Origin of the sequence: Nocardia vinacea NBRC 16497 (genome assembly GCF_000308835.1) — a bacterium.
In the GTDB taxonomy this organism is placed as follows: Bacteria; Actinomycetota; Actinomycetes; order Mycobacteriales; family Mycobacteriaceae; genus Nocardia; species Nocardia vinacea.
This window is the reverse complement of the sequence record NZ_BAGN01000021.1, coordinates 1-48,924: the sequence shown is the minus strand read 5'-3', so window position 1 is coordinate 48,924 and position 48,924 is coordinate 1. Positions and strand designations below refer to the sequence as shown.

At 65.6% G+C, this 48,924-nt stretch carries 50 protein-coding genes, 6 tRNA genes and 1 riboswitch; of the genes, 18 read left to right on the top strand and 38 right to left on the bottom strand.

Going from position 1 to position 48,924, the window contains the following annotated elements; translation table 11 throughout:
* Window positions 1-208: 208 nt before the first annotated feature.
* The 4 genes from ON44_RS03225 to ON44_RS03210 all read right to left on the bottom strand — a co-directional run bounded on the left by ON44_RS03225 (window position 209) and on the right by ON44_RS03210 (window position 2,679).
* Window positions 209-661: a MarR family winged helix-turn-helix transcriptional regulator gene (locus ON44_RS03225; RefSeq protein ID WP_040686268.1), complete on the bottom strand. Its 453-nt coding sequence runs from the start codon at window positions 659-661 to the stop codon at window positions 209-211.
* Between the two features lie 45 nt (window positions 662-706).
* Entirely contained in the window at window positions 707-1,348 is a 642-nt protein-coding gene (locus ON44_RS03220; RefSeq protein WP_040686267.1) for a DJ-1/PfpI family protein, read from the bottom strand.
* 40 nt (window positions 1,349-1,388) lie between these two features.
* Entirely contained in the window at window positions 1,389-1,835 is a 447-nt protein-coding gene (locus ON44_RS03215) for an RpiB/LacA/LacB family sugar-phosphate isomerase (RefSeq protein WP_040686266.1), read from the bottom strand.
* 100 nt (window positions 1,836-1,935) lie between these two features.
* Window positions 1,936-2,679 (bottom strand): SDR family NAD(P)-dependent oxidoreductase, encoded by a 744-nt coding sequence (locus ON44_RS03210; protein WP_040686265.1) that lies wholly within the window; start codon window positions 2,677-2,679, stop codon window positions 1,936-1,938.
* A 145-nt stretch (window positions 2,680-2,824) separates the two neighbouring features.
* Here ON44_RS03210 and ON44_RS03205 point away from each other — a divergent pair, with 145 nt between their 5' ends.
* On the top strand, window positions 2,825-3,307 hold the full coding sequence (locus tag ON44_RS03205) for a DUF456 domain-containing protein (RefSeq protein WP_040686264.1): 483 nt from the start codon (window positions 2,825-2,827) through the stop codon (window positions 3,305-3,307).
* Between the two features lie 294 nt (window positions 3,308-3,601).
* Here ON44_RS03205 and ON44_RS03200 read toward each other — a convergent pair whose 3' ends face one another.
* Window positions 3,602-4,474: an amidohydrolase family protein gene (locus tag ON44_RS03200; protein ID WP_040686263.1), complete on the bottom strand. Its 873-nt coding sequence runs from the start codon at window positions 4,472-4,474 to the stop codon at window positions 3,602-3,604.
* Window positions 4,475-4,599: 125 nt separating this feature from the next.
* Window positions 4,600-6,015 (bottom strand): FAD-dependent oxidoreductase, encoded by a 1,416-nt coding sequence (locus ON44_RS03195; RefSeq protein ID WP_051181428.1) that lies wholly within the window; start codon window positions 6,013-6,015, stop codon window positions 4,600-4,602.
* Window positions 6,016-6,369: 354 nt separating this feature from the next.
* Here ON44_RS03195 and ON44_RS03190 point away from each other — a divergent pair, with 354 nt between their 5' ends.
* The 3 genes from ON44_RS03190 to ON44_RS03180 all read left to right on the top strand — a co-directional run bounded on the left by ON44_RS03190 (window position 6,370) and on the right by ON44_RS03180 (window position 8,649).
* Window positions 6,370-6,825, top strand: a complete 456-nt coding sequence (locus ON44_RS03190) for an Rv0361 family membrane protein (protein WP_040686262.1) — start codon at window positions 6,370-6,372, stop codon at window positions 6,823-6,825.
* A gap of 65 nt (window positions 6,826-6,890) precedes the next feature.
* Window positions 6,891-7,007: riboswitch (SAM riboswitch) on the top strand.
* A 14-nt stretch (window positions 7,008-7,021) separates the two neighbouring features.
* Window positions 7,022-7,438, top strand: a complete 417-nt coding sequence (locus ON44_RS03185) for a rhodanese-like domain-containing protein (protein ID WP_040686280.1) — start codon at window positions 7,022-7,024, stop codon at window positions 7,436-7,438.
* Window positions 7,435-8,649, top strand: a complete 1,215-nt coding sequence (locus ON44_RS03180) for an O-succinylhomoserine sulfhydrylase (RefSeq protein WP_040686261.1) — start codon at window positions 7,435-7,437, stop codon at window positions 8,647-8,649. The genes ON44_RS03185 and ON44_RS03180 overlap by 4 nt, the downstream gene beginning before the upstream one ends.
* A gap of 103 nt (window positions 8,650-8,752) precedes the next feature.
* On the opposite strand, the gene ON44_RS03175 is transcribed toward ON44_RS03180, so the two are convergent.
* Both ON44_RS03175 and ON44_RS03170 read right to left on the bottom strand, forming a co-directional pair.
* On the bottom strand, window positions 8,753-9,508 hold the full coding sequence (locus ON44_RS03175; RefSeq protein WP_157187040.1) for a DUF8020 domain-containing protein: 756 nt from the start codon (window positions 9,506-9,508) through the stop codon (window positions 8,753-8,755).
* Window positions 9,498-10,160, bottom strand: coding sequence for a hypothetical protein (locus ON44_RS03170; protein ID WP_040686260.1), 663 nt, complete (start codon window positions 10,158-10,160; stop codon window positions 9,498-9,500). The genes ON44_RS03175 and ON44_RS03170 overlap by 11 nt, the downstream gene beginning before the upstream one ends.
* A gap of 446 nt (window positions 10,161-10,606) precedes the next feature.
* Between ON44_RS03170 and ON44_RS03165 the strand changes: the two genes are divergently transcribed.
* A complete protein-coding gene (locus ON44_RS03165) occupies window positions 10,607-11,047 on the top strand; it encodes a hypothetical protein (protein ID WP_157187039.1) in 441 nt (146 codons plus the stop codon).
* Window positions 11,048-11,056: 9 nt separating this feature from the next.
* On the opposite strand, the gene ON44_RS03160 is transcribed toward ON44_RS03165, so the two are convergent.
* The 4 genes from ON44_RS03160 to ON44_RS03145 form a co-directional block, all read right to left on the bottom strand.
* Entirely contained in the window at window positions 11,057-12,283 is a 1,227-nt protein-coding gene (locus tag ON44_RS03160; protein ID WP_040686258.1) for a cytochrome P450, read from the bottom strand.
* A gap of 100 nt (window positions 12,284-12,383) precedes the next feature.
* Window positions 12,384-12,584 carry a ferredoxin gene (locus ON44_RS03155; protein ID WP_040686257.1) on the bottom strand — a complete coding sequence of 67 codons (201 nt, stop codon included), beginning with the start codon at window positions 12,582-12,584 and terminating at the stop codon, window positions 12,384-12,386.
* A gap of 3 nt (window positions 12,585-12,587) precedes the next feature.
* Window positions 12,588-12,725: a hypothetical protein gene (locus ON44_RS49900; RefSeq protein WP_157187038.1), complete on the bottom strand. Its 138-nt coding sequence runs from the start codon at window positions 12,723-12,725 to the stop codon at window positions 12,588-12,590.
* Window positions 12,726-13,066: 341 nt separating this feature from the next.
* The gene (locus ON44_RS03145; RefSeq protein ID WP_040686255.1) at window positions 13,067-13,711 is read right to left on the bottom strand and encodes a DUF4097 family beta strand repeat-containing protein; all 645 of its coding nucleotides are present in this window, start codon (window positions 13,709-13,711) and stop codon (window positions 13,067-13,069) included.
* 325 nt (window positions 13,712-14,036) lie between these two features.
* Here ON44_RS03145 and ON44_RS03140 point away from each other — a divergent pair, with 325 nt between their 5' ends.
* Window positions 14,037-17,237: a BTAD domain-containing putative transcriptional regulator gene (locus tag ON44_RS03140; protein WP_040686278.1), complete on the top strand. Its 3,201-nt coding sequence runs from the start codon at window positions 14,037-14,039 to the stop codon at window positions 17,235-17,237.
* Here the strand turns inward: ON44_RS03140 and ON44_RS03135 are convergent.
* The 3 genes from ON44_RS03135 to ON44_RS03125 all read right to left on the bottom strand — a co-directional run bounded on the left by ON44_RS03135 (window position 17,221) and on the right by ON44_RS03125 (window position 19,640).
* Window positions 17,221-17,982 (bottom strand): ABC transporter permease, encoded by a 762-nt coding sequence (locus ON44_RS03135; RefSeq protein ID WP_040686254.1) that lies wholly within the window; start codon window positions 17,980-17,982, stop codon window positions 17,221-17,223. The genes ON44_RS03140 and ON44_RS03135 overlap by 17 nt on opposite strands.
* Entirely contained in the window at window positions 17,979-18,923 is a 945-nt protein-coding gene (locus tag ON44_RS03130; protein ID WP_040686253.1) for a daunorubicin resistance protein DrrA family ABC transporter ATP-binding protein, read from the bottom strand. The genes ON44_RS03135 and ON44_RS03130 overlap by 4 nt, the downstream gene beginning before the upstream one ends.
* 120 nt (window positions 18,924-19,043) lie before the next feature.
* Window positions 19,044-19,640: a TetR/AcrR family transcriptional regulator gene (locus ON44_RS03125; RefSeq protein ID WP_040686252.1), complete on the bottom strand. Its 597-nt coding sequence runs from the start codon at window positions 19,638-19,640 to the stop codon at window positions 19,044-19,046.
* 86 nt (window positions 19,641-19,726) lie between these two features.
* On the opposite strand from ON44_RS03125, the gene ON44_RS03120 reads away from it, so the two are divergent.
* Entirely contained in the window at window positions 19,727-20,041 is a 315-nt protein-coding gene (locus tag ON44_RS03120) for a hypothetical protein (protein ID WP_040686251.1), read from the top strand.
* Window positions 20,042-20,209: 168 nt separating this feature from the next.
* On the top strand, window positions 20,210-21,265 hold the full coding sequence (locus ON44_RS03115) for a CaiB/BaiF CoA transferase family protein (RefSeq protein WP_051181433.1): 1,056 nt from the start codon (window positions 20,210-20,212) through the stop codon (window positions 21,263-21,265).
* A 7-nt stretch (window positions 21,266-21,272) separates the two neighbouring features.
* Here the strand turns inward: ON44_RS03115 and ON44_RS03110 are convergent, their stop codons facing one another.
* Both ON44_RS03110 and yczR read right to left on the bottom strand, forming a co-directional pair.
* The gene (locus ON44_RS03110) at window positions 21,273-21,974 is read right to left on the bottom strand and encodes an NUDIX hydrolase (RefSeq protein ID WP_040686250.1); all 702 of its coding nucleotides are present in this window, start codon (window positions 21,972-21,974) and stop codon (window positions 21,273-21,275) included.
* Between the two features lie 23 nt (window positions 21,975-21,997).
* Window positions 21,998-23,500: a MocR-like transcription factor YczR gene (gene yczR, locus ON44_RS03105; RefSeq protein WP_040686249.1), complete on the bottom strand. Its 1,503-nt coding sequence runs from the start codon at window positions 23,498-23,500 to the stop codon at window positions 21,998-22,000.
* 62 nt (window positions 23,501-23,562) lie between these two features.
* Here yczR and ON44_RS03100 point away from each other — a divergent pair, with 62 nt between their 5' ends.
* The 3 genes from ON44_RS03100 (at window position 23,563) to ON44_RS03090 (ending at window position 25,016) form a co-directional block, all read left to right on the top strand.
* Window positions 23,563-23,877 carry a hypothetical protein gene (locus tag ON44_RS03100; protein ID WP_040686248.1) on the top strand — a complete coding sequence of 105 codons (315 nt, stop codon included), beginning with the start codon at window positions 23,563-23,565 and terminating at the stop codon, window positions 23,875-23,877.
* Window positions 23,878-23,929: 52 nt separating this feature from the next.
* Entirely contained in the window at window positions 23,930-24,502 is a 573-nt protein-coding gene (locus ON44_RS03095; protein WP_051181424.1) for a methylated-DNA--[protein]-cysteine S-methyltransferase, read from the top strand.
* Between the two features lie 103 nt (window positions 24,503-24,605).
* Window positions 24,606-25,016, top strand: coding sequence for a cupin domain-containing protein (locus ON44_RS03090; RefSeq protein WP_040686247.1), 411 nt, complete (start codon window positions 24,606-24,608; stop codon window positions 25,014-25,016).
* Here the strand turns inward: ON44_RS03090 and ON44_RS03085 are convergent, their stop codons facing one another.
* Entirely contained in the window at window positions 25,017-25,346 is a 330-nt protein-coding gene (locus tag ON44_RS03085) for a hypothetical protein (RefSeq protein WP_083897623.1), read from the bottom strand.
* A complete protein-coding gene (locus ON44_RS03080) occupies window positions 25,346-26,542 on the bottom strand; it encodes a 3-ketosteroid-9-alpha-monooxygenase, oxygenase component (protein ID WP_040686246.1) in 1,197 nt (398 codons plus the stop codon). The genes ON44_RS03085 and ON44_RS03080 overlap by 1 nt, the downstream gene beginning before the upstream one ends.
* Before the next feature lie 198 nt (window positions 26,543-26,740).
* Here ON44_RS03080 and hsaA point away from each other — a divergent pair, with 198 nt between their 5' ends.
* The 4 genes from hsaA to hsaB are packed head-to-tail and all read left to right on the top strand — an operon-like array spanning window position 26,741 to window position 30,292.
* Window positions 26,741-27,904 carry a 3-hydroxy-9,10-secoandrosta-1,3,5(10)-triene-9,17-dione monooxygenase oxygenase subunit gene (gene hsaA / locus ON44_RS03075; RefSeq protein WP_040686245.1) on the top strand — a complete coding sequence of 388 codons (1,164 nt, stop codon included), beginning with the start codon at window positions 26,741-26,743 and terminating at the stop codon, window positions 27,902-27,904.
* Between the two features lie 2 nt (window positions 27,905-27,906).
* The gene (gene hsaD, locus ON44_RS03070) at window positions 27,907-28,785 is read left to right on the top strand and encodes a 4,5:9,10-diseco-3-hydroxy-5,9,17-trioxoandrosta-1(10),2-diene-4-oate hydrolase (RefSeq protein ID WP_040686244.1); all 879 of its coding nucleotides are present in this window, start codon (window positions 27,907-27,909) and stop codon (window positions 28,783-28,785) included.
* Window positions 28,785-29,690 carry an iron-dependent extradiol dioxygenase HsaC gene (gene hsaC / locus ON44_RS03065; RefSeq protein WP_040686243.1) on the top strand — a complete coding sequence of 302 codons (906 nt, stop codon included), beginning with the start codon at window positions 28,785-28,787 and terminating at the stop codon, window positions 29,688-29,690. Before hsaD ends, hsaC begins: the two co-directional genes overlap by 1 nt.
* A gap of 26 nt (window positions 29,691-29,716) precedes the next feature.
* Window positions 29,717-30,292 (top strand): 3-hydroxy-9,10-secoandrosta-1,3,5(10)-triene-9,17-dione monooxygenase reductase subunit, encoded by a 576-nt coding sequence (hsaB, locus tag ON44_RS03060; protein ID WP_040686242.1) that lies wholly within the window; start codon window positions 29,717-29,719, stop codon window positions 30,290-30,292.
* Between the two features lie 42 nt (window positions 30,293-30,334).
* Here hsaB and ON44_RS03055 read toward each other — a convergent pair whose 3' ends face one another.
* Window positions 30,335-31,777: an MFS transporter gene (locus ON44_RS03055; RefSeq protein ID WP_245566994.1), complete on the bottom strand. Its 1,443-nt coding sequence runs from the start codon at window positions 31,775-31,777 to the stop codon at window positions 30,335-30,337.
* A 114-nt stretch (window positions 31,778-31,891) separates the two neighbouring features.
* On the opposite strand from ON44_RS03055, the gene ON44_RS03050 reads away from it, so the two are divergent.
* The gene (locus ON44_RS03050; RefSeq protein ID WP_040686240.1) at window positions 31,892-32,461 is read left to right on the top strand and encodes a TetR/AcrR family transcriptional regulator; all 570 of its coding nucleotides are present in this window, start codon (window positions 31,892-31,894) and stop codon (window positions 32,459-32,461) included.
* An 11-nt stretch (window positions 32,462-32,472) separates the two neighbouring features.
* Here the strand turns inward: ON44_RS03050 and ON44_RS49895 are convergent.
* From ON44_RS49895 to ON44_RS02985, 15 genes are all read right to left on the bottom strand, one after another.
* Window positions 32,473-32,563 (bottom strand) — tRNA-OTHER (locus tag ON44_RS49895).
* Window positions 32,564-32,667: 104 nt separating this feature from the next.
* Window positions 32,668-32,740, bottom strand: a tRNA-Lys gene (locus ON44_RS03045).
* Between the two features lie 4 nt (window positions 32,741-32,744).
* Window positions 32,745-32,817: transfer RNA gene (locus ON44_RS03040), tRNA-Asp, on the bottom strand.
* Window positions 32,818-32,821: 4 nt separating this feature from the next.
* Window positions 32,822-32,894 (bottom strand) — tRNA-Phe (locus ON44_RS03035).
* A gap of 18 nt (window positions 32,895-32,912) precedes the next feature.
* Window positions 32,913-32,988, bottom strand: a tRNA-Glu gene (locus tag ON44_RS03030).
* A gap of 4 nt (window positions 32,989-32,992) precedes the next feature.
* Window positions 32,993-33,070 (bottom strand) — tRNA-Tyr (locus ON44_RS49890).
* A 453-nt stretch (window positions 33,071-33,523) separates the two neighbouring features.
* Window positions 33,524-34,255, bottom strand: coding sequence for a hypothetical protein (locus ON44_RS03025; protein WP_040686239.1), 732 nt, complete (start codon window positions 34,253-34,255; stop codon window positions 33,524-33,526).
* Between the two features lie 39 nt (window positions 34,256-34,294).
* The gene (locus tag ON44_RS03020) at window positions 34,295-36,046 is read right to left on the bottom strand and encodes an asparagine synthetase B family protein (protein WP_040686238.1); all 1,752 of its coding nucleotides are present in this window, start codon (window positions 36,044-36,046) and stop codon (window positions 34,295-34,297) included.
* 8 nt (window positions 36,047-36,054) lie between these two features.
* Entirely contained in the window at window positions 36,055-36,426 is a 372-nt protein-coding gene (locus ON44_RS03015) for a hypothetical protein (protein ID WP_245566993.1), read from the bottom strand.
* Window positions 36,427-36,965: 539 nt separating this feature from the next.
* Window positions 36,966-38,006, bottom strand: a complete 1,041-nt coding sequence (locus ON44_RS51625) for a hypothetical protein (RefSeq protein WP_063721505.1) — start codon at window positions 38,004-38,006, stop codon at window positions 36,966-36,968.
* Complete coding sequence (locus tag ON44_RS46455) at window positions 37,991-39,001, bottom strand: hypothetical protein (protein WP_051181422.1); 1,011 nt, start codon at window positions 38,999-39,001, stop codon at window positions 37,991-37,993. Before ON44_RS46455 ends, ON44_RS51625 begins: the two co-directional genes overlap by 16 nt.
* 404 nt (window positions 39,002-39,405) lie before the next feature.
* Window positions 39,406-40,440 (bottom strand): 4-hydroxy-2-oxovalerate aldolase, encoded by a 1,035-nt coding sequence (gene dmpG, locus ON44_RS03000; protein WP_040686236.1) that lies wholly within the window; start codon window positions 40,438-40,440, stop codon window positions 39,406-39,408.
* A 12-nt stretch (window positions 40,441-40,452) separates the two neighbouring features.
* On the bottom strand, window positions 40,453-41,367 hold the full coding sequence (locus tag ON44_RS02995; RefSeq protein ID WP_040686235.1) for an acetaldehyde dehydrogenase (acetylating): 915 nt from the start codon (window positions 41,365-41,367) through the stop codon (window positions 40,453-40,455).
* 10 nt (window positions 41,368-41,377) lie between these two features.
* Window positions 41,378-42,163 carry a 2-keto-4-pentenoate hydratase gene (locus ON44_RS02990; protein WP_040686234.1) on the bottom strand — a complete coding sequence of 262 codons (786 nt, stop codon included), beginning with the start codon at window positions 42,161-42,163 and terminating at the stop codon, window positions 41,378-41,380.
* Between the two features lies 1 nt (window position 42,164).
* Window positions 42,165-43,829 carry an FAD-binding protein gene (locus ON44_RS02985; protein ID WP_245566992.1) on the bottom strand — a complete coding sequence of 555 codons (1,665 nt, stop codon included), beginning with the start codon at window positions 43,827-43,829 and terminating at the stop codon, window positions 42,165-42,167.
* Between the two features lie 189 nt (window positions 43,830-44,018).
* On the opposite strand from ON44_RS02985, the gene kstD reads away from it, so the two are divergent.
* On the top strand, window positions 44,019-45,728 hold the full coding sequence (kstD, locus tag ON44_RS02980; RefSeq protein WP_040686233.1) for a 3-oxosteroid 1-dehydrogenase: 1,710 nt from the start codon (window positions 44,019-44,021) through the stop codon (window positions 45,726-45,728).
* Window positions 45,729-45,908: 180 nt separating this feature from the next.
* Window positions 45,909-46,769 (top strand): enoyl-CoA hydratase ChsH3, encoded by an 861-nt coding sequence (gene chsH3 / locus ON44_RS02975; protein WP_040686271.1) that lies wholly within the window; start codon window positions 45,909-45,911, stop codon window positions 46,767-46,769.
* Here chsH3 and ON44_RS02970 read toward each other — a convergent pair.
* From ON44_RS02970 to ON44_RS02960, 3 genes are all read right to left on the bottom strand, one after another.
* Window positions 46,762-47,217: a hypothetical protein gene (locus tag ON44_RS02970; protein ID WP_051181420.1), complete on the bottom strand. Its 456-nt coding sequence runs from the start codon at window positions 47,215-47,217 to the stop codon at window positions 46,762-46,764. The two genes, chsH3 and ON44_RS02970, sit on opposite strands and share 8 nt — an antisense overlap.
* Window positions 47,214-48,473 (bottom strand): DUF58 domain-containing protein, encoded by a 1,260-nt coding sequence (locus ON44_RS02965; RefSeq protein ID WP_040686269.1) that lies wholly within the window; start codon window positions 48,471-48,473, stop codon window positions 47,214-47,216. Before ON44_RS02965 ends, ON44_RS02970 begins: the two co-directional genes overlap by 4 nt.
* 139 nt (window positions 48,474-48,612) lie before the next feature.
* Window positions 48,613-48,924: AAA family ATPase (locus tag ON44_RS02960; protein ID WP_040686232.1), on the bottom strand; the 312-nt coding region annotated here is incomplete at its 5' end.

Sequence of the window (48,924 nt, the reverse complement as noted above, 5' to 3'; positions counted from 1 at the left end):
CCGTACCCGGCTTACCTTCCGCAGCCGGGTGGGCAGGCTCGCAGCTTCCAGCGTGGTCGACTGGCTGTGGTTGCGTTCTCGAGCGTGGGATCAAGATCAGGTGGAAGTGGTGGCGGAGGCTTCTCGCGGTTTGCCGCCATGGTTTCCACGTGATCATCTGTCCAGTCGGGTGCTGGGGTTGGCGGCGGTGGCGGATGGGAGCTGGGGGTCAGGGTTCGTCGGTGATGGTGGCTAGGGCGGTGGAGAGTTGGGTCATGAGGTGGACGGTCAGGGCGAGTTGGTCGGGGGGGAGTTTGGCGGCGAGTCGTTTTGCCATGAGTGCGTGCTGGGGGTTTATGCGTTTGATGGCTTCGCGGCCTGTGTCGGTGACGGCTACGAGTTTGGCGCGGCGGTGCGCCGGATTGGGTTGGAATTCGGCAAGCCCCTTGTCCACCAATAGGTCCGCGATGCGCTGCACGCTCTGCCTGGTGATCCCCATGGCTCGGGCGATTCCGGCCACCGGCAGCGGTTCGCGCAGCACCGCGCCGAGCACCTGCCACCAGGCCGCCGTAATTCCGGCGGGAGCGGCCAATTCCTCTGCGATGGTGAGGAATTGACCGTTCAGCTGGAATGAGGTGATAGCGGCCGTTGCGAAGAGATCCTGCTCGGGTGTGTCACTCATATCAGAAACTCCTATCCGGGTCCGCGACTCGCCGCGGATTCTTCCTCACGCGGAAGCGGCGACCCGCTGCGCCTCGTACTCGGAAAGCGCGGCGAATCCCGCCGGATCGCTCTTGCCGAACAAGCGGTACCACGCGTCCAGCACGTGCGGCTCGTAGACGTCGAGCCTGCGCAGCACCTCGCGAGCGAATTCGAAAGGCGCGGTCGGACCCGCGGTGATGAGATCGCCGTCCAGTACCGCCGCCCGGTCCAGATAACGATCACCGCCCGAATATCCGCTGTAGGCAAGGTATTCCGCAGCCGCGCCGGTATGGGCGTGGTTATCGAGCAGGCCCTCCTTCGCCAATCCGAAGGTGGCACCGCAGATCGCCGCGACCGGAACCCCCGCGTCCAGGAACTCCCGCGCCTTGTGCGCGAAGGGCACGAGTTCGCCCGTCTCCCAAGTGTCGGCGCCGGGCAGGATCAACATCGCGCTCGCGGCGGGCGTGAGATCGGCGAGCAGCACATCCGGCACGACGCGCATTCCGCCCGTCGTGATGATCGGGTCGGCGGTGAGCCCAACGGTCCGCACCCGGAAGGTTCCCGGCGCTTTCTGCCAGCTGGGCCGATTGATATGCGCGGTCGCTGCACCGACCTCCCAATCGGCGAGAGTGTCGTAGACGGCCATGTGAACTATCTTCGTAGGCATGACAGTATGCTGTCATATACGACAGCATACTGTCAATTCCTCAGTGTCCGCGTTCGATCTTCGCCAGATGCGCGATATTGGCACGATCCTCTACATCAGCACTCGGTTCACCGCCGAACCACGCGTCCAGAATCTCCGTCAGTTCCGCTCGGGAAGTCGAACGTAGGCTCAGCGCAAGCACATTCGCGTCATTCCACTTCCGCGCACCAGCCGCTGTCGCCGCATCACCACACAGCGCGGCCCGTATCCCCGCCACCTTGTTGGCGGCGATAGAAGCCCCGGTCCCCGTCCAACAGCACACCACCCCCTGCTCCGCCCGCCCCTCGGCCACATCGCGCGCCGCAGCCTCACTGGCCCACGCCCAGTCATCCCGCTCACTATCCGACAACGCCCCATGCACCAATGTCTCGAAGCCCCGCCGCCCGAGCTCCACCACCAGCTCCTCGGCCACCCCCACCCGCTCATCCGCCGCAACCGAAATTCGCATACCCCAAGCGTAATGACGCCCCCACCGCCCAACCCCGAAAACGGCCGGCGGCCCGTCCGCCGATTAGAGGACGGACCGCGGCTCGGTTCCGCGCCAGCGGTCACCAGGCAACGGGGCCGAGGCGATCGATGAATATCCCGGTCGGCCCGTCGGCGTCGATCGTGGCGAGTTCGAGGATCGAGTCGGTGCCCTCGGTGACCGTCAGTTGGCCGGTGTGATTGTTCATATCGGTGGCGGCGAATTTGCGATTCGCGACCTCACCAGGAGTCGCGACGTTGAACTTGATCTTCGGCAGTGCCTGGGCGTACCGCAGGGTGATCATGTTCAGCGCCGCTTTCGACGAGCTGTAGGCGAGCTCGTGCATCTTCGAGACGGGCTGCTCCGGATCGGTCACGACCGCGAAGGAACCGCCACCACTGGACACCATCACCACCCGCGGATTGTCCGCCGCCTGCAGCAAGGGCAGAAACGCGTGCGTGACCCTGATCGGTCCGTACACGTTGGTGTCGTAGACGGAATGGATTTCGTCCGCGGTCGCGTCCGCGGGCGCAACAATATTCCCCGGTGCACCGGCGTTGTTGATCAACACATCCAGCCGGTCGGTGTGTCCGCGAACGAGCCGTACCGCATCCGACACCGACTCCTCCGAGGTCACATCCAGCGGCACCATCACGACGTTCACCCCCTCAGCGGCGAGTTTGTCCGCGGCGGACTGTCCTCGAGCTGCGTCGCGCGAGCCGAGGAAAACCGTCCACCCCTGCGCCCCGAGCCGCCGCGCCGCTTCGAGACCGAGGCCCTTGTTGGCTCCGGTGATCAACACTGTGGTCTGTTCCGTGTTCGTCATGCCCACTAAGACGCACCGGCCCGCTCACGCTGTGACAACCTGTGAGCGGCCTCACAAACACCGGGAATCGACACTGTGCACCGACGGGGTGAATAGGCCAGAATCCTGGCAGCGTGACAAGACGCGGAAAGCGGAGGGACCGGCAGTGTCAGCTTGGGGTGAGGTCGTTGTCGGCCTGGTAATTCTGGTCGGGCTGGTCGGGATCATCGTCCCGATTCTGCCGGGGGCCATTTTGATCTTCGGGGCCATCGCCGTGTGGGCGTTCATGACCGGGGGTACGACCGCGTGGATCGTGCTCGCGATCAGCACCGCGTTTCTGGTGCTCTCCGGTGTCATCAAGTACACCTGGCCGGGGCGGAAGATGAAGGATGCGGGCGTGTCCAATCGTGCGTTGTTCGTCGGCGCGATCTTCGGCATCGTGGGCTTTTTCATCATCCCGGTCGTCGGGTTGTTTGTGGGATTCGTTCTGGGCGTGTACCTTTCGGAGCTCCACCGTCTCCGTGAAAACCAACCCGCTTGGCAGGCAACGGTTCACGCACTCAAGGGTGTCGGCTTGTCGATGCTCATCGAGCTCTTCGGTGCGCTGTTGGCCACGGGCGTCTGGGTTGTCGGCGCGATCATCGCCTGATCATCAGCGTTTATCATCATGCCGCGGCCACCGATCGTGCCGCCGGAGCGATCGATGGCGGTCAGTGCACGCCGCCCCATGAACCAGGCGAACGGCCCGATCGGGAGCCACATGACCACGCTCAGAATCCCGAGAATCAATATCAACACGGCCTGGGGATGATCCCTGTGGATAACTTGGGTAACCGGTCCCCGCTGGAGTTTCGGTCATGCAAGAAGGCTATGTCCGACGATCCTGAAGTCGGGACGAACTCGGCAAATGAGCGGCAGCGACCGGCCCACGGCCGCGTCGTACTCACTCGATGGCGGGGAACGGAATCGTATCGGCCGGTTCGAGTTTCGGTAGCTCATCGCGCCGCAGCGGCAGGGTCGGCTGCTCGGTGCGGTGGATCGGCAGGGTCGGCGTCGGATCGGCCTGGATCGCTCGATCGCGGGCAGGCAGTCGGTAGAACGCCCGGGCGTTGTCTTCCAGCACCTTGAACATATCGGTGCCCACCACATCGCAGATCAGATCGACATCGGAATCCTGGAACGGTCGCCCCGCGCGGGTGCCGGGCAGATCAGTGCCGAACATCAGCGCTTCGGGATTGACCGCGTGGATCCGGCGCAGCGTTTCGACCACTTTCATATGCACCCGCCCGAAACCGGTCGCCTTCACCCGCGCCCCGCGATCCACCAGGTCCAGCAGATAGGGCAGACCCTCCTCGGACATGCCGAGATGGTCGATGGAGAACACCGGCAGCTTCGAGATCACCGGCTGCATCGAGGTGAGCATATTGCCGTCGATGTACACCTCGACGTGCCAGCCGACGAGGTCGTGCGCGCGCAATGCCTGCAGTGTCATCGCGGTGATATCCGCGGCCGCACGCTTGACGTTGAACCGCAGCGCGCGCACACCGATCCGGTCGAGTTCGATGATCTCTTCGTCGGTGGCGTCGGGGTCCAGCGCGGTGACGCCGACCCAGCCCTCGCCGAGCTCCGCCAGCGCCGATTTCAGGTAGGTCTGATCGGTGCCTTGGAAGGATCCGCTGACCACGGCGCCGCCGCCGACATCGAAGCGCGACATACGCTTTCGATAATCGGCGATGGTGAACGGGTCGGGCAGGTAGCCCTGGTTCTCGGCCAGCGGGAACCGCGGGTCGAAGATGTGGAGATGGGCATCGAACACTTGTACAGAATGCCTCAGTCACGGAATTTCCGCTGCCGCAGACCCGACAGATTTCGCGCTGCCGCAGCCGTGTCGGATTGTCGAGAACCACAGGAGGTGACGGTCACCCCCTGTGGGCATTCGCACTAGACCTTGTGCGGCTCGCTGGCGCGCAGCATGTCCTCGCGCTCGACGACCTTGACGCGCTCGCGGCCCTCCGGCTCGCCGAGGGCGCGCTCGTGCGCGTCCAGGCGGTACCAGCCCTGCCAGGTGGTGAACGGGATGCCTTTGCTCTCGAGGAATTCGGTGACCGCATCCAGTTCCGGCTTGGCGGCCGGTGCGAAGTTCACGCTGTCGTCGAGCAGGCAGGCAACGGTCTCGTTGGCGTCGCCCTTTGTGTGACCGATGAGGCCGACCGGACCGCGCTTGATCCAGCCGGTGACGTAGGTGGCGGGCAGATAGCGATCCGGACCGTCGGCGTCTTCGTCGGCGAGGACGCGTCCGGCCTCGTTCGGAACGACACCGGCCTGGTCGTCGAACGGCAGGTTGGTGAGGTTCTGCGACAGGTAGCCGACGGCGCGGTAGACGGCCTGGACGTCCCAGTCCTTGAACACGCCGGTGCCCTTGACATTGCCGGTGCCGTCGAGCTGGGTGCGCTCGGTGCGCAGGCCGGCGACCTTGCCATCCTCGCCGAGGATCTCGGCCGGGGACTCGAAGAAGTGCAGGAACAGCTTGTGCGGGCGGTTGCCGACGTCGCGGATGGCCCACTGCTCCAGGGTGTTGGAGATCATGTCGACCTGCTTGGAGTGCCGGCGCGCGGCCTCGGACCCCTCGTCGTAGTCGATGTCCTCGGGATCGACGATGACCTCGATGGTCGGCGAATGGTCGAGTTCGCGCAGCTCGAGCGGGGTGAACTTGGCCTGCGCTGGGCCGCGGCGGCCGAAGACGTGCACCTCGATCGCCTTATTGGCCTTCAGGCCGTTGTAGACGTTCGGCGGGATCTCGGTCGGCAGCAGTTCGTCGCCGGTCTTGGCCAGCACGCGCGCCACGTCGAGTGCGACATTGCCGACACCCAGGACCGCGACCTTCTCCGCCTCCAGCGGCCAGGTGCGCGGCACGTCCGGATGACCGTCGTACCAGGAGACGAAGTCCGCGGCGCCGTAGCTGCCGTCCAGATCGATGCCGGGGATGGGCAGCGCGCGGTCGGCGTTGGCGCCGGTGGAGAAGATCACCGCGTCATAGAACGTGCGCAGATCGTCGAGGGTGATGTCGGTGCCGTAGTCGATGTTGCCGAGCAGGCGGACCTGCGGCTTGTCCAGCACCTTGTGCAGGGCGGTGATGATGCCCTTGATGCGCGGATGGTCCGGCGCGACGCCGTAGCGGATCAACCCGAACGGCGCGGGCATGCGCTCGTACAGGTCGATGCTCACCTCGGCATCGGACTTCATCAACGCGTCGGCGGCGTAGATACCGGCCGGTCCTGCGCCCACGATCGCGATGCGAAGCGGGCGAGGCCCCGCGGTGTGCGCGTCAGGCCCGGAGGAGGCAGCTTGCGTAACCACGGAGGGCCCGTGCGCACCGCTAGTCGACTCAGCACTGTGTTCGGTCATCTTTTACGCGCACCCTTATGGTCGAAACAATTAACGGCGTCAGTCTTAGCTTAGGCTAACTTGACGCACCCTCTCGGTCGCATCTGCCGATGCGGACAGGCGGCCATCTCGGCTATGACAGCAGGCCGCAGTCTCGCGATTCTATCGGTGGCACAGTGCGCACCCTGCGGCGGTGCGTACACCGGGTGTTTGCTGCCCCGGCCCACCTACCGTGACTACCCGCTCCGCGCACATCTATCAAATCCTCGCGGCGCAGGTCTCGGGGCCGAATGCCGGATATCGCCGTCCACCAGGGATGATCGACCCATGACAGAGCAGCAGGGCACCGATGAAGAACCCGTAATCGAGGTCGATCAGACCGATCGTCGCTCCATCGCGCCGTTCATCGCGGCGGCCGTCTTCGCCGCTGTCGTGCTGGTCGCGATCGTGCTCGGTGCAGTGCTTTCGCCCGCTGAGAAAAATGTCACAGAATCGGACAAGATCGCGACCGCGGTGCAGCGCTACGCGGAGGCCCGCGCCACCACCGACAACACGCCGCCACCGGGCGTGGCCTGTCAGGGCTTCGACGAGAGCAAGACGCCGCTCGCGGGTCAGTTCGGTGGGGCCGCGGCCGGAAAGTCGATCAAGGTCACCAAGATTGAAAATGCGATGGTCGACGGCGATCGGGCCAAGGCGACGGTGACCATCGCGGTCGACGGCCGGGAGACCCCGGCCACCTGGAATCTGACCCGCTCCCAAGACCGATGGATCGTCTGCGGTTGATTCCCTATGCGCGGTGCGAACTGGGGTTTGACATGACGGCCCCTGCCCAGGCAATCTCGTTTTCGGGTCATGAGTACCAGCGCCAAGCCCCGGCTGGCTGGTCGGCAACCCTCCTCCGCGGTGGGGTGCTCCGGGTGACGACCTGGCCGCGCACCGAAACCCAGGTGCGGCAAGCGTGGATTCACAGGAGGATCGCATGACATATGCCGGTGACATCACCCCACAGCAGGCGTGGGAGTTGCTGCAGGACAATCCCGAAGCCGTCTTGGTAGACGTGCGCACCGAGGCCGAATGGCGTTTCGTCGGCGTGCCGGATACGACTTCGATCGAACGGCCGACGGTGCTGATCGAATGGGTCGACAGCAACGGCGCCCGCAACGGTGAGTTCGTCGAGCAGTTGACCAAGGCGCTGGAGGGTCGCGATCCGGCGGCGCCCGTCGTCTTCCTCTGTCGCTCCGGACAACGTTCCATCGGTGCGGCGGTCGCCGCGACCGGGGCAGGCATCGCCCCGTCGTTCAATGTGCTGGAGGGCTTCGAAGGCCCGATCGATGAGCTCGGACACCGCGGCGGCTCCGGCTGGCGCGCCATCGGCCTGCCCTGGCGGCAGTCATGATCACCGGTGGTGCGTTCGACAAGCCGCTGCCCGAAGGTGTCGGTCCCGCGACGCTCGGCGTGCGAGGTGGCCTGCGCCGCTCGGGATTCGAGGAGACCGCCGAGGCGCTGTATCTGTCCTCCGGTTTCGTCTATGAGAGCGCCGAGGCGGCCGAGGCCGCGTTCACCGGCGATATCGAGCATTTCGTCTATTCCCGCTACGGCAACCCGACGGTCGCCATGTTCGAGGAGCGGCTGCGTCTGATCGATGGCGCCGAAGCATGTTTCGCGACCGCGAGCGGCATGTCGGCCGTATTCACCGCGCTCGGCGCGCTTTTGGGCGCGGGCGATCGACTTGTGGCCGCGCGCAGCCTGTTCGGCTCGTGCTTCGTGGTGTGCAACGAGATTCTGCCGCGCTGGGGTGTGGAGACGGTCTTCGTCGACGGCGATGATCTGGATCAGTGGGAGCAGGCGCTTTCGGTGCCGACCCAGGCCGTGTTCTTCGAGACACCGGCCAATCCGATGCAGACGCTGGTCGATGTGCGCCGGGTGACCGAACTCGCGCATGCCGCGGGTGCGAAAGTGGTGCTGGACAACGTCTTCGCCACGCCGCTGCTGCAGCGCGGTTTCGAACTCGGTGCCGATGTACTGGTGTATTCGGGCACCAAGCACATCGATGGTCAGGGCCGGGTGCTCGGCGGTGCGATCCTCGGCGCCGAGGACTACATCGACGGTCCGGTGAAAACCCTTATGCGCCATACCGGTCCGGCGCTGAGCCCGTTCAACGCATGGACCCTGCTCAAGGGTTTGGAGACCATGCCGCTGCGCGTGCGTCACTCGACCGAATCCGCACTGCGCATCGCCCGCTTCCTCGAGGGCAACAAATCCGTCTCATGGGTGCGCTATCCGTACCTGGAGTCGCATCCGCAGTACGACCTGGCGACCAGCCAGATGAGCGGCGGCGGCACCGTGGTCACCTTCGAACTGAATGCGCCGGAGGCCGAGGCCAAGAAGCGCGCCTTCGAGGTCCTCAACCGCCTGCGCATCATCGATATCTCCAACAACCTCGGCGATTCCAAAACCCTCATCACCCACCCCGCCACCACAACCCACCGCGCCATGGGCCCCGAAGGCCGCGCCACCATCGGCCTGTCCGACGGTGTGGTCCGCATCTCGGTGGGACTCGAGGATGTCGAGGATCTGCTGGGCGATTTGGACTACGCGCTGAGCTAGACGGCATGAGGCCGTGACGTTGGTGACGTCCGTGGGGAAGTCGGCCGGCTGGTGGCCGGCTTCCCGCGATGGAATGTGGTCGATGGTTTGTAGTGCTGATCACCTAATTCGCAGGTTTCAGCGAAGAGTTCTGCGCCCATTTAGTCGTACCGTCGGGCGCGTTGAGCGTGTCGATCAGCTCCACGGCCGAAAGCACCAGGACCGGTCCCCCGGCGACAATTGTCCCCAGAATGCCGCCGATCCCCGCACCGGCGATCGCGGCAGGTATGCAGCCCACCCCGAGCAGCGGCAAACCCATAATGCATCCGGTAACGCCTCCGACGACCAGACCGATCGTGGTGCCGACGAATGTGCCGATCGTGGCGGCGAGCCCCATTCGGGTCGAGAACTCCGCCAGCGCGGCCTGGTTCTCGACGGGCGATGCGACCGGCGTCGCGACCGGTGCGGCGGCGATTCGCAGCTCACCGTGCGTCAACCGCAGTTCCCTCGCGTCTTTGCTGAGTGCGGAGTCGACTGTGAGCACCTTGTCGCCCACGGCGAATCGCGTTGGCACGACCATCACGGGTGCGCCGCTCTCATCGCGAATCGTGAACGAGCTGTGATCGTGGTCGAGCACGAAGGTCCCTCCCGATAGCGTGGTTGTCACGACACCTTCCACCGAGGTGACCTTGTACTCGATGTCATGTTCGGCGGGTGCTTCCGCGCGGGCGGTTACCGGAGCGATTGCTGCAACACATGCGATACCGATCGCCGCGATGCGAGAGATTTCGATCATGAAATGTCCTTTTCTATAACAGAAGTCCGCAAAGGCCTCGATCAGCTGGTAATGGGGGAAGGCATCGATGTCCTCAGTCGCCATCGTGTCCATCCGAGAAGTAACTGGGGACGCACGCGCGATCCAGCCGGGCGGGATAGGGGTCGCCCAATCGGACCGGTAGGTGACCCTTTCGGTAGGCACGGTCCACGTGGATCTGCGATAGCGGTTCGGACCCGAGCGCCTGGAACTCCCACCGCGTTCCCGTGGAATCCGGTTGCCAACCGTCCGGGTCGATCGCGTATACCCGCTGGACCAGTCGGTCGACGACAACGATGGCGTAATGGGCGTTGCGTCTCGCGGCGCTGCTCACCCGCCACCAACGCCGATCCCGCTCGTAGAGCGCTTCGGAGGACCGGAGGACAGACGGCCCGGCATCCGGCCACGGCTGCGAGATGATGAGCGCAATACGTTCACCGACCGCGGTGAGGGTGCCCCAGCGTTGATAGGTATGCGCCCGGTCCAGGCCGGTGACGGCGGCGACGTCGCCCAGCCCGGCCGTGTGGTCGAGGGCGGCGGCAGCGGCTTCCGACATCCCGGCGTCGATCTCGTTCGCGAGCACACTGTGCACGCGCAGCAGGGCTAGTTGGAACTCACGCGCCTCCAGGAATTCCAGCTCACCGTCTTCATAGCGAGTCCATGCCTGTGGTCCGAGCCCGCTCAGTTGGCCGGCGAGTCCGACGAGGATAGTCCGCACGGACCGTGACAGCCATAACCTTTCAGTTGCCCACATATCGCGCGCGAAGGCACACCCGCCGACGCTTGCTTGCAAATCAGTCATAGCCAAGGACTCTAGCTGGGAGAAACAGCCAGTTCACAGATTTACCGGATCGATCTTAATTAAATTTTCGCGCTCGATAGCTTCATATTAGCTACATGGCCAGCGAGGTTCGTAGCTACCTTCTGCTGGATTCTCGAGAACATCGGCCGAAACGGTCTTCCGGTCCACGACATCTCCTCGAACAAAACCTGGACCCCAGAGAGCGGACCTCGGGCAAGGCGATTGCCCGATGCCCTCCCCCAACCGGTCGGCCCGCGTAACGATGTGGCGTCTCACCACCGACGTCCGGGCATATGCGCGTTCCGCGAACACTGCCGATGCTCGAAAGGGAGTGCACACTGATTGCGACACCGACAAATCCAATGACATCCGCGGCCGCCGCCGAATCCGCCGCCACGGCCAACCGGTTCGATTGGTCGATCAGCCACACCGACGACACGCTCGTGGTGACGTTCGGAGTGGAACGCGCCGGAATCGAGCTACCCGCCCCGCTGCGACTCGGGGTGGAGTTGTTTTTCCAGGACAACGGCCTGTCGGGACCCACCATCGCTATCGATGGCCCGGTCGGGCGCCATATCCGACTCGTCACCGGCATCAGCAAAGCCGATCGGGCCATCGAGTACCTCCAACGCTGCGGGGCGGTACTCCACGTCGGCCGCGTCGCATGGTCCCTGGCCCCCGTTTCGGGACTCCGCCTCGCGTGGTCGGCGGGCGGCGGACACGGCCATCGCATACCCCCGCTCGTAGCGGTCGCCGCCGCGGTTCGAGCGGTACGTCTGTACACCCCGGACGGACTCGAATAACTGCCGCCTTTACCGCGCCGTTTCCGTCCAGGTGACCGGCAGTTCGTGGACGCCGTAGATATTCATGTCGGTCCTGAGCTTCACCTCGTCGGCGTGGATGGCGAGTTCGAGAGTCGGGAAGCGACGCAGCAGTCCGTCGAAACCGGCGCGCATTTCGATGCGGGCCAGCTGCTGGCCGAGGCATTGGTGGATGCCGTGGCCGAAGGCCACCAGACCCCGGGCCCTACGGTGGATGTCCAGGCTGTCGGAGTTGTGGAAGCGCCGAGGGTCGCGGTTGGCCGCCAGCAGTGAAATAACGACGGTCGATCCCATGCCGATCGTTTCGCCGCCGAGTTCGATGTCCTCCGTGGCGTAGCGATAGAAGATATCGGCAACGGACAGGTAGCGCATGAGCTCCTCGACGGCATCGGGCACCAACTCCGGGTCGGCGCGCAGTTCGGCCAGCTGCACGGGGTGCTCCAAGAGCGCGAAGGTGCCGAGTCCCAGCATGTTGGCGGTGGTTTCGTGACCCGCGAGCAGCAGCAGGAAGGCGATGCCGGTCAATTCCTCGATGGTGAGGTCGTCATCGCGGGCCAGGTCGGACAGGATGTCCTCGCCGGGTTCGGCGCGTTTGCGCGTGACAAGTCCGGCCAGGTACATGGTCATTGCGCCGTACGCGGCCATCTTCTCCTCGAGCACCTGGTCCTTGACCAGGAACTTGGCGGAGTTGACCTGGAAGGTGTCCCGGTCCTCGTAGGGGACACCGAGCAATTCGCAGATCACCAGCGAGGGCACCGGCAGCGCGAACGCTTTGACCAGGTCGACCGGCGGGGTCAGGCGCGCCATCTCGTCCAACTGCCGCTCGACAATGTCGATGATGTGCTCTTCGAGCTGCTTCATGCGCTTGACGGTGAAGGCGCCGGTGAGCTTGCGCCGCAACCGGGTGTGGTCCGGCGGGTCCATGGCGACGAACAAGCCCGGAATCTGCGGGGAAGGTTCGGTAGCGACCGGCATGCCGGGGGTCTCGTACGGCACGTGGACAATGCCGATGTCCTGGCGGGAGCTGAACCGGGTGTCGGCCATGAGCTGGCGGACCTCCTCGTAGCCGGTGACCAACCAGCCCTTGTGACCGTCGGGGAAGACGAGGGGACTGACCGGGCGAGCCTCGCGCAGCCGGGTGATTTCGCGAGGCGGGTCGAAGGGGCCCGCATTGCGTTCCATGGGGAGGCCGTGGGGGACGGGAACCGTTGCACTCATCGGGTTTTCCTAATCAGGTAGTAGAGATAAGTTGACCGGTCGACAGGCCGGAGAAGCGCGCAACGTCTCCGGTGTGGGCGGTGGTGGGAAGCGGTTGGCTCTAATCGCCGGAGACGATGGTGATCGCGCCGGACGGGCACACTTCGGTGGCTTCGCGGACGGCATGCTCCCGCTCGGGCGCGGGTGTGAGGTCCAGCGGCACCACCCGGCCGTCCGCGGTGTCCTGGTCGAACACCCCGGGGGCGGTCAGGACGCACATACCGGCGCCGATGCAGCGCTCCCGGTCCACTCTGAGTTCCATCGGTTACCCCTTCTGCCAAGTGACCGGGAAGGAGCGCACGCCGTAGATGAGCACGTTGGTGCGCAACTCGATGCCATCGGGGAACACCTTGTCCCCGTATGCCTTCCGCAGTCCACAAGCTGAAATTGCTGAACTATTCACACGAACACTGTCGCCAGCCCGGCTGATATCGACCTGACACCGACCTGACACGTCCGCCGAGACGGTGTTCGTCCTGGTCATACGGCCGCGCCCAGCGAATTACCCACCGGCACAACGCCATCCATCTCCGTGGCGGTCAGAACCCCTCTTGCGTTGATCGTCGTACCGGTTCGAAGCGGCCACGCGGCCGTTCGGAAATCAACGGGCAGAGATCATCTCGGGCAGCCACACCGCAGTTCGAAGCGCGACCCCAGGCAAGCCGACCGGCCCTGGTGCGCAACGCTGATGTGGCGTCGTGCAGCCGGTGTGTGGACAGGCCCGGGGTGGCGGAGCGGGGTGCACTAGGCGGCGATGGCGTGCCGAATGATGATGTTGCCGTAGGAGTTTCGCGCATATACCTGCACGGTGTCCGCATTGCGCTCGGCCCGGTCGACCGGTTGCATCTGGTTCTGCACGGTGCCGTACTGGGCGTTGGTTTCCAGCCGGGCCGCGCTGCCCGGATGGATACCTACCTCCAGCTCGCCCATGGAGGTTTCCAGCCGGAGCACGCCGCGCGATGCTTCGCCGATGCGGATATCGCCCTTGGCGGCTTTCGCGGTCACCGAACCGCGCGGGCGCTCGATGATGATGTCTCCGGCGGCGATCTCCAGGTCGCACTGGCCGAGTTCGCCGGTGCCCAGCAATCGGCCCACACCGGCGGTGCCCTCGAGCCGGGAGCCGGTGGGCACCTCGATGGTCACCTCGATCGACGGGTTGCCGCCGAACGGTGTGTAGGTCCGCCAGTCTTTCGGCGTTTTCACGGTCAGGGTGCCCGCGACGAAATCGACCTTGGTCTGCTCGGCGGCGCGCACGTCACCCTTCTTGGACGCATCGGCCGGCCGGACCTCGACGATGGTGTCGATGCGGTCGGAGGCGATGACCGTGACGTTGCCGGAGAGCACCTCGACGGTGACGGCGATCGGTTCCGGGGTCTGGAACGTAGTCATGGCTGTTACTCCTTCAGCGTGGTGTGTGAATTGGGAGGCCGGGTCAGCGGACCCAGCCGGTGGTTGCCGTGTTGTTGACATGAACACTGTCGCGAGCCCGGCTGACACCGACCTGACACCGATCTGACACGCGCACTGATACGGTGTTCGGCCTGGTCACAGCCGACAAAGGAGTGACGAACAGGAATCGAGCCATCGCGACAGTGCCGCATATCGCGCGGTCGGGGGCATCGAATTGCCCACCCGGCAATGTGTTCCGCCAGCGGAGCGTGGTCATCCGAGGGGCGGGCCGCGCTGATCTCTCGCTCACGGCACAATGGTCCGGGTGCAGATCGGGATGCTTGGACCGCTCGAAATCCGATTAGACGACGGCGGATTGATCGAGGTACCGGGCACCCGGTTACGGGCGCTGTTGATCGCCCTTGCGCTCGAACCCGGCCGCGCGGTCCCGAAAGCGACGCTGGTCGACTGGATCTGGGGTGAACAGCCGCCCTCCGACGCGGCGAACGCCCTGCAGGCACTGGTCTCCCGGCTGCGGCGGGTGCTGCCGGACGGGTCGCTGGACGTGCAGGCGGGCGGATACCGGCTCACGGTGGAATCCGACGCTGTCGACGCCGTGCGGTTCGAACAGCTTCTCGACCGGGCCCGCGGCGGTGACGACGCACGACAGGCCGAGCTGCTGCGCGAGGCCCTCGACCTGTGGCGCGGTGCGCTGATGCAGGACATCGGTGTGCAGGACAGTGCGGCCCTCGACGTGGTGATCAGCCGGCTCGAGGGGCTGCGCCTGGCCGCCATGGAGGATCTTTACGAAGCGGAGATCCGCCTCGGCCGGGGTGCGGAGCTGGTCGCCGAGCTGACCGAGTTGGTGGCCCGGCATCCGGTGCGGGAACGGCTCGTCGCCGCGCTGATGCGGGCATTGGTCGCCGCGGGTCGTGGCGCCGAAGCACTGGTCGTGTACCAACGTGCCAGGGAAGCACTCGCCGACACGCTGGGCGTGGATCCCGCACCGGAACTCTCCGCACTGCACGTTGCGCTGCTGCGCGGCGAAATCGGAGCGCAGGACAACGACCGCAAGACGAACCTGCGGGCCGAGTTGACCAGCTTCGTCGGCAAGAACGGGGACATTGCCGCGGTGCGCGAACTCATTGCGGCACATCGGCTCACCACGGTGACCGGGCCCGGTGGCTCGGGGAAAACCAGGCTGGCCCTGGAAACCGCACGGACCCTGCTCGACGACCTACCGGACGGGGCCTGGCTGGTCGAATTGGCGTCCGTCGGCACAAGTGGTGACGTGGCACAATCGGCGATCGCCGCACTCGGGCTCCGGGATGCGCTGCTCGGCGCCGCGCCGAATGCGGAACCGATGGACCGGCTCATCGCGGCGCTCCGCGAGCGCGAGACGTTGTTGATCCTGGACAACTGTGAGCACGTGATCGACGCCGCGGCGGCATTCGCCCACCGGCTGCTCGGTGAATGTCAGCGGCTGCGGATCCTGGCGACGAGCAGGGAATCGCTCGGCATCACGGGCGAGGCGTTATGGCAGGTCGTGCCGCTGGGGTTGCCCGCGCAGGACGCGGACCTCGGCGAGATCGAGTCCTCCCCGGCCGTTCGGCTACTGCGGGACCGGGCCGGTGCGGTGCACAAGGACCTCGCGGCCGATGCCCGCACACTGTCGACCATGGCGCGCGTCTGCCGGGCGCTCGACGGGATACCGCTGGCTATCGAACTGGCCGCGGCCAGACTGCGCACCATGTCCCTCGACCAGCTCGCCAACCGCCTCGACGATCGGTTCCGCCTGCTGACCGGCGGCAGCCGTACCGCGATTCCGCAGCACCGGACATTGCGAGCGGTGGTCGACTGGAGCTGGGAGCTGCTCACCGATGCCGAACGGATGGTGCTGCGCAGGCTCGCGGTGTTCTCCGGCGGCGCGAGTTTGGAGGCGGCCGAGCAGGTCTGCGCGGACACGGGCGGCGGGCCCGAAGATCAGGGGGGTGGGAAGAATACAGCGGTCGAGCGGTGGGAGGTGCTGGAGCTGCTGACCGCGCTGACCGAGAAATCGCTGCTGCTCACCGTGGAGGACAGTGCTCCTCCCAGCGGCTCGTCCGGTGGGCCGCGCTATCGGATGCTCGACACGATCAAGCAGTACGCCCGGGACCGGCTCGTGGAGTCGGGGGAATCGGATCTTGTACGCCGAGAGCATCTTTCGTACGTCACCGAACTCACCGCGACCGCGGAGCCGCACCTGCGCCGCGCCGACCAGCTGGTGTGGCTCGCCACGCTCGAGGCCGAGCACGACAACATCGCCGTCGCGATGCGTGGCGCGCTCGCGGCCGGGGACGCGGCGGGGGCGATGCGGCTCGCGGCGGCAGCGGGCTGGTACTGGTGGCTCAGCGGGCACAAGGCCGAGGGCATGGAGCTGATCACCGCGGCCGCCGACCTGCCCGGCGAGGTGGACGATGAGACCCTGGCCATCGTGTACGGGCTGATCGTGCACTTCATGTCCTCCGGCCCCAATGACGAGCGCCAGGTGGACGAATGGATCCACAAGGCATACCGGTTCAGCCAGCGCAGTCGCTCCCGCTACCCGCTGCTGGCGTTCACCGCCGCGCTGGAACACATGTTGCGGGGGCCGGACCAGTATCTGTCCGCGTTCGAACCACTGCTCACCGACGAAGACCCCTGGGTGCGTGCACTGGCCCGGCTGCTCCTGGGCAGGATGCGGATCGTGCTCGGCCAGGACGGGCGGGAGGCGGACGAGTATCTCGAGACCGCGCTCGCCGAGTTCCGGGCCATCGGCGAGCGCTGGGGGATTTCGTTCGCGCTGACCGAGCTGGCGGATCGAATCGCCGTGCGCGGCGAATTCGCCACTGCCTGCCGGTATTTCGATCAGGCGATCGCGGTGGTCACCGAGGTGGGCACAATCGACGATGTCGTCCGAATGCGGTCGCGGCAGGCTCAGCTGTACTGGCTGCTGGGTGATGCGGAGGCGAGCGCGGCGGCCATGGCCGAGGCGCAGCGGTGCGCGGATCAGTCCGCCTGGCCGAACACACTGGCTGTTTTGGCACTGGAGAAGGCGGAACTGGCCCGGTGGAGCGGCGACACCGAGCAGACATACCGGCAGATCGGCGTCGCGACAACCGCGCTGGGCAGCGATGCGGAGCAGGCGCAGATCAGGGCGGTGACACATAACCTGCTCGGCTACCTCGCAGACGGTCTCGACGAGGCCGGCGAAGAATACGCAGCCGCCTTCCGGGCGGCGTCCGAGGCGGGATACGCGCCCCTCATCGCCCAGGTGCTCGTAGGCATCGCGGACCTGGCGCTGCGTGCCGACCAAATCGAGCAGGCCGTGCGGCTGCTCTCAGCGAGTGCCGGAGTACGCGGACTGCCCGATCGTTCCCAACCGGATGTGGCCCGCATCGAGCAGACAGCACGACATCGCCTCGGTGAAGCGCGCTTCACCGAGGCGATGAGGGAGGGTGCGGAGGCGGACTGGCGTGAACTGGTCGCGACTACGCTCGCTTGTTGAACGTGGCACGTGACCACAGGTATCCGACGATGGCGAACCCGGCACACCAGGCGAGGGCGGCGGCCGTGTAGCCGCCCGACGGGTGACCGTTGAGAAATCCACGCAACGCTTCGATGATCGGCGTGAAGGGCTGATACTGCGCGAACTGCCGGACGCCCTGTCCCATCTTGTCGGCGGGCACGACCGCGCTGCTCACAAAGGGCAGCATGATCAGCGGCACCACGCCCATGCCCGCGGATTCCGGAGTTTTCGCAGCCATACCCAACGCCACCGTGAGCCAGGAGGCCGCGAAAGACGTCGCCGCCATGATGCCGATCGCGCCGAGCCAGTCGAGTGCGGTAGCGGGCGGCCGGAACCCCAGCGCGAAGGCCACACCGATAACGGCCGCGATGGCTACCGCATTGGTCAGTATGGTGGCCACGACGTGACCGGTCAGTACGGCGCTACGGGAGACATCCATGACCTTGAACCGGTTGATGATGCCCTTCGCCATGTCGGAGCTCACCGATACCGCGGTGCCCGACAACCCGTAGCTGATGGCCAGCAGGATCATGCCCGGTGTCGCGTAGTCGATGTAGTGTTCGCCGACATCGAAGGCGCTGCCGAATACGTACACGAAGATCAACATCATCACGACCGGCATCAGAGCCGCGTTGAATACCGTGACCGGAGTCCGGGCGATGTGTTTGAAGTTGCGCCGCAGCATGATCGTCGAATCGGCCAGCGGTGCGGTAATGGTGCTCATTGTGCGTTGGCCTCCGTGGTCGCGTGACCGGTCAGGGAAAGGAAAACATCATCGAGGTCGGGGGTGTGGACGGAGACCTCATCGGCCTCGATCGCGATTTCGGCGAGCCGATCCAGCAGGTGGCGCAATGATTTCGTGCCGCCGTCGCCCGGCACTCGCAAGGTCAGAGCCTCGTCGTCCCGGGTGGAGCCGGGCAGGATGCCCGCCGCCGCATCCAGTTCCACGACAGTGGTGAACCGGAGCCGGATGTGGCTGCCCGGTACCCGGCGCTTGAGGTCGTCGGGAGTGCCCTCGGCGACTATCCGGCCCTGGTCGAGCACCGCGATCCGGTCGGCCAGCTGATCGGCTTCCTCGAGGTACTGCGTGGTGAGGAAGATCGTCACACCACCGGCCGTCAAATCCCGCACGATTTCCCACATCGTGCGACGGCTACGCGGATCCAGCCCCGTTGTCGGCTCGTCCAGGAATACGATTTCCGGCCTGGTCACCAGTGTCATCGCCAGGTCCAGCTTCCGGCGCATACCGCCGGAATAGGTCGCTGCCCGCTTTCGCGCCGACTCCACCAGATCGAATCGTTCCAGCAGTTCGGTGACCACCCGCTTGGCCTCGCCGCCCCGCAGACGGTGCAGATCCGCCATCAACTGGAGGTTCTCTTCCCCCGTCAGCAGATCATCCACCGCCGCGAACTGACCGGTGACCCCGATCGCCGCGCGCACCGCCTTGGTCTCGGACGCGATATCGTGCCCGGCGACATGCGCTGTGCCGCCATCGGCCTTCAACAGCGTGGTCAGCACGTTCACTGTCGTCGTCTTGCCCGCACCATTCGGACCGAGCAGCGAAAAGATCGTGCCGGCACCGATATTCAAATCAATGCCATCGAGGACGACCTTGTCCCCGTAGGCCTTCCGCAGCCCGGAAGCTGCAATTGCTGAAGTTGTCATGCGACGACTGTCATCGGTCGGCCTGATACTGACCTGACACCGACCTGACACGTCTACTGACGCGGGTGTCCGACCTGGTCACCTCGGACAAGCCGGGACGCGGACATCGGTCCGCGGCCACTACCCACGACCAGTCGAGCCATCCGAGGGTTCGGCCGTTGGGCCGCAGGCGATGTCGAGGAAGGCTTCGCGGAGCAGGGCGGTGATCCGCTCGGGCGGGGCGTCGCGCAGTCCGTCGAGCTGGAGCAAGTGGCGACCGATGACGGTGCCGATGGTGATCGCGCCGATGAGCCCGGCGCGCAGGTCCGCATCGTCGTCGGCCAGGTGCTGTGCGGCCTGCCGCTGCCGGGACACCATGGCGAGTTGCACTTCGGCGGCGGCGTCGGGATGGGTGAACATGGACCGGATCGCGGCGAGCGCGTCGGTGGGCTGCTGGGCGAGCTTGGTTTCGAGGGCCGCGAGCAGTTGCCCGGCCGCCTCTTCGGGCGTGCCGGTCACGAGGTCTTCCTGTTCGAAACCGGAAGCCTGGGCGAAGAGGTTGTCTTTCGACCCGAAATAGCGCATCACCAGTCCGGGATCGGTCTGCGCCTCGGCGGCGATCGCGCGAATGGTGGCCCGGTCGTAGCCGACCTCCGCGAACAACCGCCGGGCCGCGTCCAGGATCCGGGATTGTGTGCTCTGCCGTTGCTCGGCGCGGCTGAGAGGGCGAGAATCCATGAGCTCAGTCTACGAGCGTTGACCGAAGCCGGGCGCCATGCTAGTTTTCGGTCTACAACCGTTGACTGAAAAGAAGGTGGCTAGTCATGTGGCACACGATTCTGCTATCCGCGCTGGCCGGACTGTTCGGCGCGAATGCGGTACCGCATTTCGTCAAAGGCATGGTCGGCGAACAGTTTCCGAATGTGTGGGGTAACGATCCGCTGCGCAATGCGGTGGCAGGCACATTCGGACTCGCACTCGCGGTCGTCATCGGATACTGGGCCGACCTGCCGTCGCATGTCTACGCGGGAATCGGTGCCGCCTTCGCGGGCGCGCTGCCGATGGCGGTATTCCACGGCCGCGGCGGGGCTTATCGACTCAACTCCGCCCTAGGGCTCGCGAACCCATCTCGCATATAGCTTCGGCGTTATTGTCATACTGTCAATACAGCCTCGGCTCGGCCCGGGGAGCGCTGGATCAACGACGAACCGAGGTAAGGCGTGAGCACACCATCCACCGCCACAGGATTTACCCACCCCGCCGGCTCCGCCGGCTGCCGTCCCCCTCAGCAAGGCCCGCTCGCGGGCATCAAGGTCATCGAGCTGGCCGGTATCGGCCCCGGTCCGCATGCGGCGCTGCTGCTGGCCGACCTCGGCGCCGATGTGGTGCGGGTACAGCGGCCCAATATGCTGCCCGGCTTCATGGAGCGGCCGCAGTGGCGCGGGCGCACCATCGTCGAGGCCAATCTGAAGGATCCGGCGGATATCGAGAAGGTGCTCGCACTCGCCGAGAAGGCCGATGTGCTGATCGAGGGCTTCCGGCCCGGCGTCACCGAGCGCATGGGCCTCGGCCCGGATGCCGTGCTCGCGCGCAATCCGAAGCTGGTCTACGGCCGGATGACCGGCTGGGGTCAGGACGGCCCGCTCGCCGAACGCGCCGGACACGACATCAACTACATCTCGCTGACCGGTGTGCTGCACGCCATCGGCCGCAAGGGCGAGCGGCCGGTGCCGCCGCTGAATATGGTCGGCGACTTCGGTGGCGGCTCGATGTTCCTGGTATTCGGCATTCTCGCGGCGCTGGTGGAGCGGCAGAGTTCGGGCAAGGGGCAGGTCATCGACTCGGCGATGATCGATGGGGCGCTTGCCCTTTCGCACATGATCTGGGGTATGCGCGGTATGGGCCTGTGGTCGGATGAGCGCGGCACCAACCTGCTCGATACCGGCATGTCGTTCTACGACACCTACGAGACCTCGGACGGCAAGTACATGGCCGTCGGGGCGATCGAGCCGCAGTTCTACGCGGAACTGTTGCAGGGCTTGGAGATCGATCCCGAAGGTCTGCCTGCACAGCTCGATCCGAATGGTCAGGATCAGCTGAAGAAGCTGTTCGCGGAGAAGTTCAAGACCAAGACGCGGGACGAGTGGGCCGCGATCTTCGATGGCACCGATGCGTGCACGACACCGGTACTGACTTTCACCGAGGCAGAACAGAATCCACACATTGTCGCCCGCACCGGGTTGATCGAGATCGACGGTGTCGTCCAGCACGCGCCTGCCCCGCGCTTCTCGCGCACCCCTGCCGGTACGCCCACCCCGCCGCCCAGCACGGCGACGCCGTTCGAATCCGTTTGGGCGGATTGATAATTCGTTAGTGGCGCGTCCAGTCCGGCTGGGCGAAGTGTGCGATTCGGGCGGCGGCCGGGTCGCGCCCCAGCAGCAGAACTTCGCGGAACTGCCAGAGCATGGCACCGGTCGGTGCGTGGATGGTCATGTTCTCGGCGAGGCGCATCTGCAGTAGACCAGGGCCTTCGTAGGGCACCGAAGGGGTATCGGACCGCAGATCCTGTTGCCGCACTGCCTCGTTCGGATGCACCCAATGCGGGACATCGTCGGCGGCCAGCCGGGCGAGATCCACTTGATGGACCGAGTGGACCTCGTCCGGACTCGGCCGCAACTCGGTCACGTCGGCGAGAGCCGCCACGATCGGGGTGATGACGAAACCCGATGCGGCGGGAAAGTCGTCGAGCCTGCCGAGCAGATCGGCCGGGCTCGCGGTCAGTCCGAGTTCCTCGTGCAATTCGCGTATCGCCGCTTGCTCAACGGTTTCCCCGTCGTCGACCCGCCCACCCGGCAGCGCCCACTGCCCGGCATTCCGACCGCGATACGCGCGTCTGATGACCATCAGCGACGGCGGACCGTCTACTGCCACCACGCACAGCAACACCGCCGCCCGACGAAGACCCGGTGCGTCGGCAACCTCCGTATGCGGAAATCCGCCCAACCGTGCGCCCGCCAACTCGCGGAAGCCGTCAACACTATCGGGGACACGCGGTCCCGAAATGAGATCCATACCCTCGATATTGCACTACCCCGTCAGTAACAGGTGAGCGGTTGGAGGGGGTCGGCGGCGCGGGGGGTGAGGGCTTCGTAGGCGGTGGCGATGGACTTCACCGCCAAACGGAGCTCGGGTTCGGGGTGGGTGAAGGGCAGGCGGATGAAGCGTTCGAAGGCGCCTTGGACACCGAATCTCGGTCCGGCGGCGAGCAATACACCGTGGTTGGGGGCGGTGGCGGCCAGTGCCGTCGAGACCGGAGCCGGTAGCTGCGCCCAGACGGACATGCCGCCGTCGCCGACGATCGTGCGCCAGTCCGGGAGCTCTTCGCCGAGCGTGGCGAGCAGGGCCGCACGCTGGGCGCGGAGTTGGTCGCGACGGCGGGTGAGGATGGTCTCGGCATTCTCCAGCAGGTGGATGGTGGCCAACTGATCCATGACGGGCGTGCCGAGGTCGACGGTGGAGCGGATGCCGAGCAGTTTGGTGATCAGTGACTGGTTGGTGCGAATCCAGCCGACGCGCAGACCACCCCAGAAGGATTTCGAGGCCGAGCCGATGGTGATGATCTCGCTGCCCTTGGCAAAGGCCGCGACCGGCGGGGGCGCGATCCGGTCGGTCAGGCTCAGGTCAACCATCGACTCGTCGATCACCACGGTCATCCGGGTCTCGCGGGCGATGGCGGTCAGTTCGGCGCGGCCGTCGGCGTCGAGCAGCAGGCCGGTCGGGTTGTTGAAATCCGGCACCAGGTAGGCCAGGGTGGCCGCGGTTTGCCTTGCGGCACTGCGGATTCCGTCGAGATCCCAGCCGGATTCCGGGGTTTCGGGGCGCAGCGGCACCGGCACCGGGCGGGCGCCGACATCGCGGATCGCCTCGATGGCATTCGGATACGTCGGGTGGTCGATGAGCACTCGGGCCGCGGGCGCGGTGAGCACATTGAGCAGCAGGCGCAGGCCGTGCTGGGCACCCAGGGTGACCAGGATCTGGTCCGGTTCGGTGGGCAGGCCACGTTCGGTGTAGCGGCGGGCCAGTGCCTCGCGCAGTGCGAGCACACCGACCGGATCCATACCATGCGTGCCCAGATAGGCCGGAAGACCTTGCAGCGCAACGGAGTACGCCTCCTGCATCTCCAGGGGCGCGGCCATGGCGGCGTAGGTCATATCGATGGTCGGCAGTTCCGGTTGGGCCATCATCGCCAGGATGCTGCGGGCCGGTTTGGTGCCGTCGTGCTGCACGTCGCGCGGGAGGGCGACGGTACTGCGCGAACCCTGACGGCTGATGAGGTAGCCGTGTTCGCGCAGCAGGCTGTAGGTGGAGGTGATGGTCGTGCGACTGACGCCGAGAGTGGTGGCGAGGTCGCGCTCACTGGGCAGTGCGACGCCGAGCGGTGCGCGACCATCATGGATGAGCAGGCGGATACCTTCGGCGAGAGCCAGATAGGCCGGACGCGTCGACCGGCGCTCCCCCGGTTCGCCGTTCTCGTCCGCACTGCGCCAACTCCCCAGATCGCGGGCAAGGCTGGCGGCACCGATAACTCTCGTCGACATAAAGTCCAGTATTAGCCAAGTGGATATTTAATGGCAAGGCCAGTGGGCGCACGCTGAGTTCTATGACCGCTCTCGCCACCCTCCTCGTCGTCGCCGCCTTCGCCTATCTCGTCCACCGGTTCGCACCGCGACGCCCGAGTGAGGTTTTCCGCCTCGAACGGTTCCACGCGCCGGGACCGCTGACCGACTGGTCGCCGTCGTACTACGAAAACCAGCGCCAATACGCGGATCTCGCCGCGATCTACGGCCGCAATGATGTTCCGGATCCGGATGCGTCGGCCCTCGCGCATCCCGGGCGAGCCGTGCAACGCCGGATCTCGAACCCGAGTTGCGGAGCGGTGAAGCCGACCATCGGTGGCATACAGGCCAGTTTCTGAGAACTGGACTGGTCTGCTCGAAGATGTCGGACCCGGCGTGCACACTGACCGTATGAGTGCTTCCGCTCGCCCGGTCACCGGGTCGGCGCTGTTCGAGACCGCAATCGGCACCTGCGCGATCGCCTGGACCGACGATTGCGTATTCCGATTCGGACTGCCCGAGGCGAGCCCCGCCGCGACGCGGACCCGGATCATGCGTCGCAGCAGCCGAATTCCGGACTCCGCGGAAATTCCGGAGGCGAACCCCATCGGCCCGATCGCCGATGCCATCGCCCGCATCCAAGCCCACCTCGCCGGGGAACTCGACGATCTGCGCTGGATTCCCGTGACCACCAATGGAATTCCGGAATTCCACCGCGCCGTCTACGAAGTGACCCGTGCGATAGATCCCGGCCACACCCTCTGCTACGGCCAGGTCGCCGACCGTATCGGCGCGCCCGGCGCGGCCCAAGCCGTCGGACAGGCCCTCGGCCGCAACCCGATCCCCCTGATCATCCCGTGCCATCGAGTCCTGGCCGCTGACCACGCCCTCACCGGCTTCTCCGCCCCCGGCGGCATCACCACCAAACAACGCCTTCTGGAAATCGAACGCACCCCCGGCTTCGGCGAACCCACCCTCTTCTGACCAGCCCGAGACCGTCGATCGGGCATAGTCGGGGCATGAGCGAGCGAACAGAGAACACAGCCGAACATCGCTCGTGCCGGAGCCTCGTCAGCGGGGCGCAGGCATGAGCGATGATCGACCTGCGCTGGCCGTCGCACTGGATTTGGAGCCGCATCCCGAGGGCGGGTGGTATCGGCAAACCTGGCGTAGTGCGGTGGAATTCAGGCCGGAGGGCTACCCCGGGCCGCGAGCCAGTGGGACCGCGATCTATTTCCTGTTGATGCCTGGTGAGCGGTCAGCGCCGCATACGGTGCGGTCGGATGAGGTGTGGTTGTGGCATCGGGGTGGGGCGCTGGCGCTCGACATCGGGGGCGAGGAGATCATCCTCGGGCCCGATGTCGAGCACGGGCAGGTATTGCAGGCGGTGGTGCCCGGCGGGGTCAGTCAGGCCGCGCGGCCAGTCGGCGCTGAATATGTGCTGGTGAGCTGCATCGTTGCACCGGGATTCGACTTCGCCGACTTCACTCTCGACTGATCAGTCGATTTCCAGCACACCCTCGTCGACGGCCCATCTGATCGTCTTCTCCAGTTGCGCACAGGTTTCCGGACGCCCAGGTCCGTAGCCCTCCGCACTGAGCCTGGCGAAAACCGGGCAGCGCGCGGCCGGATTCTCGGTCCACTGCACCGAGGTCTGGTGCGACGAACTCTTGCGCACCAGCACCTCGGTCTGGCATGACTGACACCGCAGCGGCGTCAGCCCCTCCTCCAGATAGCGCTGCTTGTCGACCACGGTCTGGGCCTGCACCGCGGCCCGCCGCGCCGGTTGGTCGGCGAAGTCGGGTGCTTTCGCCCAGGTTCCCGCCATCAGACGCCTGCTTCCGCTTCCGTTTCCCGCTTGCGCCGCAGGTTCTCGGCGACCTCGGCCTCCCATGCCTCATTCGCCTTGGTGGTATCCACCTCGAATTCGAAGCGCTGGGTCATCTTGTCGGTCACGTCGGCCAGATCCACATAGAACTGGTCGTACCACCGACGCAGCTGGTAGACGGGGCCGTCCTCCTCGCAGAGCAGCGGATTCTCGACCTTGGACTTGTGCTTCCAGATCTCGACATCCTGCAGGAACCCGACGCTGATGCCTTCGGTCATCTTCGCGGCCAACTTATCGGCCATCTCACCCTCGACGCCCTTCGGCTTCTCCAGCGAGACGCCCCACTGCAGCACGAACGAATCCTGTGTCACCGGGTAGTGGCAGTTGATCAGGACGCTCTTGACCTCGTATCCGCTGTAAATATTGACCAGCGGATTGATCATGTAAGAGGGCCCGAAGTACGACGCCTCCGACTTCAGCAGGGTGTCGCCGCCGTACTTGGAGGCCATGCCGATATCGGGACGACCCTTGGTCTCCAGGAACTGGGTGGCGATATGCCCCTCGAAGACGTTCTTGAAGTACGTCGGGAAGGCGAAGTGGATATAGAAGAAGTGGGCCATATCCACCACGTTGTCGATGATCTCGCGGCAGTTCGCGCCCTCGATCAGCAGGGAGTTCCACGTCCATTCGGTCCACCCGCTGTCGAGCTCTTCGCTCGGATTGCCATCCGTGTCGGTGTAGGGCCCGACGATGTGCGGAATGGTGATCTCCGGCGGCGGCTGGCTCCCCTCGTGGTCGTGCCAGACGAACAGCTGTCCATTGCGCTCGAGCGTGGTCCACTTGCGGGTCCGCGCCAGCGGCGGCACGCGCCGCGCATAGGGAATCGCGGTGCATTTGCCACTGGTGCCGGACCAGCGCCAGTCGTGGAACGGGCAGGCGATATCGCCGTCCTTGACCTCGCCCATGGTCAGGTCGCCACCCATATGCCTGCAGTAGGCGTCCAGCACCCGGAGTTCGTCATTGCTGTCGACCCAGACGACGAGCTTGGTTCCGAACACCTCGACCGCGTGCGGCTTGCCGTCGCGGAACGTTTTCGCCAAACCGAGGCAATGCCATCCCCGCGCATATCGGGTGGGTGCGGAGCCCACATCGAGCTCGCGGACCTTCGCACCGCTCCCCAGTGGGGTAACTGCCATCGCGATTCCTCCTCCTTCTGTACTAGAACACGTTACAAAAATGTCGCGTTCCACGCCAGCGATTCCGCCGACCACCTGCGAATCGGTGACGAATGCCCCTTATGGTCACCCGTTCTCGACAGAAATAAGAACCTGTTCTAGTCTCAGAGGCAAATGAGTACCGGTTACCAATCCGACCAGGCAGGAGCAGGTCCCGCGATGACGCAAGAAGTGACCGAACGGGTCGAAGCACTGTTGCCGACGCTGCGCGAGCGCGCGCAGGAGGCCGAGGACCTGCGACGCATCCCCGACGAATCGATGAAGGCACTGCAGGAGACCGGCTTCTTCCGCCTGCTCCAACCCAAGCAGTGGGGCGGCCATGCGGCCGATCCGGTCGTGTTCTACGACACAGTTCGCAAGCTCGCCAGCGCATGCGGCTCCACCGGCTGGGTCGCGGGCATCGTCGGCGTGCACAACTGGCACCTCGCGCTGTTCGCACAGCAGGCGCAGGAGGACGTGTGGGGCGAGGACAACGAGGTCCGGATCTCCTCGTCGTACGCCCCGATGGGCGCGGGCACGGTCGTCGACGGCGGCTATATCGTCAAGGGTGCGTGGGCCTGGTCCTCGGGCTCGGATCACGCCACCTGGGCGGTGCTCGGCGGTCCGGTGATCAAGGACGGTAAGCCGGTCGACTTCGGCAGCTTCCTGATTCCGCGCACCGACTACCGCATCGATGACGTGTGGAATGTGGTCGGCCTGCGTGGCACCGGCTCCAATACGGTTGTGGTGGAAGATGTTTTCGTGCCGTCGCACCGGTTCCTGAGCTTCCGCGCGATGAGTGAGCTGAACTCCCCCGGCCTGGAGCAGAACACCGATCCGGTGTACAAGATGCCCTGGGGCACAATCCATCCCACCACCATCTCCGCGCCGATCGTCGGTATGGCCTATGGCGCGTACGCCGCCCATGTCGAGCATCAGGGCAAGCGGGTGCGGGCGGCCTACGCCGGTGAGAAGGCCAAGGACGATCCGTTCACCAAGGTGCGGGTCGCCGAGGCCTCCAGCGATATCGATGCGGCCTGGCGTCAACTGTCGGGCAATGTCGCCGACGAATACGCACTGCTGGTGGCGGGCAAGGAGATTCCGTTCGACCTTCGGGTGCGAGCACGCCGCGACCAGGTGCGCGCGACCGGCCGGGCGATTGCCTCGATCGATAAGCTCTTCGAAGCCTCCGGCGCCACCGCACTCGCGAACGGCACTCCGCTGCAACGCTTCTGGCGCGACGCGCACGCCGGTCGGGTGCACGCCGCCAATGATCCCGAGCGCGCCTATGTCATGTACGGCACGCACGAATTCGGGCTTCCGGTCACCGACGGCATGGTCTAGCCGTGACGGCGACAACCGAACTCACCTTCGAATCGACCTCGCGATATGCGCAGGCGCGGCCCGATCTGCGCCTGCACTATCACGAGGCCGGAGTCGGCAACGGCCCGACGATCGTGCTGCTGCACGGCGGCGGGCCCGGCGCCTCCTCGTGGTCGAACTTCGCCCGCAATATCCCGGTGCTGGCACGCGATTTCCACGTGCTCGCCGTGGATCAGCCGGGATTCGGGCTCTCGGACAAGCCGACCGAGCATCCGCAGTACTTCGCGCACAGCGCGTCGGCGCTGAAGGATCTGCTCGATGCGCTGGAGATCACCGGACGCGTACATCTGCTCGGCAATTCACTCGGCGGCGGTACCGCGGTGCGATTCGCGCTGGACTATCCGGATCGGGCGGGCAAGCTGGTGCTGATGGGTCCGGGCGGGTTGAGCGTCAACCTGTTCGCCCCGGATCCGACCGAGGGTGTGAAGAACCTCGCGAAGTTCAATTACGAGCCGACCAGGCAAAACCTGGAGGCATTTTTGCGGATCATGGTCTTCGATCAGTCGCTGATCACCGACGAGCTGATCGATGAGCGCTTCGCCTCGGCGAGCACGCCCGAGGCGCTGGCCGCTACCAGGGCGATGGGAAAGTCCTTCGCCGGAGCCGATTTCGAGCAGGGCATGATCTGGCGGGACGCCTATAAGCTGCGCCAGCCGGTGCTGCTCATCTGGGGCCGGGAAGATCGGGTGAATCCACTCGACGGAGCGCTGGTCGCGACGAAGATGATTCCACGGGTGCAGCTGCACGTCTTCGGCGGTTGCGGACACTGGGCCCAGCTGGAGAAGTTCGACGAATTCAACCGGCTGGCAACGGATTTCCTTGCCGGTGTGAAGGAGAAGTGATGGGCATTCGATCACTGGCGTATCTGCGCATCGAGGCCACCGATATGGCGGCCTGGCGCGAATACGGGCTCAAGGTGCTCGGCATGGTCGAGGGCAAGGGCAGCAATCCCGAGGCGCTGTATCTGCGCATGGACGACTTCCCGGCTCGGCTCGTCATCTCGCCGGGTGAGAAGGATCAGCTGCAGGTCTCCGGCTGGGAGACCGCCAATGCCGCTGATCTGCAGGATATTCGGGACCGGCTGGATGCGGCCGGGGTGCCGTTCAAGGAGGGCACCGCACAGGAGAAGGCCGATCGCCGGGTCTACGAACTGATCTCGTTCGAGGATCCCTCGGGCAATACCCTCGAGGCGTTTCACGGTGCGGCACTGGAACATCGGCGCGTGGTCAGCCCCTACGGGCACCGATTCGTCACGGGCGAGCAGGGACTCGGCCATGTGGTACTCAGCACCAAGGACGATGCGGCGGCGCTGACCTTCTATCGCGATGTGCTCGGCTTCCGGCTGCGCGATTCGATGCGGCTGCCACCGCAGATGGTCGGGCGGCCCGCCGACGGTGAACCGGCCTGGTTGCGCTTCTTCGGCTGCAACCCGCGCCACCACTCGCTGGCCTTCCTGCCCATGCCGACCCCGAGCGGCATCGTGCACCTGATGCTCGAGGTGGAGGGCTCCGACGATGTCGGGCTCTGCCTGGATCGCGCACTGCGCAAGAAGGTGAAGATGTCGGCGACGCTGGGCCGACACGTCAACGACAAGATGCTGTCGTTCTATATGAAGACACCGGGCGGCTTCGACGTCGAATTCGGTTGTGAAGGTTTGGAAGTCGACGACGCCGACTGGATCGCACGGGAATCCACCGCGGTCAGCCTGTGGGGTCACGACTTCACGGTCGGACAGCGGCAGCAGTAGTGTTCGACAGGGCGAGCAGGGAGACGATGACGACCGACGAATATCCGGCGATCGACGGGCGACAGTTCCGAAATGTATTGGGGCAGTTCTGTACCGGCATCACGGTGATCACCACCTTCGATGCCGACGGTGCCCCGATCGGGTTCGCCTGCCAATCCTTCGCCGCCCTGTCCCTCGACCCGCCCCTGGTGCTGTTCTGCCCGACCAAGACCTCCCGGTCCTGGGCGGCCATCGAACAGTCCGGCGGCTTCTGTGTGAATGTCCTCGCCGAGGAACAGCAGCAACTGTGTGCCCGCTTCGGTTCCCGCGAACCCGATAAGTTCGCCGAAACCAATTGGCACACCTCGGAACTGGAGCTCCCGCTCCTGGACGACGCCTTGGCCACCATCCAGTGCAAAGTGGACAGCGTCGTCGACGGCGGCGATCACTACATCGTGATCGGCCGAGTACTGGCCCTGTCGGAGTCGACCAGCTCCGGCAGGCCGCTATTGTTCTACCGCGGCCAGTACACCGCCATCGAACCGGAGAAGACCGTCCCGGCTCCCTGGCGGCACGACCTGGAGCATTTCCTGACGACGACAACGCTGGACACCTGGCTGTAGAAAATGTGGCCCCGCCCGGAATCACCTGGGCGGGGCCATATTTCACTCCGCAGTACGCGTGCTGCGGAAGGTGAGAGCGACGACGAAGGTCAGCGCGGCGATGACCACGGCGCCGGCGAAGGCGGTGGTGATGCCGCTGACCAGGGCGTGGTGTGCCGAACCTCCGGCATCGCGGGCGGCGGTGCCGAAGATGGTGACCAGAATGGCGAGGCCGAGCGAGGCACCGGTCTGCTGCAAGGTCTGCAGTGCGCCGCCTGCGGCACCGGCTTCGGTCGGCGCAACGCTCGACATGATGATCACATTGAGCGGCGAAAAGGCGAGGCCGATACCGCTTCCCATCAGGATCATGGCGATGAACAGCATCGGGAAGTAGGCGGTGTCGACGGTCAATCGGGTCAGCAGCACCAAACCGGCCGCCATCAGCAGCGTGCCGATTACCGTCACCGGTTTCGGACCGAAGCGCGGCAGCAGCCGCGGGATCAGCCGGATCATGGTGAACATCATCAGCGCGGTCGGCATGAAGGCGAAACCTGTTGCCAGCGCGCTCAATCCGCGCACTTCCTGCAGGTACTGGGTGAGGAAGAAGAACATCGACATACCGGCCATCGGACCGAGGAACATATTGGCGTAGGCCGCGGCGCGATTGCGATCGGCGAACAGCCGCAGCGGCAGTAGGGGCTGGGCCGTGCGTGCCTCGATGGTCAGGAAGGCGATGATCAGTGCCGCGCCGACAGCCAGCCAGATATCGGTTCCCGCATCGCTCCAGCCGTGTGATGCGGCGCTGATGAAGCCGTAGACCAGGGCGGCGACACCCCCCGTCGCGGTTACTGCACCGGGCAGGTCGAGGCGGGCGGGCTGACGTTCGGCATCCGGCAGATAGCGCAGCGCGAGCACGACGACGGCCAGGCCGAAGGGCACATTGATGAACAGCGCCGAGCGCCAGCTCAGCCATTCGGTCAGCAGGCCGCCGATGATCAGACCGATCGCGAAACCCGCACTGGACATGCCGGAGAACAGCGCGAGCACCCGCATCCGGGCCTTCGGTTCACTGAATGTGGTGGTCAGCAGCGCGAGGGTGCTGGGACTGGCCATGGCCCCGCCGATGCCCTGCACAACACGGGCGATGAGCAGCCAGGTGGCCGACGGCGCCAGCCCGCCCGCCAGCGAGGCCAGCGTGAACAGTGCCGTGCCTGCGATGAACAGGTTGCGACGGCCGAACAGATCACCGGCACGGCCACCGAGCAGCAGTAGACCGCCGAAGACCAGGGTGTAGGCGTTCATCACCCAGGACAGATTGGTCGCGCTGAAGTGCAGGTCGGTGCGGATGCGTGGCAGCGCCACATTCATCACGGTGATGTCGAGGATGATCATCAATTGGCAGGTCAGCAGCGTGACCAGCACAATGCCGGATCGGAGCCGACCGGCGCTGGAGATTGCGGGCACACGGGTGTCCGCGGACATGGTGGTGGACAAAGAACGCTCCATCGAATGGGACTCAAACGGAGGGAGCCTCCGCTTCCGATAGAGTTATCATATGGAGGGTTCCTCCAGTTATGCAAGCCTATCTGGAGGGTCCTTCCGTTTTCCACTGGAGGGAATATGGCAGCATCGTCGACGGGACGGCCGATGCGCGCGGACGCCCGGCGCAACTACGTGCGGATCGTGACATCCGCTCAGGAGGCATTCGCCGAACAGGGACCAGACGCCCCACTGGAAGAGATCGCCCGCCGCGCCGGAGTCGGCATCGGCACGCTCTACCGGCACTTTCCGAGCCGCGAGGTGCTGATCGAAGCCGTATACCGTTCCAGCATCGAACAATTGAGCGCCCGCGCGCACAGCCTGCTCGAAACCCATTCGGGCACTGAAGCTTTAGAAATATGGCTACGCGAACAGGTGCAATGGGTGATGGACAACCGCAGCCTCGCGACCACCTTGAAGGCCGGCATGGACAAGGGCTCTCCGACCTTCACCCTGTGCCGAACGCTGATCACCGATGCGGCGGCCGCGCTGCTGCAGGCGGCGCAGGATTCGGGCGATATCCGTCGCGATATCGAACCACGCGATCTGCTCAGATTCGGTCACGGCATCGGGATCGCCTGCGAAACAGTTCCCGAAGCCGCCCCTCGGATGCTCGATGTGACACTGGACGGGATGCGCGCGACGAACTGAAGCGGTATCGGTGGTGGAAAGCCGAGGTGTCGATCCCCATCCCATTCGCATGGGACCAGCCGTTTTCAAGACGGTGACGGACGCCGGTCCGCATGACTTTCCGAGGTGAGCGTGGCGGAAAGACGAGGGCACGATCCCCAAGGTTTCAGGCCTCGATTCGCTTAGCAAGCGATCCCAGACGCCCGTCTGGTTGACTTTCCCGGTAGTGCGCCCGGTAGGGATCGAACCTACGACCTTCGGATTAAAAGTCCGCAGCTCTACCAACTGAGCTACAGGCGCATCGCGACCTCGACGGGAATCGAACCCGCGTCGTTCTGATCGACAATCAGAGTGCTCGACCAGCAGAGCACGAGGCCATCGTGGTTTCTGAAGGATTCGAACCTTCGACACCTCGGGCTTCAACCGAGTGCTCTGCCAACTGAGCTAAGAAACCGTGGAACGAAAACTGTTGTGACGCAGATCGGAATCGAACCGACGTGGTCCCTGAATGAAAGTCAGGTTGCCCATACCAACAGAGCAACTGCGCCGCAGTGGGGACGGTAGGGATCGAACCTACCTGCCGAAGCACCTGATTTACAGTCAGGGTGAGCCACCAGGCCCATCATCCCCCAGCGCGAAATACGCTGTCCCTGTTCAATTTTCGAAGGCGATAGGTGTGGTTGAACGGGTGCCGACCGCAAAATCAAGAAGGGCCGCACCCTGGCGTTTGCCTGGTGCGACCCGTTGCGACACAAGAGCTATGTCACGGACTGCACGCGGCGCCGGAAATGTCATACGACGAAATACTCTGCGAGGACCCGATTTCCAAGGCAGCATCCAACAAGCGCGGACGCTTCTCGAATTTCGCCTTGGTGGTCATTGCCGATCCTTCCCTTGAACTTCGGTATATCCAAGGTATGCACCGCTCCGCGAGACCGCAACCGAATTAAATCGCCCAAATAGGCTGTCGCACATCGCGTGGCCGTCGCACATAGGTTGCAACCTTTGCGAGGTGTCCACTGGATATGCGAGCGCCCCATCAGGCGTGCGACGCTACCGCGCGGACAGACATGGTCGAGTCCGCTACGTGAGCGAGGTGCAGGTGGCGGCGTCCGGCAATTCCTCGGCCAGGAAGACGGTTTGGGCCATCATCTTGAAGCCGGACATCTGTTCGCGGAAGACCTCGATGGACTCTTCCGGATGGACCGAGTCGATGACGGCGTGGGGGCCGATGGCATTGAACTGATGGCTCACGCCGCGGGGGATCTGCATATCGACGAAGGAGCAGGGCGGGACGATCAGGTTGTATCTGGTGCGGTGCAGGCCGGGTGGAGTGTCGGGTAGGTCGTCCTCGAATTGGTTGGGTGCGAAGGGCGTAACGCCTGCGACGTCGGTTACGCGGAACGGCGAGAGGCTGCTCACCCGGATGTGGGTGTCCGGACCGGTCATCATGCGGACGAAGCGCAGGCCGGTGTGCAGATGCATGCGCGAACAGATGCCGCGTTCCTCGGCATTGTAGAAGTCCATGATGTAGCGGTCGGCGAAGAAGCCGTCGAAGGGCGACTCGATCATGTAGACGTCGCCCTCTTCGAAGGTCTGGGAACGGATGATGCCATCCGCGTCGGGTACGGTCGCGGCACGACTTGCCTTCGCGTTCCGGACGATCTGGGCGAAGGCTTGGACGACTACCGTGGCGACCTCGGGCGGGAATTGTGCCACGGGCGTAACGACATTGCGTCCAGCGTCGACGAATTCGGCCAGGTTGTGGATCTCGTTCTCGTCGTCCGCGTGGTGCTTTATTCGGGGATCGGACATTCGGCTCCTACCTCAACGTACGAATGCGGGTCAGACTCCTCACGGCCCGACTTCGAAGGACCGCAACCACAGCTCCAACGACAACACCAGCCACAACTTGCCGCCCTGCCGCGGCAGCAGCGCACCGTCGCCGCGCAGCCACGAGCGGATGGTGTCTTCCCGGAACAGGCCGCGCGCCCGCGCGGACGAGCCGAGCAGCAAATCATGCCCGAGTTCGCGCAGCGGCCCGGAAAGCCACTGCTGCACCGGGACTCGCATCCCGCTTTTCGGGCGGTCCACGATGGTCGCCGGAAGCAGGTCGCGCACAGCCTGTTTGAGAATCCACTTCTCGCTGGTACCAGCTAGCTTGTACCGCCCGGGCACGCGGAAGGCGTGGTCGATGACGGCGCGATCGAATAGCGGTGCGCGACCCTCCAAACCGCTTGCGGCGGTGAGCCGTTCAACCTTGGTGAGGATGTGATGTGCGCCTTTGGTGCGCAGGTTGGTGTGTAGCAACTGGTTCAGCAGGCCCGTCATCCGGTCCTGGCTCAGGTAGGGCGAGAGCAGGTCGGTCAATGGCGGCGCGTCCACCAGTGCGGTCAGGACGTCGGGGCTCAGTAGCACCGGCAGGTCGCCATAGCATTTGCGGTAGCTGTCCAGATAGGCCAGCGCTCTTGCGTCCGGAGCCGGATCGTCGCGGGACAATTCGAAAATCAGCATCGGCAGGTTCTTGGGGCCACCGAAGACCGGGTCACCGCCCTCGCCATTGAGCACGACCCGAATACCGTCTGCGGCAACGGCTTCCGCCAGCATCAGATTGGGTACGGTCAGCGGGTCGCCGACCGGGCAGTCCAGCAGCGACACCGTCTCCGCCAGACGCGACGCGACTGTCTCACCGGGCACGGTGAGCACTCGATGTTCGGTATTACAGTGCGTGGCAACGAGTCCGGAGTACGCGAGTTCATTCGGCGTTGTCCCGCCGAAGCTGATGGAATACGAGCGCACGCGCTGATCGTGCAGTTTGGCGGCGAGGGCGGTGACCAGACTGCTGTCGATACCGCCGGACAGCAGCACCCCGACCTGGTCGCCCGCGGGCAGTCGTCGCACGACCGCGTCCTCGAGCAGTTCGCGGAGTTCGAGTGCGTGCTCGGCCGCCGACCGCGTGTCCTCGACTTCGATTGGCTCCCAGTAGGTTTCCTCGGTCATCGCGCCGTCGCCGTGCAGGCGAACACAGCGGCCTGGCAGGACCTCGTGGATGTCGCGCAGCAGCGTCTCACGTCCCGGCAGGTAGGCAAAGGTGAGGAAGGAGCGGACCGCGGGCAGATGCAGGCCGGTCCGCAATGCGGGCCACCGCTGCAGTGCCCGCAATGACGTGGACGCGGCCCACCCGGCACCGGCGCGAGCATAGAAGAGTGTGCGGGTCCCGACGTGGTCGCGGACCAACACCAGATCGGGGCCATCGGCGATGGCCAAGGCGAACATGCCGTCCGCCGCGGCGATTCCATCGAGGCCGAACCGTGCGTAACAGTGCAACAGCAATTCACCATCGGCGCAGTCCGGCGGCGGTGCGTCCGCACCGAGTCGCGCGCGCAGTTGGACCGCGTTGAACAGCGTGACCTCTCCGACCGCCGTCAGCACACGGTCCGACCCCCCAGCCGCGCCGGAAGGCACGCTGAAAGGACCGGCCGCGACGCCGGGGCCGTCGAGCAATCCCAACGCATGACAATCGGTCACCGACACCGGATTGCCGCCGACCGCCCGCACCTGACCGGCCGGGTCGTCCGGCGTCAGAAAAGCACACCAACGAGACATCGTTTCCCTCAGCCGAAATCGCCGCCGTCGTCCCCGCCATCATCGTCCCAACCGCCGTAATCGCCGCCCCCATCGCTGGAACCGGACGATTGCGCGGCCGCCTGTCGGCGCAACTCCTCCTCTTCCATTGGGCTCAGCGAACTCGGCGGCATGACCAACGCACCGAGCAGCGCACCGCCCGCCACCGCGGCCAGAATGCCGCCGAGCCGACCACCGAACGAGGACCGATTCACGGTCAACACTCCGTCACCCCAGAGCGTCCGCCCGAATCCCGCCTCCCTGCCATAAACCACAGATCCGTTGTGGTACAAGCGTTTCACGATCTTCGGCCCGAGCGCCTCATCGGTTCCCGAGTTACCCCGATCATCGCGCCAGGACACAGCCCCCTGCGCAATGCGCGTCCGCCACTCCTGACGCCCATCGGCATACCGCCGATGCACAGACCCGTCAGCAAGCAACTCATCGGTATACGTAATCTGCCGATGCTCCGGCACAGCAATTCCCTTTCATGCAGCGGGCCAAGTCAGAAAGCCCGCGTCCCGGGCACAGCGCAGTTGGGTCGAGTGCTCGCCTCGCGAGCCAGGTGGCGCACAGCAGCGACGCCGGATGGACGGCGTCCCGTTCGGCAGCCATGCGGCCCCTGCTGTCGACCTCGGTCGCCCGGTGCCCGGCTCCCGCATGGTGCGTTGGAATCTCATGCGGCGGACCGAGTCAGGACGCGCACCGTCCGGGCGCCGCGTAGGTCGCTGAGACCGGTTCGGGATGGGCGAACTTCTCCGGCGATGCGGTACTTGGTGCTTGGCAGCGAAGCCGGGCCGATCGCATCCAGTTCGATGCCGCGGCCATGCAGCCGCCAGGCGCTCCCAGCGATCGATCTCGGTCATCACTGCGCGCGGCTGGTGCACGGCATTGCGAGACCTCATGCGGCGGGCCAAGTCATGAAGCCCGTGGTTCGCGCGCGGCGCAGTTCGGGCATGCCGGTGCGGGGTGGGCGAACCTCACGGACGAGGCGGTGCACGGTACGCAGTAGCGATGCCGGGCGCACCGCTTCGATTTCGACGAACCTGTCGCGCCGTAGCCAAGCGCGTTCCCATGAGTCCAACTGTGCTGCCTGAGCGCGCGGCACGTCTCGCGCACACGAATCCACGTGCGTCGCCCGAGCATTCGAGGTCGAGTCGGGACGCGGAACTCGGCGCTCGCTCGATTGGACCTGCGCCGTTTCAGCAGCCGAGTCGGGGCGCGGAGCTCGGCGCTCGCTCGGCTGGACCTGCGCTGTTTCAGCGCTCGACGCTGAGCGGTGAGACGCTTCGCGCTCCCGCGGATCAACCTGCGCGGCAACGGCACTCAGCATCGGGCTGCGGAGGTGGGTCAGGTGCAGGGTGCCTGCTTGGCGGGGGCGCAGGCCCAAGGGGACGACTCGTACGCCCTCCGGAATCTCGGTCAGGTCCGCCAGCCGGGTCGGGAAGGTGAGGCCGTGGGGGCTTGCGTCGTGCAGGAGGTAGATGGTGCCGTCGACTCGGGCGAGCATTTCGGCGATGCCGGGGTCGATCGGGAGTTCGGCTGCGCTGAGGACCGGGCAGGCGGATTCCATGGGTAATCCGTTGGCGCGCAGCATTTGTGCGATCGCGTCGGACTCGCAGACGAGTAGGCGGGGTAGGCCGTAGTCGAAGAGGTCGGGTTCGGGGGTGTGGAGTCCGGCGCGGGTGGTTCGGGGCGGAGTGGGGGTCAGTAGGCCCGGGAACTCTCGGCGGTCGAGAGCGGTGCGGAATGTGGCGTAGCTCAGTGGCGCGGGGACCGTGAAGGCGAACCGGCGCGGCACTCGATGCGTTGGCACGAGTAGGCGGCAGACCTCGTAATAGAGCTGACGCTCGGTGAATCGGATGCCGCTCGGTGCGGCTGCGCGGTCGGCCGCGATGCGGAGCAGCCGATCGAGCATGTGCTGCTTCACCGGGTCGGCCACGTGAGGAAACCTACCTCGCGGGCGCGGCGGCGATCCGGATCGGACGCATCCTCGATCCGCTCGACCGCCCGTTCCAGCACCATGAGCAGCTTCGCGGGTGGAATCGCGGCGATCGGGGACCACCAACCCTCGGCAAGCCATTCGATCTCCGCCGCCGATAGCGGTTCACCATGCAGAAATGCGGTGTCCTGCGGCTGTGGCTCCCGCAACCGCAGCGCCGACGCATTGGCCAGTACCGCACGCGGTGACAGGCCGACCACCACGGCCCGGTTCCCGAGTGCGACGCGAGCCTTCCCGGCCAGCGCAATACCGGGCAGGCTGGCATCGTGCAGCACGATCACCGGCACATCCAGTGGCAGTTGATCGATGCGGTCGGTCAGCGCCATGGCCCAGGTCTGCGACACATTGTTTGCGGCAAGGCAGGCGAGCACGCTGCGATCCGGGCACAACACCGCGAATCGAGGCCGGTCCACGGCCGGCGGCCGCACCAGCCCCTCGTCGACCGAGCCGGGCGGCGGGCCACCGTAAATCGGCGTCCACCGACCGACCACATCCCGGCGGAAGATGTCGTACGACACCGGCATTCGCACTGTGGCCCGGCTCAGGAACCACGGCCGCGCCGCGCCGATTCCGACGATGGCCAGCGCCAAAACCAGCGCGCCGAGCGGGAAAACCACACCCGGCGGCGCCGCGCCGCTCACCATCAGGAAAAAGGCGACCACCACAATGGCCACCCCGAGTCCGATACGCACCCGCTTGAACACGCGCGCCACATCCGGAACCTTCTTGCGTCCGGCCGCATACCAGAGCTGCACCAGCGTGTACCGCAGTCCACGCCCGTCACCGAGCCGCTCGGCGAGCTTGCGCATCCGGATATCGTGCAGCCCGAGCGGGCTTTCCTTCGGTTCGAGCGCGAATTCCCGCTTACACGTCGAACAGCGCCGACCGCCGCGCTCCTTGCGCAGCAGGTTCGCATTGCAATGCGGACAGATCACGATTCATGATCGCCGATTCCCCCACCCATCCGCGACCCCTGAATTCCAATATTCATCTGCCGCATATCGAGTGGGCACCGCACACAAGCCGCAACGTCTGCGAGGCGTTCATCGGGTATGCGCCACCCCTAGCGCAAAAGGGCCGCGACCAAAACGATCGCGGCCTTCCAGGGATAACGCGGAGGCCTCGCGCTCCACCTCCAGCGCGATATCGACCAGCTAGTCCTCTTGGCCCGCCGCCGATTTGCGACTGCCCGCGCACCAGTCGAACCGCCGCCAGTGGCTCGCGCAAACCCAGTGGGCGCCACACACAAGCCGCAACCTATGCGAGGCGCTCACCAGCTCTGCGACACCGTCGTGCAAAGGCCGCGCACCTGTTGGTACGCGGCCTTGCGGTCCAGGGGTCAGGCGGAGACGGAGGCCTCGCGCTGGAGTTCCAGCGCGATGTCGATCAGCTGGTCCTCCTGCCCGCCGACCAATTTGCGCTTGCCCGCGCGCACCAGCATTTCGGCCGCCGAAACCCCATAGCGCTCGGCCTGACGCTCGGCATGCTTCAGGAAGCTGGAGTACACACCCGCATAGCCCATCATCAGAGACTGGCGGTCCAGCAGACATTCCTGCGGCATGACAGGCCGCACCACATCCTCGGCGGCATCGGCGATAGCGAAGAAATCGATACCGGTCTTGATACCGAGCTTGTCGCAGACACCGACGAACGCCTCCACGGGCGTATTACCCGCACCAGCGCCGAATCGCCTTGCGCTGCCGTCGATTTGCTTCGCACCGGCACGAACCGCATAGATCGAGTTGGCAACCGCCAGATCCAGGTTCTCGTGGCCGTGGAAGCCGACCTGAGCGTCATCGCCGAGTTCGGCGACCAGCGCTGCCACCCGGTCCGAAACCTGTTCGAGCACAAGCGCACCCGCGGAGTCCACCACGTAGACACACTGGCATCCGGCATCGGCCATGATGCGCGCCTGCTTGGCCAGCGCCTCCGGCGGCTGGGTGTGCGACATCATCAGGAAGCCGACGGTTTCCAGCCCCAGCTCCCGCGCGAGACCGAAGTGCTGGATCGATACGTCCGCCTCGGTGCAGTGCGTGGCGATGCGGCAGATCGACGCACCGTTGTCCTGGGAAATCTTGATGTCCTCTTTGACGCCCACACCGGGCAGCATGAGCACCGCGATCTTGGCCTGCTTCGCCGTCTCCGCGGCAATCTTGACCAGTTCCTGCTCGGGAGTGTGCGAGAAGCCGTAGTTGAACGACGAGCCGCCGAGGCCGTCGCCGTGCGTCACCTCGATGACCGGAACACCGGCGCCGTCCAGCGCGGTCACGATGTTGCGGACATCGTCGGCGGTGAACTGGTGGCGCTTGTGGTGCGAACCGTCACGCAGCGACGTGTCGGTGACGCGGATGTCGAGTTCTGCGGAATATGCCATGGTTGAGCTCCTTTACACCCGGGCCGACAGAATCTGCTTTGCCATGACCTCGCCGACCTGGGTGGCGGCCGCGGTCATGATGTCGAGGTTGCCCGCGTAGGGCGGCAGGAAATCGCCCGCACCCTCGACCTCCACGAAGACCGAAACCTTCGCCATCCCACCGGAAACCACCGACGGCGGGTCGAATTGCGGCTCGTTCAGCAGCCGGTAGCCGGGCACGTACTTCTGGATATCGGCGACCATCCGGTGGATGGAATCCGCGATCGCATCGGTGTCGGCGTCCTCGGGGATCGCGCAGAAGATGGTGTCGCGCATGATCATCGGCGGTTCGGCCGGGTTCAGAATGATGATGGCCTTGCCGCGCTGCGCACCGCCGATGGTCTCCACACCACGCGAGGTGGTCTTGGTGAACTCGTCGATATTGGCGCGGGTGCCCGGTCCGGCGGACACCGACGACACCGAGGCGACGATTTCGGCGTAGACAACCGGCACCACGCGCGATACCGCCGCGACGATCGGAATGGTGGCCTGACCACCGCAGGTGATCATATTGACATTCGGCGCATCGAGATTCGCGCCGACCAGATTCACCGGCGGCACCACGGCGGGTCCGACCGCGGCGGGCGTGAGATCGACCGCGCGAATTCCGGCCTCGGCATATTTCGGAGCGGCCGCCCGATGCACATATGCCGAGGTCGCCTCGAATACCAGATCCGGCAGTTCCGACTGCGCGAGCAACCAGTCCACGCCCTCGTGCGAGGTTTCCAGCCCGAGCCCGCGGGCGCGCTTCAAACCCTCGCTCTCCGGGTCGATTCCGATCATCCACTTCGGTTCCACCGTGGTGGAGCGCAGCAGTTTGTACAGCAGATCGGTGCTGATATTGCCGGATCCGACGATCGCGGCGGTGACGGTCCCCGTTTCGGACACGGCAAGCCTCCTATTTGAATTGCAAACGGACAGAACCGAGTCCGGCGAACTCGGCGTGGAACGAATCGCCCGCGCGGGCATCGATGGCGCGGGTGCAGGAACCGGGCAGCACAATGTCGCCCGCCTTCAACCGCACCCCGAAACTGGCGACCTTGCGCGCCAACCAGGCCACCGCGATCACCGGATCGCCGAGCACCGCGTCGCTGCGCCCCTCCGCGACCACCTCACCATTGCGGGTGAGTACGGCGTCAATGGCCTTGATATCCAGGTCTTTCGGCGCAACCCGCGGCGCACCCAGCACGAAACCGGCCGAGGACGCGTTATCGGAAATGGTGTCGGCCAGTCCGATCTTCCAGTCCTTGATCCGGGAATCGATCAGCTCGATGGACGGCGCGTAGGCGACCGTCGCGGCGAGCACATCGGCCTCGGTGCATTCTTCGCCGGGCAGATCCGCGCCGAGCACGAATCCGACCTCGACCTCGACTCGCGGAATCAGATAGCGCGAGGTCTCGACCGGAACGTCCTCGAAGACCTCCATATCCGCGAGCAGATGACCGTAATCGGGTTCGTCCACACCCATCATCCGCTGCATGGCCAGCGACGAAAGTCCGACCTTGTGCCCGACCACCTTCGCGCCGTTGTCGAGTTTGCGCCGGATATTGATCAGCTGGATCTCATAGGCGTCGACGACATCGATATCGGGATACCGGGCGACGAGCGGGTCGATGCCGACCCGATCGCGTTCGGCGGCCTCGAGTTCATCGGCCAATTCGATTCGTACCGCGTCGGACAGCACGCTAGTTTCCTTCCACTGTTGTCGCTTCGGGCAGCGCTGCCCGCGAAAGCACTTCGGCGCCTGCCGCGAATCTGCCCGCACGCCGACCGGAGAAAATGCAGTCGGCCAGGGACAATCCACTGACGTAGGAGTCCGAGCAGATTCCGACCGCCGTCCGGCCGGCCGCGTACAGGCCGGGAATATCGGTTCCGGCAGTGGATTTCACCGCTCCGGTGTCCTCATCGACGACGACTCCGCCGAGGGTGAGCATCGGGCACGGATTGACAACGCTCGGTTTGATGCCCACGTCCAGCAACCAGAACGGCCCGGCCCCCACCGTTTTGGTGAATTCGGCGGGCTTGCCGACCGGATCGGGCGCACCGTTCGCGATCGCGGCGTTGTGCTCGGCGACGGTGGCACGCAACCCGTCGGAATTGATACCGGCCTTCGCCGCGACGGCATCCAAAGTTGCGCCGCGCACAGCATTGCGCCGCATGGCCTCGAACTGTCCGCGCTGGAACCAGGCCGACTGCGTCCGAATCTGTGAGATCGCGGTGCGCATGAGTCCGTCGTCGGCGAGCAGCCAACCCTTGCCGCCGTGTCCGGTGATCAGTGCGTGGCCGACCGCGGCACCGTAGCGGGTCTCATCGATGACCCGGCGACCCTCCGCATCGACCAGCACCGAACCGGTAAAAGCACTGGGCGGCAAGATGAATCGCCACGCCGAGATATTGCCCATCCGATCCGTCGCCGCACCGACCCGCTCGGCCATCCGGATGCCGCTGCCGTCATCACCGGTGGTGCCGAGCGCGAGTCCGCCGCGGTATTGCGGCCCGTACTCCCGCAGCATCTCCCGATTCGCGATGAATCCGCCCGCGCTGAGCACCACACCGCGACGGGCCTGAATCCGAATTGTCGTGCGGTACCGGCGATCGAGCTTCGCGAGCTGACGCTCCATCGCCTTGCGCAGCGGCGGATAGTAAATGCCCGGCTTGGCAGCGATATTCGCCATCCGGGTGTAGCGATCCCGGACCCGCCCGGGGGCGTCGCGCAGTGACTCACATTCGACGCCGATCACGGTGCCGTTGTCATCGGTGATCAATCGTGTTGCCTGCGTGAGGGTTTCCACCCGAACCCCGCGTCGCGACGCCGAGGCGGCGAGCGGACCGGTGAGCTTCTTCCCCGACGTGCCCTTGCCCTTGACCCGATGTCCGCGCTGCGCGGGCGTCGCGACCTCGCGGCCGTAACCGGAGACCTCACTACCTGAGTAGTAGAGGTAGTAGCTGTCATTCGGATACGACGTCTTGTACGGACACAGCGACGCCTCGAACGGCACACCGTGCCCCTTCAGCCATTCGATCATCGCCGGACTCTCGTCCACGAACCGCCGCAGCGTCTCGGGCGTGACCGCCGTGCCGACCTCACGCTCGAGGTAGGCCAGCATCTGCTCCGGCGTATCGCGCACCCCGGCCTCGTGCTGCACCGAGGTGCCGCCGCCCGCGTAGATGATGCCGCCGGACAACGCCGACGCCCCACCACCGGCGAAACGCTCCAGCACCAGCACCTGTGCACCCGCCTCGGTCGCCTCCAGCGCGGCCGCGGCCCCCGCCGCGCCGTAGCCGACGACGACTACGTCGGTGATCAGGTCCCATTCGCCGCTGGCGACTGCTTGCAGGTCGCTCGACACAACGCCGCTAGCGACTGCTTGCAGGTCGCTCGACACAACGCCGCTAGCGACTGCTTGCAGGTCGCTCGACACAACACTGCCCATGTACACCACTCCGGTCAGAAACTGAAACAAGTTTTCTCGACGAATGGAACGTCGAGTGGGTCTTCTGCCACTCAACATAGACCAAATGCGGTCCCATTCTATAACGTGTTCTACATGACTGATCGGGAATACGATGTGGTGGTGGTCGGCAGCGGTGCCGCCGGGATGACCGCCGCCCTCGCCGCTGCCCACCACGGGCTGAGCGCGGTGATCATTGAGAAAGCCGCGCATTACGGCGGGTCGACCGCACGCTCCGGGGGTGGCGTGTGGATCCCCGGCAACAAAGCGCTCAAGGCCTCCGGCCGTCCCGATGACCGCGAGGACGCCCGCACCTACCTGCACAGCATCGTCGGCGACGTGGTGCCGAAGGACCGGATCGACACCTACATCGACCGCGGTGCGGAGGCCTTCGACTTCGTCCTCGACCACACCCCCCTGAAGATGAAGTGGGTGCCCGGCTACTCCGACTACTACCCGGAGGCGCCCGGCGGCCTCGGCCAGGGCCGCTCGTGCGAGCCAGCGCCGTTCAATGCCAAGATCCTCGGCGAAGAGCGGTTCAACCTGGAGCCGCCGTATGCCAAGGCCCCGCTCAATGTCGTCGTCATGCAGGCCGACTTCGTCCGGCTCAACCTGATCCGTCGCCATCCGAAGGGCATCATGCGGGCCATGCGAGTCGGCGCGCGCACCTACTTCGCCAAGTGGACCGGTAAGCACATCCTCGGCATGGGGCAGGCGATTATCGCCGCCATGCGCAAGGGGCTCATCGACGCGAATGTGCCGCTGCTGCTGAACACTCCACTGACCAAGCTCATCGTGGAGAACGGCGTGGTCACCGGCGTCGAGGCCGAGCACAACGGCGAGACCGTGCGGTTCACCGCCAAATACGGTGTGGTGCTCGGCAGCGGCGGTTTCGAGCACAACGCCGAAATGCGCACCAAATACCAGCGCCAGCCCATCACCACCGAGTGGACCACGGGCGCGGCCGCCAATACCGGCGACGGCATCAATGCGGGGATGGAAGCCGGCGGCGCGGTCGACTTCATGGAGGATTCCTGGTGGGGGCCGACCATCTTCAAGGGCGGAAGGCCTTGGTTCGCGCTGGCCGAGCGGAATCTGCCCGGCACCATCATGGTCAACGCCGACGGTAAGCGATTCGGAAATGAGTCCGCTCCTTACGTCGAGGCTGTGCACACCATGTACGGCGGCGAATACGGGCAGGGTGAGGGTCCGGGCGAGAACATCCCCGCATGGCTGGTGTTCGACCAGCGCTACCGGAACCGCTACATCTTCGCCGGACTACAGCCTGGTCAGCGGTTTCCGTCCCGCTGGATGGAAAACGACCTGATTGTCAAGGCCGATAGCCTCGCGGAGCTGGCCACCAAGATCGGCGTGCCTGCCGAGAATCTGACGTCGACCGTCGAGCGGTTCAACAAGTTCGCCGAGACCGGTAAGGACGAGGATTTCGGCCGCGGCAACAGCCACTACGACCGGTACTACGGCGATCCGACCGTGAAGCCGAACCCGTGCCTTGCCGGGCTCGTGCAGGGTCCGTTCTACGCGGCCAAGATCGTGCCGGGCGACCTCGGCACCAAGGGCGGCCTGGTCGCCGACACCGCCGGGCGGGTCCTGCGCGAGGACGGCACCGTGATCGAGGGGCTGTACGCCTCCGGCAATAGCGCGACCCCTGTGATGGGTCATACGTACGCGGGCCCCGGCGCGACCATCGGCCCCGCGATCACTTTCGGCTACCTGGCGGTACTGGATATCGCCGAGCGCAAGAAGCAGCAGTCGGCCAAGGCCACCGCCGAGGCGTAGGCGAGGTGGGCGTGGCGTCCCACGGAGCGGACGCCACTTTGCCCACGCGGATGTGGTAGCCGCAGGATCGGTTGGCGGCACCCGTCCCCGTGAGCGTCGAACCGCAGGCCACCTCGCCGGACCAGGCCCGGCCGCATCGGGCAGATGGATCTGTCCACAAGCATTCACAAGGAGAACTCGATGCCCATCGACCCGAAAATCGCCCTCGGCGCGGAACTCCCGAGCGGGGAGTTCACCTGGACACCGTCCGAAGTGCAGCTGTACCACTTGGGCCTCGGGGCGGGCGCGCGCTGGACGGATCCGGCCGACCTACGCTACATCGACGACCGCGCACCGCAGGTGCTGCCGACCTTCGCGACCGTGGCGCCTACCTTCCACGACACCGAACCGCCGAAGGTGCAGTTCCCCGGCATAGATATCGATCTGGCGAAGGTCGTGCACGGCCACCAGGAGATAGCAGTGCACCGCCCGATCCCGGCGGCGGGCAAGGCGACCATCACCAGGCGCATCACCGAACTCTGGGATAAAGGCTCCGCCGCTGTCGTCGTACAGGAGCATACGATCACCGGCTCCGACGGCGAACCGCTCTGGACCGCACGCTCCTCCATCTTCGCCAAGGGTGAGGGCGGCTTCGGCGGCGAACGCGGACCGAGCACCAAGGCCGAACTCCCCGACCGCGCGCCGGATTTCGATGTCACCACACCGACCCTCCCCCAGCAGGCCCTGCTCTACCGCATGTGCGGCGACCGCAACCCCCTGCACTCGGATCCCGAATTCGCCCGTGCCGCGGGTTTCCCCAACCCGATCCTGCACGGCCTGTGCACCTACGGCATCGTCTGTAAAACAGCCACCGATACCGTGCTCGATTCGGATGCGAGCCGGGTTACCGGTTTCCGCGCCCGCTTCGCCGGGGTCCTCTACCCGGGCGAAACCATCCGCAGCCGAATCTGGCGCACCGACGGCGAGCTGATCATCAGCGCCACCGTTGCGGATCGCGATGACGCGCCCGTCCTCGCGGACGTCAGCCTGCGCTTCACCTGAGCGCCATCCCGGTCGTCTGATTACCGGGCCGCTTGATCGCTATCCCCTGGATTACCAGGGCGTACAGCAGGATCACCAGGATCGGGGCGGCGATCGGGACCCACGCCAAGCGCAACGGAAGCAGCGCCGCGCCGACAGCTACCAAGGCGAATACCACCGCACCGATGACCGAGGGCACCGTCGTCGGCACAACACCGACCGGCGCGGACACGGTCGCGGTATTCAGCAGATAAGCCGTGGCCACCAAACCTGTCGCGGCAGCGGCCAGTACGCCCGTGTCCGCTGCGGCAAGCACCCCGATCGCGAGGAGCACCGCGCCAACCGCGGGGATCCGGAACCACCAGCCCGCCACTACGAGCGCCACCGCCGGAATTCCCGCCCAAGGCGTCATCAACGTCACCGAGGTCACCAGCAGGACCCCGGACAGCATGGCGAGGAATCGAATCATCGGCGCACCCTTACGGTTCGGCGATGGTCCGGGATCAATCGCATGACCTGATCCAGTCGGGCATCTTCGGTCCAGGCCACGATATCGACGCCGACGGTTCCCATATCCCGATACATCGAGGCACGCTCCAGATTCCACATCCGCGCCAAAGTCGGATCGAGATGTTCGTGGAAGGGTGTGCCGCGCAAGACATCCACGACCACCACTACGTGTCCGCGCTTGCGCAGATCGATCAGCGCGAGCGCGAACTGGGTGTCCAGCAGTGTGGAGAAGGCGACGACGATCGCACCGAGTGGCACGGCCGCATGCGGCGCCAAGGTGCCGGTGGTCGGAATATGCTCATCGCCGACATCGAGCACGGTATCCACGATTCGATAGAACTGCCGCCGCCCGATATCCGGGCGCAGCCAGCGCGGGGATTGGCCGAGGCAGACCACCGCGGTGCGGTCCCCGGCCTGCAGCGTCGACTGCACCACCTGTGCCGCACCGCGCACCGACAGCTCGAGCGAATCGGTGGCCGGGCCCGGCGCCTGCTGCGAAGTATCCACCAGCACAACCACATCCGCGGATCGGTTCGTCAGCCGCTCGGTGACATATAGTCGCCCGCGCCGCGCACTCACCGGCCAGTTCACGATGCGGAGCTGATCACCGGGCGCGTAGGCGCGGATATCGGCGTACTCCACTCCGGGACCGTGTTTGCGGGTGAGGTGGGTGCCGAGCCGTTCGGGAAGTTCGGTGCGCGGCAACTTCATTCGCTGCGGGTCGGTGATCGGGTAGACGAACAGTTGCCCCGCGGGCAGCACCGCGGAGGCCACGGACAGTCCCGCCGGGCTCAGCGCGGTGACCCGCACCGACAGCGGATAGCGACCCCAGCGGTCCGCCGTCAGAGCCAACCGCAGCCCGGCGGGCGCCGTCCCGGAATCGATCGCCTCCTCGATGTCGATCCCGAGTCCCGCGAACTTCTCCGGTTTCAGCCGAAGCAACGCGTGACCCGATTCTACGAAGACACCGATCGTCGTCACGACCTCCTCCGTCTCGAAACAGCGCAGCGTGCCGCCGCCGTCCACCTGGATCCGGGTCTTGGATTGCTGCCACGGCGCGGTGGCCAGCACACCGAGCAGCGGAGCCGCGAAGACGACCAGCTGCCAGCGGCCGAGCACCACCGCGAGCAGCAGCGCCACCGCCGCGCCCAGCGCCAGCATGAACACCAACGGCGCTGGACGCCAACGCAATTCGGCCTCGACGGCGGCACTCATATCCCGATGCCGCGCCCCGCCCGCCATCGGCTCGTCTCTGGTCGACGGTCGCGCCGCTGCGGCATTGGCCGCCGCGATCCCCTGGATGACGGGTGCGGCGGCGGTGTTATCCGGCTGGGTCATGCCCTTTCCTGTCGGATCATGTCACCGATGCGCGCGGAACCGGCAGACGGCGCAGCAATTCGGTGATCACGTCCTCGCCGCGGATCCGCCGCACCCACATCTCGGGCCGCAAGGTAATCCGGTGCGCCATGGCCGGAACGGCGAGCGCCTTGACGTCTTCCGGAATCACATAGTCGCGCCCGAGCAGCAGCGCGCGGGCCCGCGACATCTGCACCAGATCGAGTTCGGCGCGCGGACTCGCACCCACCTCGACCTGCGCGTGCGCCCGCGTCGCACCGGCCAGCGCGACCACATAGCTGACCACATCCGGATGCACCGTGACGAATTC

Coding starts and splice junctions, on each gene's coding strand:
- ON44_RS03220 (WP_040686267.1), bottom strand. CDS start 1,348: ATGCCTACGAAGATAGTTCACATGGCCGTCTACGACACTCTCGCCGAT.
- ON44_RS03165 (WP_157187039.1), top strand. CDS start 10,607: ATGACATCCGCGGCCGCCGCCGAATCCGCCGCCACGGCCAACCGGTTC.
- ON44_RS03085 (WP_083897623.1), bottom strand. CDS start 25,346: ATGGCGGGAACCTGGGCGAAAGCACCCGACTTCGCCGACCAACCGGCG.
- ON44_RS03210 (WP_040686265.1), bottom strand. CDS start 2,679: ATGACGAACACGGAACAGACCACAGTGTTGATCACCGGAGCCAACAAG.
- ON44_RS03190 (WP_040686262.1), top strand. CDS start 6,370: ATGACAGAGCAGCAGGGCACCGATGAAGAACCCGTAATCGAGGTCGAT.
- ON44_RS03095 (WP_051181424.1), top strand. CDS start 23,930: ATGAGTGCTTCCGCTCGCCCGGTCACCGGGTCGGCGCTGTTCGAGACC.
- ON44_RS03175 (WP_157187040.1), bottom strand. CDS start 9,508: ATGGCGACTGAGGACATCGATGCCTTCCCCCATTACCAGCTGATCGAG.
- hsaB (WP_040686242.1), top strand. CDS start 29,717: ATGACGACCGACGAATATCCGGCGATCGACGGGCGACAGTTCCGAAAT.
- ON44_RS02970 (WP_051181420.1), bottom strand. CDS start 47,217: ATGATTCGATTCCTCGCCATGCTGTCCGGGGTCCTGCTGGTGACCTCG.
- hsaC (WP_040686243.1), top strand. CDS start 28,785: ATGGGCATTCGATCACTGGCGTATCTGCGCATCGAGGCCACCGATATG.
- ON44_RS03020 (WP_040686238.1), bottom strand. CDS start 36,046: ATGTCTCGTTGGTGTGCTTTTCTGACGCCGGACGACCCGGCCGGTCAG.
- yczR (WP_040686249.1), bottom strand. CDS start 23,500: ATGTCGACGAGAGTTATCGGTGCCGCCAGCCTTGCCCGCGATCTGGGG.
- ON44_RS03055 (WP_245566994.1), bottom strand. CDS start 31,777: ATGGAGCGTTCTTTGTCCACCACCATGTCCGCGGACACCCGTGTGCCC.
- ON44_RS03155 (WP_040686257.1), bottom strand. CDS start 12,584: ATGGAACTCAGAGTGGACCGGGAGCGCTGCATCGGCGCCGGTATGTGC.
- ON44_RS03025 (WP_040686239.1), bottom strand. CDS start 34,255: ATGTCCGATCCCCGAATAAAGCACCACGCGGACGACGAGAACGAGATC.
- ON44_RS03135 (WP_040686254.1), bottom strand. CDS start 17,982: ATGAGCACCATTACCGCACCGCTGGCCGATTCGACGATCATGCTGCGG.
- ON44_RS02965 (WP_040686269.1), bottom strand. CDS start 48,473: ATGAGTGCCGCCGTCGAGGCCGAATTGCGTTGGCGTCCAGCGCCGTTG.
- ON44_RS03090 (WP_040686247.1), top strand. CDS start 24,606: ATGAGCGATGATCGACCTGCGCTGGCCGTCGCACTGGATTTGGAGCCG.
- ON44_RS03145 (WP_040686255.1), bottom strand. CDS start 13,711: ATGACTACGTTCCAGACCCCGGAACCGATCGCCGTCACCGTCGAGGTG.
- ON44_RS03125 (WP_040686252.1), bottom strand. CDS start 19,640: ATGGATTCTCGCCCTCTCAGCCGCGCCGAGCAACGGCAGAGCACACAA.
- ON44_RS03100 (WP_040686248.1), top strand. CDS start 23,563: ATGACCGCTCTCGCCACCCTCCTCGTCGTCGCCGCCTTCGCCTATCTC.
- ON44_RS03110 (WP_040686250.1), bottom strand. CDS start 21,974: ATGGATCTCATTTCGGGACCGCGTGTCCCCGATAGTGTTGACGGCTTC.
- ON44_RS03050 (WP_040686240.1), top strand. CDS start 31,892: ATGGCAGCATCGTCGACGGGACGGCCGATGCGCGCGGACGCCCGGCGC.
- dmpG (WP_040686236.1), bottom strand. CDS start 40,440: ATGGCATATTCCGCAGAACTCGACATCCGCGTCACCGACACGTCGCTG.
- ON44_RS03080 (WP_040686246.1), bottom strand. CDS start 26,542: ATGGCAGTTACCCCACTGGGGAGCGGTGCGAAGGTCCGCGAGCTCGAT.
- chsH3 (WP_040686271.1), top strand. CDS start 45,909: ATGCCCATCGACCCGAAAATCGCCCTCGGCGCGGAACTCCCGAGCGGG.
- ON44_RS03130 (WP_040686253.1), bottom strand. CDS start 18,923: ATGACAACTTCAGCAATTGCAGCTTCCGGGCTGCGGAAGGCCTACGGG.
- ON44_RS03225 (WP_040686268.1), bottom strand. CDS start 661: ATGAGTGACACACCCGAGCAGGATCTCTTCGCAACGGCCGCTATCACC.
- hsaA (WP_040686245.1), top strand. CDS start 26,741: ATGACGCAAGAAGTGACCGAACGGGTCGAAGCACTGTTGCCGACGCTG.
- ON44_RS03180 (WP_040686261.1), top strand. CDS start 7,435: ATGATCACCGGTGGTGCGTTCGACAAGCCGCTGCCCGAAGGTGTCGGT.
- ON44_RS03120 (WP_040686251.1), top strand. CDS start 19,727: ATGTGGCACACGATTCTGCTATCCGCGCTGGCCGGACTGTTCGGCGCG.
- ON44_RS03215 (WP_040686266.1), bottom strand. CDS start 1,835: ATGCGAATTTCGGTTGCGGCGGATGAGCGGGTGGGGGTGGCCGAGGAG.
- ON44_RS03160 (WP_040686258.1), bottom strand. CDS start 12,283: ATGAGTGCAACGGTTCCCGTCCCCCACGGCCTCCCCATGGAACGCAAT.
- ON44_RS03185 (WP_040686280.1), top strand. CDS start 7,022: ATGACATATGCCGGTGACATCACCCCACAGCAGGCGTGGGAGTTGCTG.